The organism is Paenibacillus xylanexedens (assembly GCF_017874615.1).
In the GTDB taxonomy this organism is placed as follows: Bacteria; Bacillota; Bacilli; order Paenibacillales; family Paenibacillaceae; genus Paenibacillus; species Paenibacillus xylanexedens.
The window spans coordinates 115,343-173,013 of sequence record NZ_JAGIKV010000010.1 but is presented as its reverse complement, the minus strand read 5'-3'; the positions used below and the strand labels follow the sequence as shown (position 1 = coordinate 173,013).

Annotated in this window: 51 protein-coding genes and 2 pseudogenes (2 of these 53 running past the window's edge); 39 read left to right on the top strand and 14 right to left on the bottom strand. The window is 41.4% G+C overall.

Annotated elements, in window-relative coordinates:
- The 16 genes and pseudogenes from J2Z28_RS15320 to J2Z28_RS15250 all read left to right on the top strand — a co-directional run.
- Positions 1-973: the 3' portion of a hypothetical protein gene (locus J2Z28_RS15320; protein WP_211083133.1), read on the top strand. 83 nt of this gene lie to the left of the window's left edge; 973 of the gene's 1,056 nt are visible here — the last part of the coding sequence; the start codon falls outside the window, past its left edge; its stop codon occupies positions 971-973.
- Between the two features lie 377 nt (positions 974-1,350).
- Complete coding sequence (locus J2Z28_RS15315) at positions 1,351-2,292, top strand: NAD-dependent epimerase/dehydratase family protein (RefSeq protein ID WP_308737410.1); 942 nt, start codon at positions 1,351-1,353, stop codon at positions 2,290-2,292.
- A 13-nt stretch (positions 2,293-2,305) separates the two neighbouring features.
- Positions 2,306-2,557, top strand: a complete 252-nt coding sequence (locus J2Z28_RS15310; protein ID WP_036668367.1) for an acyl carrier protein — start codon at positions 2,306-2,308, stop codon at positions 2,555-2,557.
- A complete protein-coding gene (locus tag J2Z28_RS15305) occupies positions 2,554-3,912 on the top strand; it encodes an ATP-grasp domain-containing protein (RefSeq protein WP_211083132.1) in 1,359 nt (452 codons plus the stop codon). The genes J2Z28_RS15310 and J2Z28_RS15305 overlap by 4 nt, the downstream gene beginning before the upstream one ends.
- Before the next feature lie 44 nt (positions 3,913-3,956).
- Positions 3,957-5,072, top strand: coding sequence for a UDP-glucuronosyltransferase (locus tag J2Z28_RS15300; protein WP_211083131.1), 1,116 nt, complete (start codon positions 3,957-3,959; stop codon positions 5,070-5,072).
- A 27-nt stretch (positions 5,073-5,099) separates the two neighbouring features.
- Entirely contained in the window at positions 5,100-6,194 is a 1,095-nt protein-coding gene (locus tag J2Z28_RS15295; protein WP_211083130.1) for a radical SAM/SPASM domain-containing protein, read from the top strand.
- Between the two features lie 42 nt (positions 6,195-6,236).
- Positions 6,237-7,415, top strand: coding sequence for a radical SAM/SPASM domain-containing protein (locus J2Z28_RS15290; protein WP_036668361.1), 1,179 nt, complete (start codon positions 6,237-6,239; stop codon positions 7,413-7,415).
- Positions 7,416-7,447: 32 nt separating this feature from the next.
- Positions 7,448-8,452 (top strand): ABC transporter ATP-binding protein, encoded by a 1,005-nt coding sequence (locus J2Z28_RS15285; protein ID WP_100526342.1) that lies wholly within the window; start codon positions 7,448-7,450, stop codon positions 8,450-8,452.
- A complete protein-coding gene (locus J2Z28_RS15280; RefSeq protein ID WP_017690646.1) occupies positions 8,430-9,239 on the top strand; it encodes an ABC transporter permease in 810 nt (269 codons plus the stop codon). The genes J2Z28_RS15285 and J2Z28_RS15280 overlap by 23 nt, the downstream gene beginning before the upstream one ends.
- Before the next feature lie 4 nt (positions 9,240-9,243).
- The gene (locus J2Z28_RS15275; protein ID WP_017690645.1) at positions 9,244-10,056 is read left to right on the top strand and encodes an ABC transporter permease; all 813 of its coding nucleotides are present in this window, start codon (positions 9,244-9,246) and stop codon (positions 10,054-10,056) included.
- Positions 10,057-10,096: 40 nt separating this feature from the next.
- Positions 10,097-10,945, top strand: coding sequence for an FkbM family methyltransferase (locus J2Z28_RS15270; RefSeq protein WP_211083129.1), 849 nt, complete (start codon positions 10,097-10,099; stop codon positions 10,943-10,945).
- A 5-nt stretch (positions 10,946-10,950) separates the two neighbouring features.
- Entirely contained in the window at positions 10,951-11,904 is a 954-nt protein-coding gene (locus tag J2Z28_RS15265) for a class I SAM-dependent methyltransferase (protein ID WP_211083128.1), read from the top strand.
- 46 nt (positions 11,905-11,950) lie between these two features.
- On the top strand, positions 11,951-12,985 hold the full coding sequence (locus J2Z28_RS15260) for a hypothetical protein (RefSeq protein WP_211083127.1): 1,035 nt from the start codon (positions 11,951-11,953) through the stop codon (positions 12,983-12,985).
- A 392-nt stretch (positions 12,986-13,377) separates the two neighbouring features.
- Positions 13,378-13,500, top strand: a pseudogene (locus J2Z28_RS31240) (hypothetical protein); the annotation flags it as partial.
- Between the two features lie 41 nt (positions 13,501-13,541).
- Entirely contained in the window at positions 13,542-13,727 is a 186-nt protein-coding gene (locus J2Z28_RS31690) for a hypothetical protein (RefSeq protein WP_342357507.1), read from the top strand.
- A pseudogene (locus J2Z28_RS15250) lies at positions 13,654-14,064 on the top strand (class I SAM-dependent RNA methyltransferase); the annotation flags it as partial. The gene J2Z28_RS31690 and the pseudogene J2Z28_RS15250, both read left to right, overlap by 74 nt.
- Positions 14,065-14,189: 125 nt before the next feature.
- Here J2Z28_RS15250 and J2Z28_RS15245 read toward each other — a convergent pair.
- Entirely contained in the window at positions 14,190-15,131 is a 942-nt protein-coding gene (locus tag J2Z28_RS15245) for a ketopantoate reductase family protein (RefSeq protein ID WP_211083126.1), read from the bottom strand.
- 149 nt (positions 15,132-15,280) lie between these two features.
- On the opposite strand from J2Z28_RS15245, the gene J2Z28_RS15240 reads away from it, so the two are divergent.
- Positions 15,281-15,862, top strand: coding sequence for a TetR/AcrR family transcriptional regulator (locus J2Z28_RS15240; RefSeq protein WP_017690637.1), 582 nt, complete (start codon positions 15,281-15,283; stop codon positions 15,860-15,862).
- Between the two features lie 109 nt (positions 15,863-15,971).
- On the opposite strand, the gene J2Z28_RS31235 is transcribed toward J2Z28_RS15240, so the two are convergent.
- From J2Z28_RS31235 to J2Z28_RS15230, 3 genes are all read right to left on the bottom strand, one after another.
- Positions 15,972-17,015, bottom strand: coding sequence for a leucine-rich repeat domain-containing protein (locus J2Z28_RS31235; RefSeq protein WP_244988314.1), 1,044 nt, complete (start codon positions 17,013-17,015; stop codon positions 15,972-15,974).
- Between the two features lie 19 nt (positions 17,016-17,034).
- Positions 17,035-17,838 (bottom strand): TFIIB-type zinc ribbon-containing protein, encoded by an 804-nt coding sequence (locus tag J2Z28_RS31230; protein WP_244988313.1) that lies wholly within the window; start codon positions 17,836-17,838, stop codon positions 17,035-17,037.
- 416 nt (positions 17,839-18,254) lie between these two features.
- Positions 18,255-19,529: a Kelch repeat-containing protein gene (locus J2Z28_RS15230; protein WP_211083125.1), complete on the bottom strand. Its 1,275-nt coding sequence runs from the start codon at positions 19,527-19,529 to the stop codon at positions 18,255-18,257.
- 451 nt (positions 19,530-19,980) lie between these two features.
- Here J2Z28_RS15230 and J2Z28_RS15225 point away from each other — a divergent pair, with 451 nt between their 5' ends.
- The 15 genes from J2Z28_RS15225 to J2Z28_RS15155 all read left to right on the top strand — a co-directional run bounded on the left by J2Z28_RS15225 (position 19,981) and on the right by J2Z28_RS15155 (position 39,865).
- Positions 19,981-22,512, top strand: coding sequence for a hypothetical protein (locus J2Z28_RS15225; RefSeq protein WP_211083124.1), 2,532 nt, complete (start codon positions 19,981-19,983; stop codon positions 22,510-22,512).
- A gap of 12 nt (positions 22,513-22,524) precedes the next feature.
- On the top strand, positions 22,525-23,856 hold the full coding sequence (locus J2Z28_RS15220) for a Gfo/Idh/MocA family oxidoreductase (RefSeq protein WP_211083123.1): 1,332 nt from the start codon (positions 22,525-22,527) through the stop codon (positions 23,854-23,856).
- A 56-nt stretch (positions 23,857-23,912) separates the two neighbouring features.
- On the top strand, positions 23,913-24,629 hold the full coding sequence (locus tag J2Z28_RS15215; RefSeq protein ID WP_211083122.1) for an IspD/TarI family cytidylyltransferase: 717 nt from the start codon (positions 23,913-23,915) through the stop codon (positions 24,627-24,629).
- A 77-nt stretch (positions 24,630-24,706) separates the two neighbouring features.
- On the top strand, positions 24,707-25,771 hold the full coding sequence (locus J2Z28_RS15210) for an NAD-dependent epimerase/dehydratase family protein (RefSeq protein WP_211083121.1): 1,065 nt from the start codon (positions 24,707-24,709) through the stop codon (positions 25,769-25,771).
- A gap of 67 nt (positions 25,772-25,838) precedes the next feature.
- The gene (locus J2Z28_RS15205; protein ID WP_211083120.1) at positions 25,839-26,669 is read left to right on the top strand and encodes a LicD family protein; all 831 of its coding nucleotides are present in this window, start codon (positions 25,839-25,841) and stop codon (positions 26,667-26,669) included.
- Between the two features lie 6 nt (positions 26,670-26,675).
- Positions 26,676-27,509: a hypothetical protein gene (locus tag J2Z28_RS15200; RefSeq protein ID WP_211083119.1), complete on the top strand. Its 834-nt coding sequence runs from the start codon at positions 26,676-26,678 to the stop codon at positions 27,507-27,509.
- 28 nt (positions 27,510-27,537) lie between these two features.
- Entirely contained in the window at positions 27,538-28,674 is a 1,137-nt protein-coding gene (locus J2Z28_RS15195; RefSeq protein ID WP_211083118.1) for a rhamnan synthesis F family protein, read from the top strand.
- Between the two features lie 27 nt (positions 28,675-28,701).
- Positions 28,702-29,943, top strand: a complete 1,242-nt coding sequence (locus tag J2Z28_RS15190; protein WP_211083117.1) for a rhamnan synthesis F family protein — start codon at positions 28,702-28,704, stop codon at positions 29,941-29,943.
- Positions 29,944-29,992: 49 nt separating this feature from the next.
- Complete coding sequence (locus J2Z28_RS15185; protein ID WP_211083116.1) at positions 29,993-31,582, top strand: CDP-glycerol glycerophosphotransferase family protein; 1,590 nt, start codon at positions 29,993-29,995, stop codon at positions 31,580-31,582.
- A 5-nt stretch (positions 31,583-31,587) separates the two neighbouring features.
- Positions 31,588-32,952, top strand: coding sequence for a glycosyltransferase family 2 protein (locus J2Z28_RS15180; RefSeq protein ID WP_211083115.1), 1,365 nt, complete (start codon positions 31,588-31,590; stop codon positions 32,950-32,952).
- Positions 32,953-32,988: 36 nt separating this feature from the next.
- Positions 32,989-35,394 (top strand): adenylyltransferase/cytidyltransferase family protein, encoded by a 2,406-nt coding sequence (locus tag J2Z28_RS15175; RefSeq protein WP_211083114.1) that lies wholly within the window; start codon positions 32,989-32,991, stop codon positions 35,392-35,394.
- Between the two features lie 71 nt (positions 35,395-35,465).
- A complete protein-coding gene (gene glf / locus J2Z28_RS15170) occupies positions 35,466-36,566 on the top strand; it encodes a UDP-galactopyranose mutase (protein ID WP_211083113.1) in 1,101 nt (366 codons plus the stop codon).
- Between the two features lie 38 nt (positions 36,567-36,604).
- Positions 36,605-37,915, top strand: coding sequence for a metallophosphoesterase family protein (locus J2Z28_RS15165; RefSeq protein WP_211083112.1), 1,311 nt, complete (start codon positions 36,605-36,607; stop codon positions 37,913-37,915).
- A complete protein-coding gene (locus J2Z28_RS15160; protein WP_244988323.1) occupies positions 37,915-38,628 on the top strand; it encodes a glycerophosphodiester phosphodiesterase in 714 nt (237 codons plus the stop codon). Before J2Z28_RS15165 ends, J2Z28_RS15160 begins: the two co-directional genes overlap by 1 nt.
- Before the next feature lie 85 nt (positions 38,629-38,713).
- Entirely contained in the window at positions 38,714-39,865 is a 1,152-nt protein-coding gene (locus J2Z28_RS15155) for a LicD family protein (protein WP_211083110.1), read from the top strand.
- A gap of 230 nt (positions 39,866-40,095) precedes the next feature.
- Here the strand turns inward: J2Z28_RS15155 and J2Z28_RS15150 are convergent, their stop codons facing one another.
- From J2Z28_RS15150 to J2Z28_RS15140, 3 genes are all read right to left on the bottom strand, one after another.
- Positions 40,096-41,751: a leucine-rich repeat domain-containing protein gene (locus J2Z28_RS15150; protein ID WP_244988312.1), complete on the bottom strand. Its 1,656-nt coding sequence runs from the start codon at positions 41,749-41,751 to the stop codon at positions 40,096-40,098.
- Positions 41,752-42,146: 395 nt separating this feature from the next.
- On the bottom strand, positions 42,147-43,028 hold the full coding sequence (locus J2Z28_RS15145; RefSeq protein WP_211083108.1) for a GNAT family N-acetyltransferase: 882 nt from the start codon (positions 43,026-43,028) through the stop codon (positions 42,147-42,149).
- 260 nt (positions 43,029-43,288) lie between these two features.
- Positions 43,289-43,495 (bottom strand): DUF2536 family protein, encoded by a 207-nt coding sequence (locus tag J2Z28_RS15140; RefSeq protein WP_076215046.1) that lies wholly within the window; start codon positions 43,493-43,495, stop codon positions 43,289-43,291.
- Positions 43,496-43,879: 384 nt separating this feature from the next.
- On the opposite strand from J2Z28_RS15140, the gene J2Z28_RS15135 reads away from it, so the two are divergent.
- Positions 43,880-44,854 (top strand): tRNA dihydrouridine synthase, encoded by a 975-nt coding sequence (locus J2Z28_RS15135; RefSeq protein ID WP_211083107.1) that lies wholly within the window; start codon positions 43,880-43,882, stop codon positions 44,852-44,854.
- 95 nt (positions 44,855-44,949) lie between these two features.
- On the opposite strand, the gene J2Z28_RS15130 is transcribed toward J2Z28_RS15135, so the two are convergent.
- Complete coding sequence (locus J2Z28_RS15130) at positions 44,950-46,005, bottom strand: ankyrin repeat domain-containing protein (RefSeq protein ID WP_211083106.1); 1,056 nt, start codon at positions 46,003-46,005, stop codon at positions 44,950-44,952.
- A gap of 307 nt (positions 46,006-46,312) precedes the next feature.
- Between J2Z28_RS15130 and J2Z28_RS15125 the strand changes: the two genes are divergently transcribed.
- Together J2Z28_RS15125 and J2Z28_RS15120 are read left to right on the top strand one after the other, a co-directional pair.
- On the top strand, positions 46,313-46,882 hold the full coding sequence (locus J2Z28_RS15125) for an SF0329 family protein (protein ID WP_036668348.1): 570 nt from the start codon (positions 46,313-46,315) through the stop codon (positions 46,880-46,882).
- Positions 46,883-47,052: 170 nt separating this feature from the next.
- Positions 47,053-48,219 carry a cobalamin-independent methionine synthase II family protein gene (locus J2Z28_RS15120; RefSeq protein WP_150364496.1) on the top strand — a complete coding sequence of 389 codons (1,167 nt, stop codon included), beginning with the start codon at positions 47,053-47,055 and terminating at the stop codon, positions 48,217-48,219.
- Positions 48,220-48,406: 187 nt separating this feature from the next.
- Here the strand turns inward: J2Z28_RS15120 and J2Z28_RS15115 are convergent, their stop codons facing one another.
- Positions 48,407-48,985: a GNAT family N-acetyltransferase gene (locus tag J2Z28_RS15115; protein WP_211083105.1), complete on the bottom strand. Its 579-nt coding sequence runs from the start codon at positions 48,983-48,985 to the stop codon at positions 48,407-48,409.
- Between the two features lie 44 nt (positions 48,986-49,029).
- Positions 49,030-49,791, bottom strand: coding sequence for a TVP38/TMEM64 family protein (locus J2Z28_RS15110; RefSeq protein ID WP_211083104.1), 762 nt, complete (start codon positions 49,789-49,791; stop codon positions 49,030-49,032).
- A gap of 159 nt (positions 49,792-49,950) precedes the next feature.
- Here J2Z28_RS15110 and J2Z28_RS15105 point away from each other — a divergent pair, with 159 nt between their 5' ends.
- Both J2Z28_RS15105 and J2Z28_RS15100 read left to right on the top strand, forming a co-directional pair.
- Positions 49,951-50,643 (top strand): response regulator transcription factor, encoded by a 693-nt coding sequence (locus tag J2Z28_RS15105; RefSeq protein ID WP_211083103.1) that lies wholly within the window; start codon positions 49,951-49,953, stop codon positions 50,641-50,643.
- Positions 50,636-51,979 (top strand): HAMP domain-containing sensor histidine kinase, encoded by a 1,344-nt coding sequence (locus J2Z28_RS15100; protein ID WP_211083102.1) that lies wholly within the window; start codon positions 50,636-50,638, stop codon positions 51,977-51,979. Before J2Z28_RS15105 ends, J2Z28_RS15100 begins: the two co-directional genes overlap by 8 nt.
- 129 nt (positions 51,980-52,108) lie before the next feature.
- Here J2Z28_RS15100 and J2Z28_RS15095 read toward each other — a convergent pair whose 3' ends face one another.
- A complete protein-coding gene (locus J2Z28_RS15095) occupies positions 52,109-53,644 on the bottom strand; it encodes a carboxylesterase/lipase family protein (protein WP_211083101.1) in 1,536 nt (511 codons plus the stop codon).
- Between the two features lie 112 nt (positions 53,645-53,756).
- Between J2Z28_RS15095 and J2Z28_RS15090 the strand changes: the two genes are divergently transcribed.
- Positions 53,757-54,566, top strand: a complete 810-nt coding sequence (locus J2Z28_RS15090) for a helix-turn-helix transcriptional regulator (RefSeq protein WP_211083100.1) — start codon at positions 53,757-53,759, stop codon at positions 54,564-54,566.
- A gap of 2 nt (positions 54,567-54,568) precedes the next feature.
- On the opposite strand, the gene J2Z28_RS15085 is transcribed toward J2Z28_RS15090, so the two are convergent.
- Positions 54,569-54,772 (bottom strand): hypothetical protein, encoded by a 204-nt coding sequence (locus J2Z28_RS15085; protein WP_074093540.1) that lies wholly within the window; start codon positions 54,770-54,772, stop codon positions 54,569-54,571.
- Complete coding sequence (locus J2Z28_RS15080) at positions 54,773-55,936, bottom strand: glycoside hydrolase family 27 protein (RefSeq protein ID WP_036606020.1); 1,164 nt, start codon at positions 55,934-55,936, stop codon at positions 54,773-54,775.
- Between the two features lie 386 nt (positions 55,937-56,322).
- Here J2Z28_RS15080 and J2Z28_RS15075 point away from each other — a divergent pair, with 386 nt between their 5' ends.
- Positions 56,323-57,030: a DNA alkylation repair protein gene (locus tag J2Z28_RS15075; RefSeq protein ID WP_211083099.1), complete on the top strand. Its 708-nt coding sequence runs from the start codon at positions 56,323-56,325 to the stop codon at positions 57,028-57,030.
- A gap of 138 nt (positions 57,031-57,168) precedes the next feature.
- On the opposite strand, the gene J2Z28_RS15070 is transcribed toward J2Z28_RS15075, so the two are convergent.
- Positions 57,169-57,671: the 3' portion of a TetR/AcrR family transcriptional regulator gene (locus tag J2Z28_RS15070; RefSeq protein WP_211083098.1), read on the bottom strand. 73 nt of this gene lie beyond the right edge of the window; 503 of the gene's 576 nt are visible here — the last part of the coding sequence; its start codon lies beyond the right edge, outside the window; its stop codon occupies positions 57,169-57,171.

Sequence of the window (57,671 nt, the reverse complement as noted above, 5' to 3'; positions counted from 1 at the left end):
TCTCTTGTCCATACTTACCCATTACGAGTGCGCACATCCATGGATATTTAGCAATTATATTCAATTATTTATTAACAAAGATTATAAACACCATTGGGGAGATTTTTATTTCCCTCTGACTTATGAGCTGCGGCCTTCGGATGCGTGCAAATGGATTACTACTCAAAAGATACATAGAGATACTGTAACAACTAAATGGGACTCTGTTATTCATTTTATTATAGAAAATATTAATGCTAATAACTATGTCCACACCATGATCAATTATTTCTACGTGCCCCTAAGCGATCGCTACAATAAACTTCAATTGCATCATGACATATTTGTTTACGGCTATGATTTGGATAGAGAGATGTTGTATGTTTCCGATTTTTTTAAGAACGGGGTGTATAGTCAGGCTGAGATATCATTTACTGATTTCAATCTTGCGTTCGACACGAATCATCTAACAACCAATCATGATTATCTTAGAGAAATGGTTTATCTGTATAGATTCAATGATCAATATCAGGATAAATTCAGTGCAGATACCCTAGTGAATTCTATAAGAAATTATTTCACTAAGCAAACGCCGGAGTATTGGCAGATGTTCAACTATGGGGGCGACAGGGATAATCTTGACTTCGGCATGCAAATATACACAACTCTATTAAATTATGCGAAAGAGACATTGGAACATAAGGTTATGTTTGATATAAGACCCTTTCATTTACTTTATGATCATAAGAAGATAATGACGCTAAGACTCAAGTACTTGTACGATAATCGGCATTTAATTAAATTAAATCAAGAGCATATAGATGAATTCACAGCCATTGAACTTAAGGCAAAAATCCTTGTGAATCTAGCGATTAAATATAATTTGACAAAGGATACGAGTATTTCCGAAAGCTTACAAACGCTGATAACGAATATAGAAAATGAAGAATCCATATTCCTTGAACGATGGCTGAAGAAGGTAGGCATTCAGTAATGTTGAGGGAGCAGATGATGTCAGTTGTGGATATCTCTTCTTGTACCCGAATAGAATCCTTAACCCGAAGCCGGTGGTGATCCGGGCATATTTATGGAGGGAGTGATGCCGGGATTATAATCGTTGCGATACAGCGTATTGAGTAAGCGAAACCGTTGCTCTTGTCTTAAAGATTCCGTTTGCTGACAGCCTATTGCCTTCGTGTCTTTCAACGATCCGCATTGCTTCAAGCACTTTTTTCCGGCACAACCACAGCGAATCCACTCACCTCAAGAATCTCTCCTAGTATTTGACCCGACATCTTGTGATTCATGCATAGAACCATATCTGTTCGATTGAATTAATAGTGGTTTCACAAACCTTAAGCAAGGGGGGGGATCATAATATTCATTGTATTAACAGGAGTCGCAGGCTTCATCGGTTCCAACCTTGCCGAGAGGCTGCTGCGGGAAGGCCATACCGTTATCGGCGTCGATAATTTTCTGACCGGGTCTACTGTCAACATAGACAATCTCTTACGGTCGCCAAATTTCAAGTTTATCGAGCATGACGTCATTTATCCGCTCGCAATTGAAGGCCCTGTCGATTGGGTGATGCATTTTGCAAGTCCTGCCAGTCCGCCCAAATATTTGTCCTATCCGATCGAAACGATGAGGGTCAACAGCGAAGGGACGATGCATCTGCTGTATCTGGCCAAAGAAAAGCAGGCTGCTTTCTTCTTGGCTTCAACAAGTGAGATCTACGGTAACCCAACTGTTCACCCTCAGCCGGAGAGCTACTATGGCAACGTGAATTCGGTTGGAGCAAGAAGCTGCTACAACGAAGCGAAGCGGTATGCAGAGGCGATCACCTACTGGATGAACAGGAAATACGGTATACCGGTAAGGGTCATTCGGATCTTCAATACATTCGGCCCGAAGATGGATTTAAATGACGGACGCGTCATTACCAATTTCATTAATGAAATCATGTCCAAGCAAAACCTTACGATTTATGGCGACGGCAGACAGACGAGAAGCTTTCAGTATATCGACGATTTGCTGGAAGGGATTGTGAGACTGCTGAGCACCACGTATGAACAGCCAGTCAATTTGGGGAATCCGGAGGAAGTCACCATACTTGAAGTCGCCCAAATATTGAAGGAGCTAATGAAGTCCAACGCGCAGTTAGAGTTTCTCCCGCTGCCGGAAGACGATCCAAGGAGAAGGAAGCCGGATATTACCATTTCAAGGACGATTATGGACTGGGAACCGGCGATCAGTTTGCATGATGCACTCGCTAGAACGATCCATTATTACCAGGGTCAATATATCCATTAAACGGGAGGTACCTATGCAAGAACAGATCATAGCGATGATATGCGAAATCAAGGAAGACGCCCAACTGGCAAACAGTTTGAACGAGCATTCGAACATCATGGAAGACGGGGGATTGGACTCTTTACAGCTAATTACTTTTGTACTACAGGTGGAAGAGCGTTTCGGTATTGAAATCGATTTTGAACAATTCGACTTCAATCTTATGGAGTCGGTAACGACCTTCTGCAATTATATCTCGGAGCTGCAGAAAACAGCGCCGGTATGAATGATAGACGCAAGTTCGAGCTCATTATCGGGACATTTGACGCGGAACGCTTCTGGCGCGACCCTAATCTAGCCAAACTGCCGTCGTTCCACGATCCTGAAATGGAGAATATCGTGATGGCCATGGATGAGCTGCTCTTCCCATTTTGCGAGGCGCAGGATAAGCTCATTACTCGCTATCGAATGAACGTTTGCCATAAAGAGTATTTGCATGAGATCGGATTTAAATTTCTTTCCAATTCAACCGATCTCGAGAGTCCTGATGTAGGAAGCGTAGGCAGAACCGCCAATATATTCGACTTGCTCACATCAGCCGATCGAATGGGTGACATGGATCTCTACTTGCTGGACGGCGCCCGGTTGTCGCCCTTTGCCGTCATTCCGGGGGTAGATCGTACTGCAGCGCGTTACGGGCTGGAACAGGATTTTCCAGCTATCGAAACGGTTCAGACTGTCAATTCGAAGCTGTATTCAACCGAATTGAACCGTCGCCTTGATCTTCGGTGTGACAGCCAGACGGTCTATTCTCCCGAAGAGCTGCTGGCAAGCGGCTTGACTTTGCTGAATCAAGGACCTTTCCTGATCAAAGATGAGTTTGGGGTATCCGGGAAAGGGAATTTGCTGATCGAGTCGGAAGCGATTTTGCAGCGAGTCACATCCTATGTCGCCGATCAGTGCAGCAAGGGAAAAACGGTTCGGTTTATTATTGAGCCGTTCCTCCGCAAGGAATTGGATTTTTCTTGCCAATTCCACATCGATTCGGACGGTACTTACCGACATATCTCAGTGCAGCAGTTGGTCAATCACAATTTCGCTTACCAAGGCTCCTATACAGCAGACGATAGGTTGCTTCATATGCTGCAGGAAGCGAAGTATTTTGATGTAATGAAACGGGCGGCTCGCGAGCTTTATCTGTCGGGTTATCACGGCGACGTATGCGTCGATTCTATGCTGTTGACAGACGGCCGCATCGTTCCGATTGTTGAGGTGAATGCAAGAAGATCGATGAGTCTGATCAAGCATTACGTTGACCGCTACCTGAAGAAGCACGACACGGCCGGGAGCATGACGCATGCGACTTTACAGTTTGCATGCGATGTATCATTCGATCAACTGCTTGAATCGCTGGACCGCGAGGGTGTTCTATATAAGCCTGATCGAGGATTCGGTATTTTACCGTTAAGCGCGAATACGCTCCTTATTAACAAAGTCGTCAGCGAGTGCAAGGGGATCCGGAATAAGCAGGTGAAAGGCAGATTATATTATTCGTTGATCCAGGGGGAATGGGATAACGAACGATTGACCGCTAAGGTTAAGAAGGTGCTGTCGTCGTTATCCTTCAAGATCGCCCGCTGATGCAGTCCGAAGCGCTTAAAGCCATGAATGGAGGAAAAAATTTTATGGGTAAGCGGAAAGTGACGATTCTATGCTCGGGTTTCGGTCTGGGTTTCTATATTCCCGGTCTGTTAGCTGCAAGTGATTTCGAGAAAAGGGATATCGCGACGGAAGTGCTCGTGTTCGAAAGCTATTTGGAGCAAGACAAGATGGAACATATTGTAGACAGCAGAAAGGCTTACCACAATAATTTCGCACTTGCCAATTTATCGGCCCGAATGCCGATGGATATACGCAACAGCATTGATTATGCCCAGGTCGAGCTATTGCTGGAGGCGTGGAAAGCGGAAGACCGGTACGAATTCATATCGTTATCCGGACACTGGATCTATATTCTGGATTTGTATAGGGAGAAGATGCTGCCGAATCGAATTCATGTAGACCTGCTCTACGTCGATTCAGATCTGGCCCCGTCTTGGAAGAGCTTGAAGAAGTTTCACTCTCGCTATGACGAGTATTATTACAATGCTTGTCTCTATGACACTGACAAGATGGAGATTCGATGCGAAATCCCAGTTCTTCATCGTACGCCACTGCCCTTCGACTCAAGGAAGCGGCGGCTTGTTGTTCATGGCGGCGGCTGGGGGATGGGCACTTATCAAAGTACAATTCCAGAGCTTGCCGGCCATAACTATGGGCTTGATATCGTAGCTTACGATTGGAAGGAAGCGAAGCCCGATCCCGATCACCGATATTGGATGAATGATCCGGAATGGTGTGCATGGGTGAAGAGTGCGAACGGCCTGCACGAGTTTCCGCCATACATCGAAATAACGGGAGAAGACACGAAGTCATACGCCGCTGAGGTTGATCATCATTGGTTATTCGATATCGCTTCGGAGGCGATGGCTATCGTGGCCAAGCCGGGAGCGGGCACATTAATCGACTCGCTTGCATCCGAAACCCCTCTTATTCTGCTGGAGCCGTTCGGAAGTCACGAGCTTAGCAATTTGGAATTGTGGGAATCACTGGGGTTCGGAATACGTTACGAGAAGTGGCGGGAGATGGATTTTTCCGTAGAGGTCCTTAGGGAGATGCATCAAGCGATCATGAACAGACCCGGAGAACGGACGAATTATGTGGATCATTATTGTGCGAGAGTCGCGTTAACGAAGGGGTAAGATTTCAATGGCAGAAGGGGTTATGCGATGAGCGTAAACAAATTGAGTGTCGCCCAAGATAAGACAAAGACAAGCTATCCGAGATGGATCGTCATGCAGCTGTTGGAGGAGTGTAATTTACGATGCAAGATGTGCTATGAGTGGGGACTCGAAGGTCCCTACAAAAGCAAAAAAACGTTAGCGCATCTGGATCCGGATCTCATTAAAAAGATCATCGTCGAGTGCAGCCCGGGCAAGCCGTATTACGATTTTTTCGGCGGCGAGCCGCTGATGTACCCTTGGCTGAGCGACATTCTCGCCATGATCAATCACTATGGAAGTAAAGCGGACTTCCCCACGAACGGCACATTGCTTGAGCAGCATGCCGAGATGCTTGTCGAGACTGCTCCAAATAAGATCTGGATGTCGCTCGACGGCCCTGAGGAAATCAACGATAAGCAGAGAGGCAAAGGCGTATTCAAGAAAGTAATCAAGGGGATCGAGAAGCTGTATGAGCTTCGGGAAAGCAAGGGCAAGCAATTTCCGAAAATGGGTGTATCCTTTATCATTACGCCCTTGAACTATATGTACGTTGAGGAATTTTTCTTTAAGCATATCGACTTGTCGATGTTGGACCATATCAGCATGGAAGTGCAGCTCTATGCAACGGAAGAGCAGTATGCCCAATATGTGGAGGTTCTTAGTGACAAATTCGACGTGCACGAAGCTCCTTATGCCAAGGGGATGGTCTGGCGGGACACCAGTTCGTTCAGCCAGATCGATATTCCGGAATTGACGAGACAGCTCAATAATGTTAAAGCGTATTGCTTGAAAAACCGCATCCATGTGATCACCTATCCGAAGACGATAGATGAACAGAATTTGAGTAACTATTTCTCGGGGCAATTCCATCAGATGGCTGATAAACGAAATCGGTGCTCCCTTCCATGGGTTTATGCGGAGATTACGGCAAGGGGCGACGTTTCGCCCTGCCATGCCTTCTATGATTTGACCTTCGGCAACGTGAACGAAGAGAGTTTGCTGGATATCTGGAGTAGTGACAAGTACAAAGATTATCGCGCGTATATGAAAAAAAATATGCTTCCGATTTGTACGGCTTGTTCAAGGTATTATATCTATTGATTCATGTGAATAACCTAATAAGTTTAAGAAGGGTGTGTTGATATGAATCCAAAATCAGAGATTAAACATTCCCCAAAGGATTTGCAAATATTGAAACGTACTATCAAGAATACGGTGGAAACAAAGCGGAACATGGAGAAAATAGCGGGTTACGCGACACCGTTGCCAGAGTCGGTCGGGATTAAACTGACGAACCAATGCAACTTGCGCTGCAAGCATTGCTATCAATGGAACGACACCGGATACCATCACTTTATGACACCGGAGCAGCAGCGGGAACAGCTCGACTACGGGCTGCTGGAGAAGCTGATCCTTGAGACGGAACCAGCCAAGTCGAGACTCTATATCTGGGGCGGCGAGCCGCTCGTATACAGCCATTTCGACCGTTTGGCCGATTTACTTGAAGCCCATCCTCGCGAGACGACGATCTGCACGAACGCGATGCTGATCGAGCGAAAGCTGGACGCCTTGCTGAGAATCTCCGACAATCTGGAGCTGCTCATTGCACTTGATGGATTCGAAGAAGAGAATGATGCGCTTCGCGGCAAAGGGGTATTCAACAAGGCGATAGATGCTATTCGGATGCTAGTCCAGCTGCGCAAGGAAAACCGATTCAGGGGCAAAATTACGATCCATACCGTCGTTAACGATGCTATGACCGACAAGCTTTACGATCTGCTGGAATTTCTGGAGGACGTCGGTGTAGATATGGTCATGGTTTGCTTCCCGTGGTACATCTCGGACGAATGCACGCAGGGAATGGACGATTACTTTGACCAGAAGTTCGACTTCCTTCCGGCGAGCGAGCACAAGGGCGAACGAAGCTGGCACGCCTTTAACTACAAGCTCGATCCGGAGCGTATCCCTGCTTTGATGAGCGAGTTGGACCGGGTGAATAATCGGGTCTGGAAAATGCGTTTACGCTACCAGCCGAATCTGGATTATGACCAGATCGAAGATTTCGTGCTCGGCAAAGAGGTGAAGAGTAAAGGCACGATGAACAAGAAGTGCCTGGCTCTCTCGAACCGGATGGATATTACGCCCGATGGAACGATTGTTGCATGCAAATTTTTCAAGGAGTTCGAGATCGGCAAATTAAATGAAGCGTCCGTACAGGAATTATGGCACGGGATGACCTACAGAAGGATAAGGGAAATGATGGATGAACGACTGACACCGGCATGTTCCAAGTGCAGTGTCTTGCATTTGCACGGTGTTTAACTATTCTACATGAGCATAAATGAGGTGAACCAGTGAGCATTATCCAAGTGGAACGCTTATCCAAAAGCTTCAATTACTACGAAAAAGAATTGGGGTTCAAAAAATCGCTGAAAAATTTAGTGAAGCGGAAATCACTGATCAAAGAAGCGGTTAGCGAGATATCACTTTTAATCGAGCAAGGCGAGATGGTCGGGTTCTTAGGCCCGAACGGTTCCGGCAAAACAACTACGCTTAAGATGCTGTCCGGCATCTTGTATCCGACAAGCGGGCAAGCGACGGTATTAGGCTATGTCCCTTGGGAGCGAAAAAAAGAATTCAAGATGCAGTTCTCGATCGTGATGGGGCAGAAATCGCAGTTGTGGTGGGATTTACCGGCGAACGAATCGTTGTACCTGAACAAATGCATTTATGAGGTCGAGGATAAGCCCTACAACCTTGTCCTGGATGAGCTTACGGAGATACTTGATGTTAAAGATCTGCTCAATATTCAGGTACGTAGGCTTTCGCTGGGGGAACGGATGAAGATGGAGCTAATTGCGTCGCTCATCCACCGGCCTAAGGTGATTTTTCTGGATGAGCCTACAATCGGACTCGATCTGATTTCGCAGAAGCGCATTCGGGAGTTCCTGAAGTATTATAACCAGCAGACGAAAGCAACGGTCATTCTGACAAGCCACTATATGGCGGATATTGAGGATTTATGCAAACGAACGATCATCATCAATCAAGGGAAGATCGTATACGACGGCGATCTTCGGCGTGTGAACGAGCTGTTTCATGCAAAAAAGATCATCAAGCTGCAATTTACGGACGAAGTGCCGAGGCAAGCGCTAAGCGACTATGGCGCTATCATGCAACATGACGGCATGAATGCCGTCATGGAGATCGATAAGCATGACCTCCAGCGGCTTTCCAAGATGATGCTGGACCGGTTCCCGATCCTTGATTTCACAGTTGAAGATATACCTGTCGAGCGAGGCATCGAAAGCTTGTATCAGAAAGATGGGGTCAGACATGAAAGCCTTACAGAAGTATAAAAGGACGTACATCCTTGCGCTTCAGAATGCGATGGAGTATCGGACTGATTTCTTTATGAGTATCATCAGCGGCGGCTTCATCATTCTCGTCCAATGCTTCCTCTGGACGGCCGTGTTTCGCAGTTCGCCGCAAGAGATTATTAATGGCTATACTTATTCACAGATCATCATTTATTCCGTGTTGTCCGGCGTCGTCTCCAAGCTGGTTTCTGCCGGCTTCGAAGGGGAAATCGCGAATGATATCAAGACGGGTGGACTGAGCAAATTTATCGCTCAGCCCATTCATTATTTCAGCTATCGGATATGCAATTTTTTCGGTGGGAAAACGGTTCAGATCGGGGTCGTCCTTGTCTTATTCGTCATACTGATGATCGTTTTTACTCAGATTTGGGGGTTTCAGCTTAGAGGGGTGCAGATCGTTATGTTCCTGGTCAGCATTCTGTTCGGACTGCTCATCAACTTCCTGCTTTTTTATTCGATTAGTGCTCTCGCGTTCATCATTACCGAGGTTTGGGGCGTTTATATCGCGTTCAATCAAGGCGTCTATCTGCTAAGTGGTGCCATCTTTCCGCTTAATATTTTCGGAGATACGTTTGCCAGAATCTCCAGCTATTTACCGTTTCAATATGTCGTATTCTTCCCGGTTAACATCATCAATGGGAGCATGGCGATTCATGAAATCGTGCGCGGACTCCTCTTACAAGCGGTCTGGGTAATTGTGCTTATGATGATTTCGAAGTTGTCGTGGGATTCCGGGATGAGGAAATATGTAGCCGTTGGAGGTTAGATCTGTGAGTATCAGCTTGACGGAGTTTCGGAAGCATGTACGTATGTTCTTTATTTTCGCAAAGAATAGCTTGGTCGGTTACATGGAATACAAAGCGAATTTCTACTCCGGTTTGATCATGGAGACCGTATTTCTGTTTTCCAAGCTGATCTATATCTTGTTCGTTTTCCAGCTCGGGATCGAAATCAATGGCATTTCTCCTGACCAGATGTTGATCTTCACGGGGACCTATACAATTATGATCGCAATCTATACAGGACTGTTTATGGATAACTTTTATAGATTCGCCGGCCATATCCGCAACGGGACGCTGGACTTGTATATGACGAAGCCGCTTTCGCTGCAGTTCATGATTTCATTCCGGCACGTTAACTTCGCGTTTCCGATCCCGAACCTGATCGCCGGGATCACGATGATCGTACTGGCTTGGCGGCGTCTTGACATCGAGCCAAGCTTGATCCACGTGGCCGGATATATCGGCGTGATCTTGAGTAGCACGATCGTGACCTATTCGGTGCTTCTACTTCCGCAAATCCTTGCCTTCTGGACGGTGAAGTCCGGTTCGATCTTCGAAATACTCGACAAATGTTGGGATTTAAACAATATGCCGATGTACATATACCCCAAATGGCTGCGGAGAATAGGGCTGTATGTTGTGCCGATCTTGTTCATCACCAACATGCCGTCGGTTTATTTGATCGATCGATTGGACTTGTTCCTTGGGATATGGATTTTTGTAGCTCCCGTTATATCGCTTCTAGTGGTCAGGCTGTTCTGGAAGCTGGCCGTCAAACGCTATGAAAGCGCCAGCAGTTAGAGAAATGCTCTACAAACAAATTGTTGAGAAGGTGAATTGAATGAGCAAGACGGAGCATGAGCGTCATCCATTGCAGACAGAGGCCATTACAAAGAAAAGGCTGCACAACGGGATTGAAATCTATCAAAACAACGAAGGAGAGACCGAGTTTCTCTACAATGAGATTTTCCACAAGGAGATGTATTTCAAGCACGGTATTACGCTTCCGGATCATGGCACGGTCCTGGACGTCGGGGCTAATATCGGCATGTTCAGCCTATATGTCAGCAGCAAGAGCGACTGCAGAGTATATGCCTTTGAGCCACTGCCTCCGACGTTTAAACTCTTGAAGATGAATACGAGCTCGCTGCCTCGCGTAACGACGGTTAACGTCGGGCTTTCCAATGAGATCAAGGAAGCGGAGTTTGCCTATTTTCCTACGATGTCCACGGACTCTGTCCAGATCAAATACAGGGAGAACCACGATCAAGATCTCCGATACGGGTTAATCAACCATTACGAAGATAATTTCGCTGACCCGCGAATGCTAAACCGCTTTGTCGATCATCTTATGTCGCCGAAGCTTCTGAATGAACAAATCTATCGTTGCAAGCTAACTACGATCTCCGAAATGATCCGTTTTTATGATCTGAACCAAATTGATCTTCTCAAAATCGACGTGGAAAAAAGTGAGTTCGAGGTGCTGGAAGGAATCGAACCGGAAGATTGGGGCAAAATCAGGCAAATTGTAATGGAGGTACACGGACTGGACGGAGAGCAGATCAGCAGGCTCGAGAACATCTTCCAAACCAACGGCTTCTATGCCGTGATTGATTACTACGAAGATTTGAATATCCCAAATTACTATAATGTGTACGCGTTGAATCAAATGTATACGTCGGCTGGGTGATAGTCATGCTACAACATCTACATGCAAGGTTGGTATGCTCCAGCTGCAAGGGCGTGCTGGTCCAGTCGGAGGCATTGCTGCAATGCTGCAGCTGCGATGCGGTATATACGAACGATGACCGTTATGTATCGATGCTCGACCGGCGTGAGCAGTTTGTCCACCCTTCCGAATGGAACCGGAAAGAGGCTGAAATTCGGGATTATAGCGAGATTTCGCACTCTCTTGCGCTGTCCGGTATAGGCCGATTCGCCACCTTCTTAAATTATGGTTACGTCCCGCACGGGAATGAGCAACATGCGGTGATCGAGCCCGACGATGCATGGAATAGAAACTCGGTCAAGCTGCTGCTTGAGACAGTGGGCAGGACGGCGATTCGGGAGCGGCAGGTGATCGACATCGGATGCGGCAGGGGAGGGAACATAGCAGCTCTGTCTAAATATTTCAAGCCGCTGTCTATTGTCGGTCTCGACATCTGCCCGGCGAATATTGCCTATTGCAATGCCAAATCCCGAGGGGGTGATTCTTTGTATCTCGTCGGCGATGCGGAGAATATACCGTTTGCAGACGAGAGCTTCGATGTGGTGTTAAATATAGAATCCGCACATGCCTATCCGAACCGATCACGATTCTATGAAGAGGTGTACCGGATAATGAGAGTTGGCGGCGTATTTCTGTATACGGAGCTGATGCTGGGAGATCAAGTAGCGCAGAACATCAGGCTGTTAGAGGAAGCAGGCCTGTCTGTAATCCGCAATCAGGATGTGACTTCGAATGTTCTTCTATCATGTGATGAGAGTGCGAGGCAGCGTACTGGCACGCAAGGGATTGCGAGCAACGCCAAAGCGAGCACGAATATTGGAGATATCAATGAATTTATCGCATTGCCCGGCTCGAAGAAATATGAAGAGATGAAGGCTGGAACGCGGCAATACCGTATGATGAACCTTGTTAAGAGGTAATATAGCCGTAATATCAACAATAATTTTAGTATAGGAGAAATATTTTATGGAAGAAATTATTTCCCTGGACACCTTTCAGCCCTTCGACGGCATGACAAAAATGTATCCTCATCATAATTTTCCTTATTTTAATTGCGGCTACAATTTGTTGTTAACGCTTGCCAGATATTTTAAAAAAGATGAGTTGCCGATTTTGAATAATGTTATTAGTATTTATAGATTTGATAAACAAAAAATACAAACAAGAGGATATTTCAAGTTAGAGGTGTTGGATCTTGAGGAGGGAGATCAGATCCTTGAGGAAATGGGGATCTCTATTCGCAAAAAATCCCCTGAACTAGATACGTTACAAGATGAGATCCTAAACTCTATTTCAAGTGGTCATCCGATTTCCATATTTATTGATTTATTTTATCAACGCGGGAGAGACTTTTACTATAACCAAAAACATGGACTGCACCCTGTTTTTGTCTATGGCTTCAATCTTACGAACGAGGAAATATATACGGTTGATGATATTACAGAATACAGACAATATTCTCTGCCATTTTCAGAATTTAAATGGTCATGTATGACTTCGGAACACGTAAAGATGCCAGACTACTTTTGGGAATATGCGCTAGTGCCCCCCGGTAATCATGAGATCTTGAACAATAAGAATTTAGCGCACACAACCATCAATACATTCGTAGAAAATATGTGCAGGTATCAAAATGAAATAACGGAAAGTTTGAATAATATACTGTTGTTGGCAGAAAATTACGAGCTCATTATAAAAAATGAAACGATTATAGAAACACTGAGCAGTACTATTTATAGAAAATGTTCTGAGAAATACAGGTTAAATACTCTCTATAAGTACAACATTGATCATATCAATGCAAAACATACGCTTGGCCCGTTATTGGACCAAATTATTCATGACTGGAAGACAGTAAGGATCTATTCCAATAAAGCCATCATGTCCCAAAAGTTCACTGGGGAAATCATAGACAAGTGCATTGGTTTATTTACAAAAATATATACGAATGAAGTACATTTTAATAATCAATTATTCTTAATGTTAAAGGCTTTCAGGTAAAATCACATCTAATATTGCTAGAAATGAGCCGCATCAATAGGCATACTGTGCAAGTGTCTTTTCATCGTATGAAAACCGCCGCGAACAGAGCCGCCGCCGCCGTCTGCATCAACACTTTAAACACAAACGGCAGAGATGCCGTTTTTTTGTTTTGATTTTGTTACAGCACACTAGTCATGTGGAGTGTTACTCACTGTTGGTCAGGAAAGACTAATAGTTGAGATGTATTTGCTATTTCCCTATGAACTACCGTGTCCCGTTAGTTCAACGAGGCCGTCTTATCTTTCATTTATGACAGGTGATGATCTTGTAAAGATCTATGATTAATTCGGACAGAGGCTTTTTGAGCAAAATGTAAGGACTTTTCTTCAAATAATCCATATCATAAAGAAATGAAAAGCAATTCACAGCGTGTGTGGGCTCCAAATATAGGAGGGTCACAACACAGAACACATTGGTTTTATGAAAGAGTAAGTGGAGATTATCTCATCGAACAGGCGTATCTGACAAAAACAGAAAAACTAAATTTCAGCTCGAAAATCCGAAAACTCAACTCATTGAAAAAACCTCTCTATCTAAGAGTGAAAATTCTTGGCTTAAAAAGCCAGATGTTGTATCCAAGGTGGCGCAGTATAGCTTTGCTTCTTTCGCAGATTACATCACGGAGTGGAACGATCTCTCTTTTCCTGGCGCAACATGCGGATCAGGTATACGGGGTGGAGATCGTGCCCGAAGCGATTGAAGATGCTCGCAGCAATACGTTCTTGAACGAGATGCGTAACGTGAAGTTCGAAGTTGGCGCATCCGAGGAAGGTATTCCATGCTAGAAAGAACAAGGTATTGAAGCTGATGTGATCGTAGTTGATCCACCGCGCAAGGGCTGTGATCCACTTTTACTTGAAACGATCCTGGAGATGAAGCCAGAGCGAGTGGTGAATGTGAGCTGTAATCCGAGTACGTTGGCACGTGATCTTCGTGTGCTTGAGGATGGTGGATATCGCACGGTTGAGGTAACGCCGGTGGATATGTTCCCACATACGGTGCATGTGGATAGTGTAGCGATGTTGGTTAGGGTGTAGTGTTTTGAAGCTACATTTACCTGTTTTAATAAATTACTTTGCCCGAAGCTTCTAAAGCTCGGGCTATAGTTGTTATAACCATTAGTAGAGTTGATGTTGGTCTGAACAATATCAAGTTTTCCAGTTTATCCTTTTTCAATAGCTTTGTGTTGTTGCTCAGTGTTTGCAAATGCCGCAGTAAGACGTGGTGAAGGTATACCTAACTTTTTTGCTTCTCTCACAACTTCAAGTACTGCAAAACCGGCTTTACTATTGTTGTATTCAATGAAAAGTCGCGGTAAGCTGCCCTTTGCAAAAATAACCTTGTTAAACAGCGTGCCGAGAAGTGCTGATGGAATTTTGGTCAACAGTAGAGTAATCGCGTCCATCTTTGCGCCTCTTGCTTTAAGTACAGGTGCCATTTCCCGCATATTCTTACCAACATTTGCGAATGAGTCACGATGATTCATAAGTGCTGGAAAACTTCCCCGTTTTAACACCTCGGTCTCCATCGCCGCATTCACGGCAAAGTGATTCCATAGCCAGCTTTGCATATCCTTTATCCAATTGATTTTAAAATGGGCGCTTTCAAATAGTTCTTTGACCTTGTTGTTTATCTGTTCCGTGCCTACACGTGGTTTTTCCAGAAATATCGTTTTTAAGAAGCCGCCCCTAAGCTTATTGTCCTCAATGCCGCCTCCTGCTCCTGGGAAACCAAAGACAACATTGTTCATAGACAAGGGCAAGATCGATGATTTTAAATCCTGCCAAATATTATTGAAAATAAGGATCGGGGTGTTACCCGCGGTAGTCGATAGTAATTGTGCTGCTTCGGGAAGTTGTTTCGTGTTGACACTCGCAATAATAAGATCGTAATTTGGGCTTATCTCCTCATGCAGCTTGACTTTCCAGTTTTCCTTGATTAACCGTTTCGCTCTTCGTGCGTCCCACATTTCAAGCGCTATATGACTTCCGAAGGTTTCTTTTCTCCCTTTTCTAACGTAAAACTCAACGGTGTGGCCTGCCTCTTCGAAAGCCCACGCGTATTGGGTCGATATTACACCTCTACCGAAAAATAAAATTCTCATCTTAGCCTCCTAATAATCAATATTCATCCTTGTTGATGATCCAACAACGTGTTGTATAATATTATTGTATTGATTCACTATACGGTCATCAACCATCAGATTTTTAATATCTGTCGGATAATTGATCGAACAGCAAACGGAGGCAAATAATGAAAAAGCAACCTGAAATTACGGACAAAACAAGGCAGACATTCATAAATGTATTCTGCGATTTATATAGCCAAAAACCCATCGAAAAAATATCTATTCAAGAGATTGCTAACCAATCAGGATATAATCGGAGTACATTTTATCAATACTTTACAGATATCTATGAGTTGTTGGACTGCGTTGAAGAGCGTATTTTGAAATCCATTAAGGAGGAAATGGCAGGCAGAGAGTTTTCTACACATACTATTCAAGATGCACTTCAATGCTTAGAAAATGCAGAGGAGATTTCAGTTCTTAAAGCTATATTGGGCGACTATGGTTCTGTTCATTTTGTGGAACGCTTGAAAAGAGAAATTCCCTTTGAGCGATTGATTGTGGATTTTCCAACAGATGATGTCTTGGCACCATATATCATTGAGTTTTACATTTCAACATTAATATCTATGTTTCGTCTTTGGATACGCAACGACAAAGATCTATCGTCGGAGGAATTGATCAAACTGATCGATAGTCTATTTTCAAAGGGGATAACACCGTATCATATCTTTGGCACGGTCAATCCGCAGCGTTCTGGAGTGTAACGATGATGGTTAGAAAGCTAAACATAAACATAAGGGGTTCGAGAATTTATACATAATTCTCGAACCCCTTCTTGTCTTTGTTTCAATATCATCCATTAATTATAGTAGTCTAATACACATGCACACCCGCACCAAGCACGGATTTGTTTTGTACGGAATTAACGGATAGATATACCTTTTGCAGATTAGGCAGTTGGCTTAGGGGCTCGATATTGGAAATGGCATTGTTCTCGAGATGAAGCTCTTCTATGGCCTGCCATTTACTCATAAATTTGAGAGAAGCCAAATTGTTGTCTTGCAGAGTGAAGGAACGTAGAGCGGACATTTTGGCAAAGTAAGGCATCATCTGGTCAACCTCAGTAACAGAGGTATTGTTTATGCTGAAATATGGCTGCTCTAAGGTCAAATGTTCAAGTACGCTGTTCTCCGCGGCCGCCTTTTGTTCAAAGTTCAGCCTACACTCGGAGCACACCAAAGATTTCACCTGCTTCAAACGAAATAAGGCGTCGCTTTCCTTGAACAGTGACGAGTCGTAAATGTTTAAGGTCTCTAGGCGGGACAAGCCGTCCAGGGTTGCAAGACGGGTTATTTCACTGATCTCCCAGAGGGAAAGCTGCTTCAGCTTCGGGAATTTCCCCAGCGCAGCCAAGTTCAATTCCCCACTTCCGCCACGGAGCGTCAGACTGGTTGTAACCGGGGCCTTTAGCCCGGGGAGAAAGGAGCTTGGAATTTCCACTCGCTCTACTTTAGGCAGTGTCAGCGCTTCTGCATTCTCGTAGTAGCCGGACAACGTTAATTCCCGCAAAGAGGGCATACTGTTTATGGCCTTTACCGAGCCAAGCTCACTTAGAGAAGCCAGGCGTAGTGTGGTAATAGAGTTTTTGCCGGTCAAGCGCTCCAGTCTGGAGAAGTTTACATTTTCAATATCTAACGTTTGTAGAGCAGGCATATTTTGCACAAAGTCGATGGACTTTACGTTCGTTAAATAGGACAACTGAAGTTCCTGAAGCTGGGTCAAGGCATATAGCGGCTGCAGGTCTGTGGTTTCACTGTACTGTATAGACAAGGAAGATAGCCCGGTCATGGACGACAACCATCCGAGTTCATCGACAAAGGTGAGCGACAGGGACTTGATTGGCAATTGGTTTAACAAGTGAAAATCTGTTACAGACTCATCCACATAGGTAATGGATTAAAGAGTTCAGATTGGGGAATTCCAGTAGTAGGGCCAACTCCTGATTGCTGCGAAGCTGAGTGGAAAGCTCCGTAATTGTAGACTTGTCGCCAAAGTAGCCCGAAAATGTACTAAAGGATTCGTTAAAAGCGCCACCATAACTTTTTAATCCGGGCATATGGGCCAAAGTGGTTTGGTCCGTCTGGGATATTTCATAGGTATTTGTCAGGTCCAATGCCGTTAGTCCCTTAAAAGCTTCAAAATCTCGCTGATCAATCCGCTGGCTATTCAGTTTCTTGTCCTGAGTAATATAAGTGATCTTCTCGGCCTCTTCATCGCTGAAGGGATCGGATAGGCTATATGTAAACTTCCACTGATCATTCTCCGAATGCTCTACGGTTAAATAGCGAATACGAGCCAATTCCTCCTCTGTTGGCAAGGCGGCCCCTTTATCAAAGATATCTCGCAAAAATGAAAGCAGAACCTCGCTTTCAGGCATCTTTCGTACAGGCAGATTGGCTTCTGTTTTTGGATAGGTGGAGCTATTGCTATAATAAAAATATGTACCGATCGCGCCAGTTAGGACTAACATCAGTATCAGCATTACCTTTACGGAGGCAGTCTGCTTCGGTGGTACTTTAGGGGGCGTTCCATGGTAATGATTAATAGTCTGGTCTACGTAATAGACATGATTTTGCTTCAATAAAAGTTCTGTTTCACAATAGGGACACTTTAAAACCTCATCCTTCTTGTATTCAATTCTTCCGTTGCAATTGGGGCAGTTTAGCGGGATAAACGCCACGAATGTCCCCTCCTTCATTATGATGGTCATAAGATCATGCTGAACGGTCATCTGATTTCATTATACCTTGTGAATTTACGTTTGATGAGAGAAAGAAGTTTCACATAACGAAGGAGCAGGGAATCCTGCTCCTTTTGATCTTTTTTAACTATGGTGAACTCAAGCAGTTCATGAAGCTGGATGAACTGACTTCTGAGATGGTACATAGGTTTATTGATAAATTGAAGTACAGATGGACGGCACGTTAAACATTCATAATAAGTTTACTGCCACCGCCCTTCTTACGGCTTAATATATAGTGACCGACACTCAAAGTCATGTCGAGAGTGTAGCGATGTTGGTTAGAAATTAAATAGAAATTTACACGAGAGAAAGCCCGCTAACCTATATCTGGTCAGCGGGCTTCGTTCTGTTTGTTAGTCCCCTGTACTATATTCATCCACTTCAAATGAAAGGATGTTTTTAAAGATCACATAATCCTTACGGCTAGTGAAGGGTCCTTTGTTGTTGTCATGTTTGTCAATTGCGTAGGAGGCTGTTCCTGTGCCAGCTTCTTTGCCTTCGTACCACGCAATGAATTTATTAACTTCTGCCATGGAGAGGTCGAATTCTTTTACTAAACCAGTTGTCAAGATAACGGTGAAAATGGCTCTATCCTCGTTACCTGATTCTGGTGTTGGATCTGGGCTTGGAGTGCTTTCGTTTTCAAATGTATACATTTCTACGTTTTTTAAAGTGCCGTTTGTACCAAAGTTAGTTCCGCCTATGATGTATAGATTATTATTGATTACAGCCGAAACAAGTTGTGCTCTTGGAGAAGTTAAGCTTCCGAGTGTACTAAACGTATTTGTTTTGGGGTCATAAACATCAAAACTATCCAAAGCACTATGTAGTGAACCGGAAGAAAGCTTAGCCCCTCCTAACAAATAAATTTTATCATTATAAACAGCTATGCCACTTGCATCTCTGACAGCAGTGTTTTGTTTGAGTGTCCAAGAATCTGATTCTGGATTATATTCGTAGATACCACCTATTGAAGTTGAGAAGTTCATTCCTCCCAATATATATACTTTCCCACCAACTAATGCGGCTGCAGCACCGTTAGCTGTGATAGGCATTTTGTTTTTCAAGGACCAAGTGTTTGAGATGGGATCATAAGACTCTACAGAAGACAAAGAAGTTGAGGTACCATTAACAAGAGCTCCGCCTCCAAAAACATAAATTTTACCATTTAACGCTACAGAGCTTGCCCATGATCTTGCCGTTAACAAGTTAGCAGCAGTCGTCCAACTGTCGGTAGATGGATCGTAGACTTCTACTTTATTAGTTCTTAGCACTGAAGTACCAACATTATAGTATCCACCAATAGCATAGATCTTATTGTCATGTACTACCGCCGTTAATCCAGCACGAGCTGTCGGCATATTTGCTTTAACAGTCCAAGTATCTGTTATAGGGTCATATTCATAGGTTGAATTTTGTTTTATACCCGAAGCTGCATGATCTGAGCCTGATGCACCTCCAAAATAATAAATTTTCCCATTAAGTGAAGCTGTTGCTCCACCAGTACGAGGCTCTAATAAGTCAGCTTTAGTGACCCATTCAGAAGAAGCAGCAGAAGCGGATAAAGTTAATAGTACGGATGAGAAAAGTAGAATTAGGCTAAACAAGAAAACTATTTTTTTTCTCAATACTTACATCTCCTTATTATGTATTTTCATGAATTATATTAAATAAAAATCCAATGATTGTCTAAACGTTATTCACCAAATATGTTATTTTGTGTTGAAAGGATAATGAGAGTTTAATTCAATTTACTACAAAAAGGGAACCAGAATGATTATCCATGTTATCCTGTCTTACCAAAGTTTTTGTTGCAATTTTTCAAGAGTGATGAATGAATTCCGAATATTGCAGATTGATGTGAGGGCTGGGGATTCGTTAAGTCAGAGGAAGTAAAGGTCTAACGCAGAGCGCATAATGTCCATTATCTTCAAGAATTATTTTGAACTGGGAATTTTTGCTGACTCTTCACCAAAAGAAGATTTAAGCCGATATAACTTATATAAAAAGTGAATTTCGTGTATGTGAAAATTTAGGATATGACAAAGAATATAACAAGCATACAGGGGCGGGAGTTTAATGAGAAAGCACCAACAAGAGAAGATTCAGAATTTAGTAACAACACTGTATGAGGCGACGGATGAAATCAAACGACAATTTTCCCAGAAAAATATCCCGACTGTAATCGAACTGTTGATTGAGTGCCAAAACATGGCGGTTCATATAGGTGAGTTTATAGAGAGTTTTGAGGGTGAAGATACACGAACTGTTGAATTGTTAACCGAATACCACACAAGTCTTTATAATATTGCCGTGGAAATTGAAACCATAAATGTGAGCTTCATTGAGCAAATAAAAGAAGTGCTTATGATGATTGAAGACAGCATTAGAAATGAGCTCAAACCATGCAAAATTGAGATTGTATTTTTCCCTTATAAGGCATCAATGTGGGACTCGCTTGAGAGCGTATGGATGGCAGCAAACGAAGATGAAAATTGCGATGCTTATGTTGTGCCTATACCATATCGAGACCGAGATCCTGATGGTTCATACGGTGAATTTCATTATGAGGGAGAAGATTTGCCTGATTATGTTCCAGTTACTCATTACGAATCCTATGACTTAAGTATCCGTAGACCGGATGTGGCTTATATTCATAATCCGTATGACAACCACAACTTTATTACTTCTGTGGACCCAAGGTTCTACTCCTATGAATTAAAAAAGTATACAGATACGTTGGTTTATATCCCCTATTATTCTACTTCCGGTGGTATGAGCGAGGGGCAGAGAATTAGTTCCGCCTATTATCATGCAGATTATATCGTTACACAAGCAGAGAAATACCGGGGATTCTTTGATCCTACCTTTTCAGAAAAATTGCTTCCGCTGGGTTCACCAAAGTTTGATAGGGTTATGAGAATATGCAATAATCCACCTGAAGCACCTGCAGCTTGGAAAGCTAAAATGGCAGGTAAGAAGGTATATTTCTACAACACCAGTATTAGCGGTATATTGAGCAATGCTGAGTTGTTCTTGAAAAAAATGCAATATGTATTTAATGTATTTTCGGCTCATGATGATGTTTGCTTGTTATGGAGACCTCATCCATTGCTAGAATCATCACTAGATTCAATGAGACCGCAATTTAAACAGAAATACTCTGAATTGAAAAGATTCTTCATTGAAAATGATATCGGTATTTACGATGAAACCCCAGATATCGCCAATACCATTGCACTCAGTGATGCTTACATTGGTGATTCGGGTACTTCTGTTGTTTCACTTTTCGGTATCGCAGGAAAGCCAATCTTTATTTTAAATAATAATATTATTACTGAACCATCTGAAGATGATTGGCGCGGCGAAATGATTACTAGAGGATTTAACATGTACTCTGATGATAAATGGTTAATTACACGCGGTAACAAACTTTATTATTCTCCAGATAACAATTTTAAGTACCAGTATTTTTGCGATTTGTCCGAATATGCATATGGTGATTATTATTTATACCCGATGACTTTAGGGGATGAAACGTTCATATTGCCAAAAAATGCACAGGACATAATCGTTCTTTATGAGAACAAAATTAGTAAACGTATTAAGTTAAAAACATACATGGAACGTCCCGGCTCATTTGCAGGAGCGGTAAAATGTGGGCGATACATTTTCCTAATACCATTTTTTTACCCTGCTGTAGTAAGATATAATACTTCAACTGGAGAAATCAAATATCTCGATGCTAATCTTGATGTTATTATCGGCATAAAAAACGGAGAACGTAAAGTAGGGGGGTATTGTGTTCAGAATGGATACTTGTTTATTGCCTCTCCTGTAGATAATCGAGTATTGGCAATTGAAGCCGAAAGTGGTAAAGAACAGGTTCTAACTACCGGCGCAAATAATTCCTGTGGCTGTATGATTATAAATTCCGACGGGGTTAATTTGTGGTTTATGCCTTATTCGGGAACTGATGTTACGTGTTGGAATCCTGAGAGTGGTGAAGTTCGTGAATACTCTAATTATCCTGAGAACCTAAAATGCAAAAATATTATTTCTGGCTTTGAATGTATGGAGAGGCCTTTTAGCCGGCCTACTTTCTGTGGAGACTATGTTTATTTGGCTCCATATTGGTCGAATATGTATATCAAACTTAATAGAGTTACAGGGGAGTCTGTGGAATGGGAACCCCCATTTGATGCTCCAGATAATGTGAAGAACGGATATTATTCTTCTTGGTGCAAAGGATGGTTTATTACTCCGGATAATGAATCTGAGAAGAACTATAATTTCTTTTCACTCTACGACAGAAAACTATATCATGTTGATTTGGAAACCGGTAAACATGAAGAAATTAATATAGAGTTTAATATCAATGAATTAAAGAGAAACGAGCCGGGGTTTGAAAAAAATTCTGAATGGTTGCAGTATTGTTGTGAAGAAAATGCATTTAATTCCCTCTCTGATTTCCTGGAGGAAATTATAACGGGAAATGCCTTCAATAAGGAAAAACAGATTGCAGCATATGGTGAAATCATAGCTAACAATAATGGAACTTGCGGTGAAAAGGTTCATTATTATATAAAAGAGCAGCTTACTGAAAAATAGGGGGCTATCGGTATGACAAAAGTAATAACGTACGGTACATTCGATTTGTTCCATGAAGGCCATTACAGACTACTTCAAAGAGCCAAAGAACTTGGTGATTTTCTTATTGTTGGAGTTACCACGGAGGGATATGACCAGACTAGAGGAAAGCTTAATGTAATAGATTCATTGATGACTCGAGTTGAAAATGTACGGAAAACAGGTTTTGCTGATGAGATTGTTATTGAGGAATCACCGGGACAAAAATTCCGAGATATCAAAAAATTTAATATTGATATTTTTACTGTAGGATCCGATTGGACTGGTCATTTCGATTATCTTAATGATTATTGTAAGGTAGTGTATCTTGAGCGTACCAAGGATATTTCCAGTACAATGCTTCGCACTCAAAAAAAGCATATTCAGAGAATTGGAATTATTGGAACGGGACGTATTGCGGAAAGGTTCATCCCTGAAGTGAATCTGGTTAGTGGTATAAGCACACAGGGTGTATACAATCTGAATACAGAAAGCTCTATTAGATTTGCAGAAAAATGGAATATTAATTCATACACTGAAATTGAAGATTTCTTTGATGCAGTTGATGCGGTCTACATTGCAACACCGCATGAAACACATTACCAATATATCAAAATGTCGCTTGAGCATGGAAAGCATGTTCTCTGTGAAAAACCTATGGTGCTGGAAAAAAAACAGGCAGAAGAGCTTTTCAGATATGCAAAGGAGCATAATTTGGTGCTTTTTGAAGGAATTAAAACAGCCTATTCTCCAGGTTTCAGCAAGTTGATGGGGATCGCATGTAGCGGAATGATCGGCAGTATACGTAATGTTGAAGCTTGCTTTACGAAACTTGAAAACCCTGCAAGTCGTGAACTAACTGATTTGAAGTTCGGAGGAAGTTTCACTGAGTTAGGAAGTTACACCGTGCTTCCTATTATTAAGATTTTTGGCACGGAGTTCGAAGATATACGATTTGATTCAATAAAAGACGAAAACGGTCTTGATATTTTTACAAAAGCACATTTTAAATATCCAAACGGGATGGGGACTGCTACCTGTGGTCTTGGAGTAAAATCCGAGGGCCATCTTATCATATCTGGAACTAAAGGATATATCAAAGTGGACTCACCATGGTGGAAGACAACTTATTTTGAGGTTCACTACGAGAATCCTGATGATGTTGAAAAATACTCTGATAGATTTCTTGGTGACGGATTGAGATATGAGATTAATGATTTTCTTTCTATGATAAACGGTAATACTGAAAGTGAATTCAAGCTGACTCAAAAAGATTCAATCACATTAACGGAGATTATGGAAAAGTTTATGCTGGAGAATAGATAGCATGGAAATTGGATAGTGACTTTATATTGCTAATAAAAAGAAAGGATGGATTAAACATGAATATAGCTTTATTGACAGCGTCAGGTACCGGTACGCGGACAAATCAAGATATTCCAAAGCAATTTATTCATGTGGATAACAAACCTATTCTTATATATACATTGGAAGCATTTCAGAAACATCCTAACATTGATGAGATATGTGTCGTTGTTCTCAATGGCTGGGAGAAAATCTTATGGGCATATGCTAAACAATTTGGAATTACTAAATTGAAATATGTTATCAATGGAGGTTCTACAGGACAAGAATCAATTTATAATGGGCTAATTGAACTAAAAGCAAGTCTTTCTGAAGATGATGTTATTATTATTCATGATGGCAACAGGCCTTTGGTTAGTCAAGAGATTATTACAGATAGTTTTGTGAAATATCAACAGTTTGGTAGTGCTGTTGCGGCTATTCCATGTACTGAAGTTGTATTTGTTATTGATGTGGGTAAAACCAATGAATCAATGAAAAGTATTAATCGTGATTATCTGCGTAGGACACAAACACCACATACCTATAAACTAGGTGAAATATATGCTGCCCATGAAGAGGCTAATAAGCTAGGAATAATTAATATGGCTGCATCATGCTCTTTAATGGAGGCATTGGGAAAACCAACATTTTTTTCATTAGGTTCTGAGAAAAATTTAAAAATCAGTACGGTTGAAGATATTCAGATATTTAGGGCATTGTTGTATTCAAAGAATGATGACTGGATTAAGTAATACGTATAGAACAGGCTATTATGTAGAAAATTCATGATCTTATTAAGAGGGATGAATTTCTATAGGAGGTTATTATTTTGAATATATATAATAGCTCGATTTATATGAATGATTTAAAGACTGTTCAGGAGTCGTTAATAGGGATTAGTGAAATTGAAGGAAAATCGATTTTAGTCACGGGTGCTACTGGCTTGATTGGTTCAGCTATTGTTGATTTACTGCTCTATGCGAATGTTAGCAAAGAGGCAAATATCAAAATATATGCATGTGGTAGAAATGAAGAGAAAATGCGCAGTCGTTTTTTACATCATTTTGATTTAGAGAATTTTAATTTTATTAAATATGATGCATGCGATGAGTTAGACATCAAGTTTTCTGTAGATTATGTGATTCATTGTGCAAGCAATGCTAATCCAATACAATATATGATTCAACCTGTGGAAACAATGATGAGTAATTTTTATGGTATGAATCAATTATTACATTATTCTAAAAAGAATAAAATTAAACGAGTATTATATGTATCTTCAAGTGAAATTTATGGAGAAAGTTTAGATTCTAGGCCACTGTCTGAGGATAGCTATGGTTCTATTAACTTATTGAATCCTAGATCTTCGTATGCTATAGGTAAACAATCTACTGAGACACTCTGTGCCTCATTTCATCATGAGTATGGTATTGATATTGTAATTGCTCGACCAGGACACATATATGGTCCTACAGCCTCAACACAGGATAACCGTGTTTCATCCATGTTTGCGCATAGCGCAGCTAATGGTAGAGATATTATAATGAAAAGTTTGGGAAAACAGATGCGTTCCTATTGCTATTCTCTTGATTGCGCATCAGCTATTTTAGCATTACTTGTCAAGGGAGAAAGTTGCGAGGCCTATAATATCTCAAACTCAAATTCTATAATTACTATAAAGGAAATGGCGGCGTTACTTGCTGATTTTGGAAGTGTCGATTTGAAATTTGAAATTCCGACAGAAATGGAAGCCGCCAGATATAATCCGATGGATAATTCCAGTTTAAATAGCGATAAAATAGAGGGAATTGGTTGGAGAGGGTTGTTTAATGCAGAAACAGGGTTAAAACATACTGTTGAAATACTTCGCCAAGGTCAATATAACACCAATTGATTCTGAAGCCTAAACGGTTTGTGTTTTATGAGCCGTAAAGGTAATTTCTGATAATGGAGAAGGATGAATGAATACTAAAAAACAACATCACTTAACATCTGAGGAATTAAAAAAACTTCAAAATGTAGAATTAGAACTTCTCATTGAATTCGATAGAATATGCAGAAAACATGAAATTACTTATAGTATCGATGGTGGTACATTACTTGGAGCTGTGAGACACGGAGGATTTATTCCATGGGATGATGATGCAGATGTAATTTTAACTCGAAATGAATATGAGAAGTTTCTTTTGATTGTGGATCAAGAATTAAATACAGATAAATTTTATCTTCAGGATGTAAATCGGACATCTGGTTATAGATGGGGATATGCAAAATTACGTCGTAAGAATACTGATTTCATTAGATTAAATCAAGAACACATGCCATATGAACAAGGTATTTTTTTAGATATTTTTATTGGTGATAATGTTCCCGACAATTATATATCACGGTGTATATGTAACTTCCGATCTTTTATTTATCGAAAAATATTCTATTCAGAAGTGGGTAAGTTCACAGCAAGTGGAATTAGTAAATATTTATATAAAATATTGAATTCAATTCCTGAAAACACAGTGAAAAATAGCTATAATCGTTATGTTAAATTTCGGAATAAAAAAAGTACTGAACTGGTGAAATGTTTGACATTTCCAGCGTGTAATCGTGTTTATGGATACAAAAGAGAATGGTATGAGGATACTATTGATATGCAATTCGAAGGAGTAACGCTTAGAGCTTGTCGTAATTATGAAGATTATTTGAAATTTTTATATGGTGATTATTTAACCCTGCCAGCTATAGAAAACAGAAAGGTTCATCCTGTGTCTAAACTTACTTTTCCAACGGATAATTAATGTTTTTTGGGGAAAGGAATTAATATAAAATCAATGTATACAGAATTTATGAAAATAAAAAATACAATTGAAAAAGAGAAAATTGTAATATACGGGACGGGATCAGTGTCGAAGCGGTTTAGTAAACTAATTAAGGAAAACGGGTATTGGGGAAATGTAAGTAATTATGCTGTATCTTCATTAGAACATCATGCTAATTTCATTGATGGGAAAGCCGTTAAAGAAATCAAAGATATTTCGAATGATAATATCGTAATGTTAGCTGTCCATAATATTTTTCTGAATGAAATATTAGAAAACCTAAGTAATTTAGGTTTTGAAAATGTTATTTGGATTTATCCATATTTATTTGATTTAAGTTTTGGAATGCCAATTCAAAATAATATAGTCTTAGATGTTAAGAATATTGTAAACAGATTAAATGGAATTTACTCATATGCAATTTACCATTTAGCCATCGAAAACGAATATTCTAAAAATGTGGTAGGTGGGAGTATTTATAGAAAATTTATGCGTATTTTTTGTAGTGAAGAAGCAGCAAATAAAAGATGGTCTGACTTTGTTGAGAGAATGCATAAATATGAAAATGGCGATGTTCAGCAAAACTATAATATTAAGTTGTCAAATGAGTATGATATTGTTCTTGATGGTTTACATCGCTTAATGTTAGCACATTATTTTAATGTAGATAAGATCGTAGCAGATATTTATAGTTGTGATATGAATAAATATATTGATTATGCTGAGAACATGGCCTTGACTGATAAACAGCTGAATAAATACTTTTCACATGATGAAATTGATCTAATTAAAGAGACTGTTTTAAAACTAAGTATTTAAAGCAAATATTTACGTTAGGAGCAAAAGTATGCGTAGGCTTGGGATCTTTGTATTTTATGACCAAGATGGTGTCGTTGATGGATACGTTGAATATTTGATGTCGGAATTAGAAAAAGTATTAAATGAATTAATAATTGTTGTTAACGGCGAAGTAAACCAAGCAGGCAAACTTATATTAGAAAAATACAGCAACCAGGTTTACATACGAGATAACATTGGACTCGATGCTGGTGCGTATGCAGATGTCATTGTTAATTTTTTGGGGGAAGATAAATTATCACAATATGACGAACTCGTATTGTGTAATGATACATTTTATGGGCCATTTGTGAGCTTTGAAAAAATATTTGATTCAATGGAAAATGAAAACTGTGATTTTTGGGGACTAGATTGTATTAAGAGGGATTTTTTGAGCTATATTATTATGTATTTTTGTGTTTTTCGTGGGGATTTGTTGAAAAGCGGAGATTTGTTCAATTTTTTCAGAGATAAAATATTACTTAAAGTAAGTGAGATGGCAGATGCCTTTGCTCTTTTTGAGGTTGGAATATACTATACATTAACTCAAAAAGGATATATTCCAGGAGCTTATACGTATTCCAACGGATATTTCAGCAGAAGAAATCCTGATATATGTGTTCTTAAATATAATCTTCCGATATGGAAGAAAAAATTCTTCACCAAAGATAATTATAATGAAACAATTTGTTATACATTGCTAGAGTATTTAGAGAACAATGAATTATATGGAATTAATAAAATTCAAGAAAACGCGAAAAGAGTTTATGGTATTGATATTACCAATGGTAATAGAACTAAATATTTCTCTCAGCCAGAATTAAAATATAGTGTGCCGCAAATAACTTATGATGAAATTGATGATTTCGTGTCTAAAAATAAAGAAATATATATCTATGGGGGAGGTTCTTTTGCCAGATCTACAGCATTTGTTTTTAGTGATAAAATCGAAAATTTCTGTGGGTTTATTGTCTCGGATGAAAAAAAAAGTAGCCTTACAGATATATGGGGCTATCCTGTGATAAAAGCTTCACAGGTTCCGCCAAATAGTTCAATAATTGTTGCGTTAAATTATAAGAATAGTATAGAAGTCTTATCGCAGTTGGGTAGAGATGAAAATGTTTTTTACTTCTGGAATTTAGATTAAGGCATCAAAGAAATTAGGGGGAATTTTATGAGCAATACACATGATGTAGATTTTGGAAATACACATTGTATCCTTCCGACTAATTATATGACAGATGGTTACGACAATGGAATGTCAAATAAAAGAATTGCTGTAGTCATTCATCTGCATTATTCAGATACTTTTGATAAATATAAAGACTATTGCGAGAACATACCTGAAGAAATTACCATCTATTTTACCACCTCTAATGAAGAATTAAACAGAAAAATTGAAAACTTTTCTTTATATAGAGAGAATTGCAGATTAATTGCGAAAAACAATCGTGGTAGAGATATAAGTTCATTTTTAGTAGCTTGTCGTAAAGAAATCTTGAATCATGAATATATTTGCTTTTTACATGACAAAAAGGAGAAAAATCCTTCAAGTAAACTGGATGTAGATAAATGGATCTACAGTCAATGGGAGAACATGTTAAGTAGTAAAAATTACATCTATAATGTGATTTCTTATTTTAATAAGAATGATCAGCTAGGTTTACTGCTCCCTCCAGTTCCGGCTAGTGAGCGTATTAACTTTGCATACATGAATAATTGGAAAAATAATTATGAAAACACAATTAAATTGGCACAAGATCTGAACTTGCAATGTGATATTAATAAGGAAGTTTCACCAATGGCTATAGGAACAGTGTTCTGGGCAAGGGTGGATGCGTTAAGAAAACTTTTCGAGCATGAGTGGAAGTACGAGGATTTTGATGTCGAGCCGTTAGCGGATGACGGCACATTGAGTCACGCTGTTGAGCGAATTTTGGAATTTGCGGCTAAGGATTCTGGATATGAATGCAAATGGGTTATGACAGAAAGTTATGCGGAAGAGAGATTAGGATATTTTACGTTGGCCTTATCAAAAGCATTTGATAGACTTCGAAGTTCATTAGGTCTTCGATATATATACGATTTGGATGAATTTGACACTAAGTCTTTAGAATTAAAAAAATTATATCGGGACCATAAAAAAACATATATATACGGAGCTGGTATACTAGGAACAGAGTGCCTCCGTTCTATGGACTTTATTGGTGTGAAAATAGATGGCTTTATTGTTACAGATATGAGTGGCAATGAGTCAGTAATTGAAAATATTCCGGTACATGCCTTCGGTGAAATAGAATTTGATAGGGAAACACTTGTAATTATAGCGACGAACAAGAAATACCAGGAAGAAATTATAGAAATCTTTAAAAATCAATTGACTTCTAATTCCTTCTATAATTGGTGTTCTCACTGAGTAATTTTGGGAAATCCCTTAAGCATTAGCGAAAGGAATGATCTGTAATATGGATGATACAAAACCAAATATATTAACTGAAAAAAAAAATAAATTTGGTGTTAATAAATTTAATGTTCAGACTTGGGAAGATTTTAATAATTTCAAAAGTGATAAATTTGTATTTATATTTGGTGCTGGTTATGGCGCTGATTTTTATTTTCAAAATTATTCAGATAATATTGTCGGTATAATTGATAATGATGAGGCCAAGCACGGGCACCAAATTGATTTTTTTGTTGATAAAATTTCATTGGATAAATGTAAGGAAAAGAAAGTTTTAAATGTGTCCGTACTAAAGCAGTATAAGGATGATGATTTAGTTGTACTCATAGCGAATCTTAACGCCTCTGAACAAATTGCAGAGCAACTTGAAAGCGTAGGTATAAGTAATTATTACTCATTGCTAGCTATGGAAACTATTGAAAAAAACTCCTTCGTATCGGCTAAAGATCAAATTGTTAACCATTGCTTATTAACAAAACGTACGGATAAAATTGAGCCGAATAAACTTGTATTTTACAGCACGGGTGGTTATTTCGGGCATGGAAAATATATCGCGGAACAGTTGTTAAAACAACGTAATGATTTGGATATTGTTTGGGTCGTTAACGATTTGAAGATAAAAGTTCCAAGAGGCATTCGACTTGTATATTGGAAAAATAAAAGTAAATATATTCATGAAATGCGAACAGCTAAAATATGGGTGTATGATGATATGGTTCCATCATATATTCAAAAACAGCCTGAACAAATATACGTACAAGTTAAACATTGGTCCAGCGTTACATTAAAAACGTTTGGTTTTGACTTTACAACATTTCGCAAAGACTCTGTGGAAATTGAAATGTGCAGACATAATTCAGAAATGATGGATTACATTATTACAGGTAGTAAATTTGATACAGATACTTGCAGAAGTGGGTTTGGCTTCAAAGGTGAAATAATACAGGCTGGCTCGTCGCGTTCTGATGTTCTCTTTCAAGAGAGTAAATATAGACAAAAAGTAAAAAGTCATTATGGTTTGAATGTTAATAAAAAAATTCTACTATATGCACCGACATTTCGCTACAAGCTAGGTGATTCTAATATACGTGAGGTTTATGAAACAAATATTAATTATGAATTAATAATCGAAAAATTGGCTAGTAAGTATTCTGATGAGTGGTGTATTCTTTTGAGATTACATCCGTTAGTTTCTGGTGCGAGCAAATCAATAACACTATTGGATTATGTTATTGATGCCAGCAACTACTCTGATAGTCAGGAGCTTGTTGCTGCTGCAGATATCATGATTACAGACTATTCAAGCATAATGTTTGAGCCTGCTTATGTGAGGAAGCCTGTGTTTTTGTTTGCTCCAGACCGTAAGGAATATATCAACGGTGAGCGCAAGTTACTAATTGACTATGACACTTTGCCATTTTCAATTGCGGAGTCAAATGAAGAGTTGGCCAATTATATTGAGAATTTTAATCAAGAAGAATATGTGAATCAAGTTGATGAATTTATGGAAAAATACGGTGTTCATGAAGATGGACATGCTAGCGAGCGTTCAGGGAAATTTATATTGGATTTAATTGATGGTATAAGGAGTTAAGCGACATGAAAATTTCTGTAATTATGCCGTCATTAAACGTGGCCAATTATATAGAACAATGTATGGAGAGTGTAATAAACCAAACATTAAGAGATATAGAAATTATCGTTGTAGATGCTGGATCAACAGACGGAACTCTTGAAATATTGAAAAAATATGAAACACTAGACAATAGGGTTCGCATTATGCACTCCGATAAAAAAAGTTACGGCTATCAATTAAACTTGGGCATTTCAATCGCTCAAGGAGACTTTATCGGAGTTGTAGAAACGGATGACTATATAGAGTTAAATATGTACGAAACTTTATATGAATTGGCTTTAAAATCAAAGGCAGATTATGTTAAGGGGAGTGCACTGAAATTTTTTGAAAAGAGCGAAGGAGAAACTTACACTAGAAAAATAGAGGTTTTCACTGAAAAAGAATTCGCATTTAATCGGGGGAGAGTTTCTGTCAATCCCAGCATAACACCTGAACTTATTCTTAAAGATTATTACTTGTGGACAGGTATATATCAAAAGGATTTTATTAAATCCATAAAATTAAATGAAACTTCTGGAGCTGCTTATCAAGATATCGGTTTTCTTTTTCAGACGTTTTGTAAAGCAAAAAAAGCAGTTTATCTAGACAAAGTATTATATCATTATCGGCAGGATAATCCAAATGCTTCGGTATATAATCATAAAGCTTTCCATTACTTAATTGATGAGTATCAATATGCAGATGGTTTGCTTCAAAAACAAGGACACATATGGCGAACGTTGAGCTACTGCAAAATGTTTCGTCAAACTAATCTAAGAATTAGATTAATGGCTATTTCGGGCAGTGTCTGGGATTCGGCAGTATCTGATATGCAAATTATCTCTGACAGATTGAAACTAATTATGGCTAATAATTATATTGCTTCTGAACAGTTATTAACTAAAGAGTGGTCAGAGTTAGAATTATTGATAAAAAATCCGATAGATTTATATGAATATTATATAAAGATCGAAAATGAAAAACGTAGTATTCTCTCTATTTTATTAAGCAAGTTGTCTTCTGCTCAGCCGATTGTTGTTTTTGGATCGGGTTACTTAGGAGGATTCCTTCCGATTTTGCTAGAGTTAAACGGAGTAGATCAAATGGAAGCTTATTGTGATAATAATTCCTATTTGTGGGGCAGTCAATTACAAGGTAAGCCCATAATTTCGCCGGAACAGGCTGTTCGGGATTATCCCCAGGCATCATATATTGTGGCTAACAAGGCTCATCGTCAGGAAATTAAGGACCAATTAGTAGATATGGGCATTGCAGACGATCGTATTTTTGAGTATACCTTAGATGCGGATATATTATTTTTAAGTAAAGCTTATTTGCATAGTAAATAGCCAGTTATTCAAATTTTTAACGAACGGAGCTACGTTATGACTAACGGTATTCCTCATCCGTTAAATGAGATCGATGCGGATATAGGGGCATACATCCATTCGCATCCTGATAATAATTTCATAGATGTTATTAGAAAAGATCAGCGTTTGGAAGTTTCACGCTACTTAAGCGACATTCCAAATAGTTTGTTCGCATGGTACCCATTTGAGAGCACTTCGAACGTATTGGTGATCGGAGGCTCATTTGGTGCTTTCTTAATGAGCATATGCAGAAGAACGCAAAACAATATCGTTGTGGAAAAGGACGGTTACCGTGCGCACTTTCTTCAAAAGCGTATGAAAGATGTCAACAATCTTAGTGTGATACATTCCGATGTGATAGAGTTTCAAAAAAATTCCGAGCAACTTTTCGATTATATCATTTGGGCCATTGACGAAAGCGTTGATCGTTTATGTGAAAAAGACTATGAGATTTATTTTTCAGCTATGAAAAGTATGCTCTCTCCAAAAGGAAAAGTCCTTGCTGTAATTCCAAATCGCATGGGTGCTCGTTTTTTTTGTGGAGAAAGAGACACTCAATCGGGATTGCCGTTTGAAGGAATAACTGATAATCACTCTGATATGCATCGATTCACCCGCAGTGAACTTCTGAACTTTCTTGAAAATATACATTTCAACTCTATTAAGCTCTATTATCCATTTCCTGACTACAGAAATCCTCAACTTATCTATACAGATGATTATCCTCCAACAGAGGATATATCAGAGCGCATAAAGTCATATATCTCCAAAAACGAAGAGAGAGTTTTAAGTGAAAAGACCCTGTATCGTAAGCTTGCTCAGAATAATGTACTGACTTCATTTTCTAATTATTTTATTGTCGAGTGTGGAAGTGATGTTAAAAACACTAATATACTGTATTCTGCTCTTTCTTCGGAAAGAAACCGTAACAGATCTTTTGCTACGGTTATCTCTAGTGACAACAAGGTAAGAAAGATACCCATATATGATGAAGGGATATCAGGCCTTGAAGAATTAAAACGAAATGCAGAAGAGCAGATAAAAAGAAACATACCTTCGCTTAACATAACGATGGAAAACGGCATGGCAGTTATGGATAAGATCGAAGCCCCAACATTATCGAATTATCTAAGAAAGTTGATCAAGGATCAGGATACTCAAGCTATTTTTGATTACTTGGATGTATTATACAAGCACATCCTGAACTCATCGGATTATACTTCTGAAAATTCTTTTTCAAGCATGGCTCCTAATGAAAATTGGGGACCTATACTTAAGAAGGCTTATATTGAAATGATTCCAGTGAATTGTTTCTTTCTGGATGGAGAACTATTGTTTTTTGATCAGGAATATACCATGAACCACTGCCCGGCAGGATATGTAATGTTTCGGGCTGTGCATGATATCTATAATTTTATACCTGAGATCGTTAAACTGATTCCACTTGAAGAAATGCAGGAAAAATATGAGTTAAAAAGTTTGTGGAAGTATTATTTGAAAACGGAAGGCGAGTTAAGCAGAAAGATCGTAAATAAAGATATATATACTGGACGTTCAACGTGGATGAATGATTCAGAATACATTCTTAGAAGCAACAGGAGGACGATGAAATTGAGCAGTGATCGTTCAATTAAGCTTTTTGACCCCGTTTCAGGCCTCAATGATAGAAAACTCGTTCTTTTTGGATCAGGTAAATATGCAGATTATTTTATAGATAAATACGGAGAGCAGTATAAAATTGAATTTATAATGGATAACAATCAGGATGTATGGGATACAGTCAAACGAGGGATCGTTATAAATTCTCCTGATGAAGCCAGTCGACTTATCTATGGAACATATCGAATTGTTATAGCCGTTGCAAACTATCAACCAATTGTTGAGCAATTAAATGCTATGGGTATCTATGAGGACAGTTATCGTATCTACCAGAAAAGTATGGATGACTTATTGCCATTTACTATCGCGGATACCCAATCTGACGGAAAATTTAATATAGGTTATGTAACAGGAGCGTTTGACTTGTTTCATATCGGTCATCTTAATCTTTTGAAAAGATGCAAGGAGCGCAGTCATTACTTGATTGCAGGCGTATTAACAGATGAAATTATAGAAAATGAAAAGAATAAGACTCCGTTCATCCCATTTGAGGAGCGTATTGAGATTGTTAAGCAATGCAAATATGTGGATAGAGTTATTCCGATTGAAAAGAACAATACAAATAAAATAGATGCCTGGAAAGAGCTTCGTTACGGCTGCTTGTTTTCGGGTAGTGACCATGAGCTTCATTGGACAAGACTTCAAACACAGCTTCGTAGTTTAGGCTCGGAGCTAGAGTTTTTTCCTTACACACAAAGCACAAGTTCATCTATGCTGCAAAAGGCAATAAGAGAACAAATCGCAGGTCAAACTCCGTCATGAAGAGGCTTATCGTTCTGATGGGAAGCCGGGATGAAAAGCTGTTAGAACTCTAAAAAGGCGGTGAATTTCTAATGAAGTACGACTACTTGATTGTTGGTGCAGGACCCTTCGGCGCTATATTTGCATATGAAGCCATGAAGTGTAATAAAACATGCTTAGTAATCGATAAACGAGACCATGTCGGAGGAAATATTTATACGGAACAAGTGGAAGGTATTAATGTGCACAAATATGGTGCCCATATTTTTCATACCAACGATAAAGAAGTATGGGATTATGTGAATCGTTTTGCTACATTTAATCGTTATACCAACTCGCCAGTAGCAAATTTTAATGGCGAGATGTACAATCTGCCTTTTAATATGAATACATTCTATCGGTTATGGGGAGTTTCTGATCCGACAGAAGCAGAAAAGATTATAGAGAAACAACGAGTGCAATATGACGAGCCGCAAAATCTTGAAGAGCAAGCTCTTTCGTTGGTTGGTCGTGATATTTACGAAAAACTGATTAAAGGCTATACAGAAAAACAATGGGGGCGTGCCTGCAAGGACTTGCCTGCATTCATTATCAAACGCTTGCCCGTTCGTTTTACATGGGATAACAATTATTTTAACGACCAGTATCAAGGAATACCTGTTGGAGGATATACGCCAATCATTGAAAAGTTACTGGAAGGTAGCGAGGTTAGACTGAATACGGACTATTTCGCACAAAGAGAGTATTTTGATGGAATCGCGACGAAGACAGTATACACAGGAATGCTTGACGAGTTCTATGGGTATCAATTCGGACCACTTGAGTATCGCACACTCCATTTTGAATCAGATATTCTGGATCAGCCCAATTTTCAAGGAAACGCGGTTGTGAACTACACAGATCAGGCAACGCCGTTTACCCGTATTATTGAACATAAACACTTTGAATTCGGCACTCAGCCTAAAACTGTAGTCACACGCGAGTATTCAAAAGAGTATCAACCGGGGGACGAACCATACTATCCGGTTAATAATCAAAAAAATAACGCCAGTTATTTAAGTTACAAGGAGCTTGCGGATAAAGAAGAAGGCGTAATTTTTGGTGGCAGACTAGCTGAATACAAATACTACGATATGTGGCAAATCGTTAGGAACTCGCTAGATACAGCAAGAAAAGAGCTAAACAAGCTTTAAAGTTCATCGTTGTAAATAGTAATTGGGGAGTGGATTTCTTGGAGGTTTCATTAACTGGTCTTGTGGGGCTGAAAATACGAGCTGGTGACGGTTTGCAAGAGTTAGGGCATCCTGAGATGCTAAGCACCGCTCTTTTTTATTTGGCTCAACCTGGTGACATATTACGGCTAAAGAATTCCGACTATAAGTTCAACGTTGCAACCTATGCGGCGGAAGTGCAGGAGCGTTGGATATACACATATGCCTATGCCCCAGATGAGAGCTGGACGGTTTACCGAAAGGATTTGAGCGGGAACAGTTACAGGCAAAACGATTATGTGTTTACAGAGTCCGTTTACTTTCGTGTATGTCTAAGGAAAATGAATGGAGCAGAATTTGAAAGTTTGGAGGACATCAATCATATTCTTTCATTTAAAAAAAATGAAACTCCTCCGCCTGAAATGAAGCCGTGGCTCAGAAACGAAGTAGAGCGGGTCTCAAAGCGTGTTATGAATGTTCGGGAAGAGGGGGACATCCCTTTTCTATTATTGACCGATACACATTACACAGTAAATGGTACTTGGGATGACACCTATGCCTCCATCCAACAACTGCATAAAGAGATAGGTCTTGATGGAATTATTCATCTTGGAGATTTCACGGATGGTATGACCTCACGTGAGGTGAGTCGCCATTATGTAGAACAAGTTCTTGGAGACTTAAAGAAGAACGAGATACCTGTGTGGGTTACGCTTGGTAACCATGATACCAACTATTTTGGAAATAACTCGGATCGTTTTTCGATAGAAGAACAGTGTGAACTTTATTTAGGTAGAGATGAGCCACGCTATTTCGTTGATTTTGATAAACAAAAACTACGGTTTATTTTTTTGGATTCCTTTGACCCGAATGAGACATTACGTTACGGATATAATGCAGCCTGCATTCAGTGGCTAAATAAACTACTAGAAAATACGCCTGAGGATTGGAAAGTTGCTATTTTTTCTCACCTCACGCCTGTTAGCCGCTTACAGTATTGGGCTAAAGAGCTGCGTGGTGAAAACGAGTTAATGCAATTGTTGAACATTCATGCCGATAAAGTCCTTGCTTTTATAAATGGTCATAACCATGGGGATTTTTTGGACAATGAAGAAGGGTTTCCTATCATATCCATAGTGAATTCAAAGTGTGAAGCATTCACAGAATATAAGCCGGAAGGCTTTATCACTCCTAATCGAAAACTCGGGGACCCTTCTCAAGAAGCTTTTGATATCATGCTCGTAGATTCTGAAAAAGGACAGATCCGCTTTGTGAGGTTTGGCGCGGGTAAAGATAAAATTGTTGCACATGGAAAGGCTGAGTGGCTTTGATGAAAATATGGGGTCATCGCGGAGCGTACTCTTCGGCACCAGAGAATACGCTTAATGGTTTTCAAATGGCAGCTGAAGTGGGCGCTGACGGAGTAGAACTTGATATTCAGCTTACCAAGGACAGAGAGATCGTCGTCATCCACGACGAAACTGTCGATCGAACGAGTGATGGCCAAGGTTGGGTAAAGGACTTTACCCTATCTGAAATAAAGAAGCTCAACTTCAATAAAAGTGGACGCACTGGGCCGCTCTTTATGGAAGTGCCAACGTTGGCAGAAGTATTGGAATTATTGAAACCGACAGGATTGACTATTAATATAGAGCTGAAGACAGGCGTCATCTATTATGATGGAATTGAACCAGTAGCTTTAAAATTAGTTGAAAAGTACGGCTTGTCAAACAGGGTTATATGGTCATCATTCAACCACTATTCTATTCAGAAAATAAAGCTGCTTGAACCTTCAGCTAGAACTGCGTTGTTATGTGGAGGAGGCGTATTAGTTACTGGAGAGCAGTGTGAAAAGGTTGGAGCTGAAGCATTGCATCCTAGCGTTCATATGCTGCGCTATCCAGCGCTCGCGGAAGATTGTCACAAACGTGGCATATTGATACGCCCGTGGACAGTAACGAACGAGGACGATCTACAGCTTGCACGGCAACTTGGTGTGGACGCAGTAATTGTTAACAAAATTGATTGGGCAAAAGGGATTTGAAATGCAGAGGGTTTCATCATAATAAGCCACATTTCAAAATGTGAACCGAATTATTGGATGACATTCAGCTTGGGAGAATTATTCAGTGAATAAACTAAAAGAGTTACAGGTCATTGAACTTGATATTCTAAAAGAATTTACAAGGGTTGCAAAGCGTGAAGAGTTAACGTGGTTCGCCATGTTTGGAACTCTTCTCGGTGCTGTACGTCATAAAGGTTTCATCCCGTGGGATGACGATATTGATATTGCTTTGCCACGCTTGGAATATGATCGTCTCCGGCTTTCACAGAACTGGTTTAGTGAGCCCTATTTCCTGCAGACACCGCAAAATGATCCTGCTGCCGCTCCCCATTTTATAAGGCTACGGCGAAGCGATACAACGGTCCTCTCGAACTTTCCCAATGGGTTTACACGAGGCGGTCACATGGGAGCCTATATCGATATCCTTCCGCTAGACGATATGCCTAGCGGCGATGCTGCAAGACGTGTTCAGGAAACCGCATTGAAGGTACAGATTCAAATGTACGCTTCGACTGCCCTTGATGAATGCGAGGGGGGGCAGATATCCCCAGGTAAAGAGGAATTTTGCTACGGTGCTGGTGGGATATCGGGGCAATACGATTTTATTGCAGAGCGGTATGAACGCTTCTGCTCAAAGTATTCTAACCAGTTATATTATTCTATCCCCGTTGTAATGGGCGAGCATGGCAGCAGAGTGTATGACAAGAAATGGTTTTCGAAAAGTGTTGAAATGGACTTTGAAGATTTAAAAATTCCAGTTCCTGTGGGCTATAAGGAAGTACTAATTGCATCTTATCCTGGCGGGCTATACGAGCCTGATGCAAAGGAGCGTAAACCGAAGCATATTGATCATAGTATTGTGGATATGGGCCGGTCTTACAAAGAGTATGTTCGTCCCTATACTGACATGCTGTGTGATGTTGAAAATAAAAAGGTATATATCTTCGGTGCGGGCGATAGCTTGCGGATTTGGATGGAGCGTTACAGCAGTGGGTTGAATGTGGTGTGCGCTTTTGATAATCGTAAAGCCGCATGGGGGAGTGTAGCATATGGTGTACCCGTGCAGTCTCCTTCCGAATTAACTGTGTTATTGGATGAGAATTCACGGCTGATTATTGCAAGCATCTATCATAGAGAAATAGCCAAGCAACTTGAGGAAATGAATATATTTGATTACTACTTTTTTGTTGACGGCTTAGGATATACGAAAAGTTAGGACAATACGGAGTAAGTGGACATAGTTGTATCATATTACAACGAAGTGAAGCTTGGTCAGTGTAATTCTCCAATAATAGGGGTACCAAGAGTGCTTACCGCATACGGTGCATGTGGAGCCGGTGGCGATGTTGGTGAGAAGCTAAACATAAGGGGTTCGAGAATTTATACATGATTCTCGAACCCCTTCTTGTTGTCTTTGTTTCAATACCATCCATTAATTATAGTAGTCTAATACACATGCACACCCGCACCAAGCACGGATTTGTTTTGTACGGAATTACCGGATAGATATACCTTTTGCAGATTAGGCAGTTGGCTTAGGGGCTCGATATTGGAAATGGCATTGTTCTCGAGATGAAGCTCGTCTATGGCCTGCCATTTACTCATAAATTTGAGAGAAGCCAAATTGTTGTCTTGTAGAGTGAAGGAACGTAGAGCGGACATGTTGGCAAAGTAAGGCATCATCTGGTCGACTTCAGTAACAGAGGTGTTGTTTATGCTGAAATATGGCTGCTCTAAGGTCAGATGTTCAAGTACGCCGTTCTCTGCGGCCGATTTTTGTTCAAAATTGAGCCTACACTCGGAGCACATCAAAGATTTGACCTGCTTCAAACGAAATAAGGCATCGCTTTCCTTGAACAGTGACGAGTCGTAAATGCTTAGGCTCTCTAGGCGGGACAAGCCGTCTAGGGCGGCAAGACGGGTTATTTCATCGATCTCCCAGAGCGAGAGTTGCTCCAGTTTCGGGAATTTCCCCAGCGCAGCCAAGTTCAATTCCCCACTTCCGCCACGGAGCGTCAGACTGGTTGTAACCGGGGCCTTTAGCCCGGGGAGAAAGGAGCTTGGAATTTCCACTCGCTCTACTTTAGGCAGTGTCAGCGCTTCTGCATTCTCGTAGTAGCCGGACAACGTTAATTCCCGCAAAGAGGGCAGACTGTTTATGGCCTTTACCGAGCCAAGCTCACTTAGAGAAGCCAGGCGTAGTGTGGTAATAGAGTTTTTGCTGGTCAAGCGCTCCAGACTGGAGAAGTTTACATTTTCAATATCTAACGTTTGTAGAGCAGGCATATTTTGCACAAAGTCGATGGACTTTACATTCGTTAAATAGGACAACTGAAGCTCCTGAAGCTGGGTCAAGGCATACAGCGGCTGCAGGTCTGTGGTTTCACTGTACTGTATAGACAAGGATGATAACCCGGTCATGGACGACAACCATCCGAGTTCATCGACAAAGGTGAGCGACAGGGACTTGATTGGCAATTGGTTTAACAAGTGAAAATCTGTTACGGACTCATCCACATAGGTAATGGATAAAGAGTTCAGATTGGGGAATTCCAGCAACATAGCCAATTCCTGATTGCTGCGAAGCTGAGTGGTAAGCTCCGTAATTGTAGACTTGTCGCCAAAGTAGCCCGAAAATGTACTGAAGGATTCGTTAAAAGCGCCAGCATAACTTTTTAATCCGGGCATATGGGCCAGAGTGGTTTGGTCCGTCTGGGATATTTCATAGGTATTCGTCAGGTCCAATGCCGTTAGTCCCTTAAAAGCTTCAAAATCTCGCTGATCAATCCGCTGGCTATTCAGTTTCTTGTCCTGAGTAATATAAGTGATCTTCTCGGCCTGTTCATCGCTGAAGGGATCGGAGAGGCTATATGTAAACTTCCACTGATCATTCTCCGAATGCTCTACGGTTAAATAGCGAATACGAGCCAATTCCTCCTCTGTTGGCAAGGCGGACCCTTTATCAAAGATATCTCGCAAAAAAGAGAGCAGAACCTCGCTTTCAGGCATCTTTCGTACAGGCAGATTGGCTTCTGTTTTTGAATAGGTGGAGCTGTTGCTATAATAAAAATATGTACCGATCGCTCCAGTTAGGACTAACATCAGTATCAGCATTACCTTTACGGAGGCAGTCTGCTTCGGTGGTACTTTAGGGGGCGTTCCATGGTAATGATTAATAGTCTGGTCTACGTAATAGACATGATTTTGCTTCAATAAAAGCTCTGTTTCACAATAGGGACACTTTAAAACCTCATCCTTCTTGTATTCAATTTTTCCGTTGCAATTGGGGCAGTTTAACGGGATAAACGCCACGAATGTCCCCTCCTTCATTATGATGGTCATAAGATCATGCTGAACGGTCATCTGATTTCATTATACCTTGTGAATTTACGTTTGATGAGAGAAAGAAGTTTCACATAACGAAGGAGCAGGGAAATCCTGCTCCTTTTTGATCTTTTTTAAGTATGGTCGGGTGGCAGATCTTATTAAATAAATCATCAAGCAATAGATGTAATCGGATGTTTGACGTGCACAGGGTAGAGATGTTCACCATGGGTTCTTACAAATAAACCTTCATTGGTGATCGAACTTTTTAGAACGATATCATTTGTTGCATCTGGAGTGAAATGAAAGGTTACTTTCTCTGTATCTTCATCTGCAATCTTATCCAAGATATCTTTCATATTCATTTCGTTTAAGCTAACAACGTCGAAGAGCTCAATATGATTGTCTTCTTTCTGATAAATAACAATGATGTTCTCGTTTTCCAAGTAATAAATATCATCACTAAAAACATTCAGGCAATAAAACATGAGTATTCCTTGAGCATGCTGGGTTGCGAAGTGGCGAGAAACAGGCAATCTTTCCGATGCCAATTTTTGAATAAGACGTAAATCCTCCGCGTTAGTTACATTTAGTTTTCGGATGTTCGCAGGCTCGGGTGATTTTTTTGCCGTATAATTCATTGAAAAAAGATGTTCTTCCACAGGCTTAAACCCAAACTTGGGGTAAAAATCGAGCACAGATTCATTGGCAAAAAGGTACATGTAATCGTACTTGTTCTCGTATTCCTCTAAAACTTTATTCATTAAACGTGTAGAGAGTCCTTTCCCCCGATAATCAGGATGTGTCATCACCGTGCCGATTTGAATCGCTTTTTTCTTCTCACCGTGAATGATGAGCTCAAGGATGTTAACAGAAACGTTGGCAATAACCTGGTCTCCATCGACATATGAATAAGGGATGTAACGCTCGCCCCAGTATCCTTGTCGATACCAATCTTCAAAATTGATCTCAAACGTGTTGACAGCAAGCTCGAAAAAACTCTTGCGCAGCACTTCATTGTTTTTATAATTCTTCATAAATATTAATTCTTGCATGGTATTACCCCCTTAATCCTCAAAAATGACTGTTTGTAAAGTGGTACGATCCCGTATTTAACTATGTAAAGTATGATTACAGGTGAAATTCTGCTTATAAGTTGTTGTTGGTTAAGCAAGATTTGTAACAAGAGAAAGTGGAGTTTGATATGGAAAGAGACGCGAGCGAATTCGCGTCTTCTTTTTTGCATGCTTTATAGGATATGCTTAAATGCAATTGCGTCAATGAACTGATTTTCACTATTGAAAATCTTGGTCCATTAATCTACGTTAAAATGCACGATTGCACTATATAACATCTTGTTGCGAAAAGGGTCAAACGTTACTTGATGTTGAACTTGCTTCACGCGCAGCATTAATGCTTTGTTCATTCCGATTCGTTCTTCGATCGCTCGTTCCAGTTCGCGGAAGTCATAAGCCTGCAAGCATTCAACTTTATCTTTGATCATATCCAGTGAAATTTCCATATATCATTCAGGCCTCCTTAAAATCTCGATTTGCAGGTTAAAAGCCTGTCGAGCTTCATTTTAGAGGAGCTTTTCCAGTTCGGCAAGAGCAATCGGGCTGAAAATCTAATAAAGACGTGATAAAATCGGGAAAGGGCAATTTTGAGATCATCGAACATTCAATAATCTGAAGGTCTAATGGAATTAATAACAGATACTGCTGTTTGAAGGAAGTTCATTTGCATGGTATAAGTGAAGAAGCAAGGACAGCATAATGTGAATTGCAACGAAACTGCGAATGATCATGTAAATGATAGGCCAGTAGTTGCATGAGTTTCGAGTTTTACTATTTTAACTATTAATGAGGACAAAAACTGTCCTGGAATGTATAGAGGAGCTTTTGAGATGACAAAGGAAAACTTTTGGCGTGAATTGCCACGACCATTTTTTATACTGGCACCCATGGAAGATGTGACGGATGTTGTGTTTCGTCATGTTGTGAGTGAAGCAGGGCGACCAGATGTATTTTTTACGGAATTTGCGAACACGGAGAGTTATTGTCACCCGGAGGGGCACCATAGTGTGCGCGGGCGTTTGACGTTTACAGCGGACGAACAGCCGATTGTGGCTCATATCTGGGGAGATAAACCGGAATTCTTTCGTGAGATGAGTATCGGTATGGCAAAGGAAGGCTTTAAAGGTATCGATATTAATATGGGTTGTCCGGTAGCGAATGTAGCCGAGAATGGAAAAGGAAGTGGATTGATCTGCCGGCCAGCCCTTGCGGCGGAGATTATTCAGGCGGCGAAAGCCGGGGGGCTGCCGGTCAGTGTAAAAACGCGTCTTGGATTTACTGAGGTCAATGAATGGCGCGACTGGTTGACCCATATTTTGCAACAGGACATTGTGAATCTGTCTATTCACTTACGGACAAGAGAAGAAATGAGCAAAGTAGACGCACACTGGGAACTGATTCCGGAGATTAAGAAACTTCGTGATGAGATAGCGCCTAATACACTGTTGACGATTAATGGGGACATTCCTGACCGTGAAACAGGCCTGAGACTCGTGGAGCAATATGGTGTGGATGGCATTATGATTGGACGCGGTATTTTCCAGAATCCGTTTGCTTTTGAGAAGGAGCCGAAGGAACACAGCAGTAAGGAATTGCTTGATTTGCTACGGCTGCATCTGGATCTCCATGATCAATATTCTGAGCTTGAACCACGTTCGTTCAGCCCGTTGGCCCGTTTTTTCAAAATCTATGTTCGTGGCTTCCGAGGTGCTAGTGAGCTGAGAAACAGCTTGATGAACGCCAAAACCACTTCTAAAGTACGCGAATTGCTCAATGAGTTTGAAAGCAATGAACAGGTAGAGTAGAGTAAGACGTAATCATGGATACGGAGTATGATTCAGGTAGATTAATAGCAAAAAAAGAAGCGGTATCTCTTCCGCTTCTTTTTTTGCTTTGCTGTTTAACGCGTGTACGCAGGCTTCTCCATAGCAACCGGTTGAGGATTGGTAAGCACCCATAATACCGCCAACTCGGATAATCTGGCAGGCGCATCAAAATCGTATCCATTGCGAAGCCTGCTGACCAAGGCTGCTGCCTCTTGGAGAAGTGCGGGGGCGAGTGGCACACCAGAGCCCAGGTGACGAATCAGTGCATCTAGCATCTTGCGATACTCCGCATCCCAGTTTCCACCGCCATTATCCAATACTTCATGGGACACACGTCCTGTGATACGGATGACCTCTCCCTGCACCGTTTGAGCGTGGCCTTGGGCCGGAATGAGATATTCCCACAGCTCTTGGTGCTGTTTGGTCCAAGTGGTTGCCTTTACCTGAATGGGGGTAGTCCCATCGTGCATGATCCGATTCGTTACCGGCTCGATATCAAATAACGGGTACAGTTTGTTCAGCGCGTCTGAAACTTCATCGACCTTGTCCTTATTGAACTTCTCACGGACGAATTCAAAATCCTTACCGATCCGCTTCACAGACTCTTTCATTTCTGGGGTGACTGTTGCACCAGCATCCAGCAGAATCGCTGAAATCTTTGACATACTGACTATATCGCTATTCCTACAATTGGCTAACCCCTTAGCTAATGGCGTATTTCCCTGTTTATTTTCTACGTTAATAGTAGCGCCTTGGTTTACCAACTCTTGAACCACTTTGGTTCGATACCCATTGACCGCTGCATGTAACGGTGTTTCATTTTGGTAATCAACAGCGTCCAAATCCGCACCTATTTCAAGGAACAAGGGTACATTCCCTGACCAGTGTGAGGCATGAGCATGTAAAGGTGTGCGTTGATATTTGTCACGTGCATTAATGTCTGCCCCTTGTTCTACCAGCCAGCGAACCAATTCATCCGAAATATGCCGAAAGCTGAGGGCCGTACCTTTGCTGTAACCCCCACGTGCATCCCATTCGCATTGCTCGAAAATTTCTTTTACGGTAGCAATATCATTATCTTTAACGAGTTGCTCCATATGAGCAGGTAATGTTGTTTTCTTCTTAGCCATTTTTTAAATCCCTCTCCTTATGAATAACATCGTATTTTCTGATGATAGGCAATCACAGATGGATAGAAAGTAGATAATTTGCTGCAAGTTTATCACATAGGAGATTTTAAACCAATAACTGGATTTTAAACTTCTGGTTTGACGAACAAAGGAATCAATAGGATCTGTTTCTAAATCAACATAAGACTTTGCTTTGTTTGGCTGTGATATAATTTAGAAGAATGTTGATATTGAGGATTGGTTGAGAAAAAATATTTGAAATGATCGCCGCAATTCATGCGGTAGGCTTTTGATAATAGGAGGATCTATGTCCTGGAGTAAATTGAAGCAACAACTGGAGAGTTTTCTTAGTCCTGCGTTAGTTGGAAGGGTGGAGTACCGTGCCACCAGCTATAGCTATTCACCTGATAAATCAGGCAATTGTTATATTACTGTAGATAAAAAGAATGTACTCAACATGAGTGATACTACAACCCCAATTCGATGGTATCAGTCAGAGCAGGAGATCAAGAGCGACCCGGAAATCATGATTCCTGTGAGCGATGAAGAGATTGAAGCTATCCGAAAAGATTCCAAAGGACCCATTCCCGAGGATCGTCTTCAAGTCATGGCAAGAAGTAGAAAAATCTCCGTACATGCCAAAGAGCTGTTGTTGGCTCAGACCGCACTTAGTAAATCGAATTTTACCGTTGCAGCTACGACGTATTTATCCACTTCTATAGAGGATAATCTGGAGAGCAAGGATATCTTGTTTAATATTCTGGCTTTAATGGACAGACGAGTTGGCAAAAAGCGAATTCTAAATATGTCGGAGCAGGTCAAATTAAAGCATCCAGCCGTTCAGTATTTTTATGAACTGCGTCGTCGTACGGTGTGAAATTGAATAACGTTCACGGATAGAGGTACACTGTGTCGGTGACGGTTTCACTGAAATCTGTCTAATAAGTGGATATAGCTTTTAACTATAACCAGTTATGGTTTTTTAGTATCCCTTCTAACTGCTCTCAGCGTGATATGATCATTGTATACAACGAGGGGGTTTTTTACATGACTGATAAGTTCCAGATCGTAGGAAGTTTATTGCGGCCGGATGAGCTGCTGAAATATAAAACGCAAATTGAACATAATGATGATATCCAATATCCGTTCTATGAAAACTACGAAGGATATGAGAAGTGTGAGACAGAGGCAATCAAACAAGTTGTCGCTAAGGAAATCGAACATAACTTGTCCGTGGTTACCGATGGCGAATTCTCCAAATCGATGTGGCATCTGGACTTTGTATGGGGATTTGGCGGAGTGAAGCGTTACATCGCGGATCACGGCTATTTTTTCAGAGATGTGGACGGAACTTCGAAATATGAAACACGCAAAGATATTGGACTGCGCATCACTGATAAATTGAGTGGAAAGAACCATCATTTCATTCAACTGTTCCAACAACTGCAAGACACGGCTGGCGAGCAACAAACGAAACTTTGCGTACCGTCTCCTTCCCATATTTTCGGTGAGCTTTCCTGGTCAGATAACATTGGTGGTACGGATGCTGTATATCAAAACATACAGGAGCTCAAAGAGGGTCTTGTGATCGCGTATAAGGAATTCGTGGAGGAATTCGCTGCAGTGGGCGGTAAAATTCTGCAATTCGATGATTGCTTGTGGGAACTGTTTGCAGACGATAACCCGAACTCTCCTTTTACAGGTGAGCATATCAATCAAGATGAAGTATCAGGTCTCGCAACTGAATTCATTGATATTAATAATACCGTGATAGACTTCGGACATAGCCTTGGCTTGAAAATGTGGACACATAACTGCCGCGGCAATTATGACTCCCGCAACATGGGCGGTGGATCGTATGCCAAAATTGCGAATCTGTTCCTGAAGCAATTGAAGTATGACCGTTTCTTCCTGGAGTGGGATGATGATCGTGCGGGTTCAATTGAAGCTCTGGAAGTGTTCAAGGACAGACCCGAAACGGAAATTGTACTGGGTCTGTTGTCATCCAAAACGAGTACACTCGATGATGAAGCGCGTGTTGTCCGTTTGCTGGACGAAGCTTCCAAAATCATCGATAAGGATCGGCTGCTGTTGTCTCACCAATGCGGATTTGCATCCTGCGATGGTGGTAACGAATTAAGCGAAGCTCAGCAATGGGCGAAGATCGATCAAGGGCAGAAGATTGCAAAGCAATATTGGGGCAGCACCGTCTAGGTTCAAGCTGAGTGTATTGTGGCATATAAACGATTACCCGTTCAATGGTGTTTGGTATGATAAAAATACGGTGACTTTCCTCTGGAATCTATCCAGGGAGAAGCCGCCGTATTTGTTGTGGAACGTACATATGTGTACGTTCTCATTTCTATAACTTTTTTAAACGAATGATGAGGCTTGTTATTCTTTATTTCTGTAATTCAAGCTGTGCCAGCCATTCCTTTTTCAACAAAGCATATTGATACGTATTCTCGTATTTCGGTGTGCCGTCCTCATTTTTGACAAATGAAATGAACTCCAAAAAAAGACCCTCCCGGCGCATGCCCAGCTTCTCACACAGTTTCTGAGAACGGAAGTTATCATCCTCGACATAAGCGTACAATCTTCTTATTCCCTGTTCCATAAAGAGATTTTCGATGAAAGCATTGGCGCTCTCACTGGCGTACCCTTTCCCTTCAAATCTGCCATTAAAATTCCAACCTATACTATACGTATCTGAATTCGAATCTTTATCCGTATCGGCATCCCGATCTTCCCTCATACCAAACAGCTCACCGATCAACTCGTTACTGTCTTTCAGACAGACTGCGATGTGGGAATCGTCACTGCTTCTTTTTGCGACCTCTGCCGCCGCATCTTCCAATGTTGAAATTTGTTGATCCATAAAACAATTTACTCTGGGATTTGCTGTGTATTCCAACAGTCCGGCTGCGTCCGTTAAGGTGAAATTTCTCAGGATTAATCGATTGGTTTTAAGTATTTGCATAAGATGATATACCTCCGGTTTTCATATCAATAGATTGGCTTTGTTCATGTTGTATCTCTTTTTATTTTACGAGACTCCCTATTCGTACTATAACTGGGTATAGCCTTGGGTTTGGCTTTGGTACTGTCTGAGCGGGAGAACAATCCCACCAATTGCTCCCTATAGATATAACCGAGTACAAACCCGATTACAGCGATAACAGAAATAATAATGGCGATGGTGTATTGTTGCATATGAATCGTGGACCCTACAACGGTAGATGCGATGATCCAAGGCAGACGACCGACGATAAGGATCGTGAAGAATCTAAACGAACTAATCGATGTAAGTGCGGCGACAAATACAAGCATGTCTTTGGGCAAGCCGGGAATTACGAAAAAGATGAATAAAAAAGCGGAGAACTTCTTCTCATCATGAATTAACGACATCCACTTATTATTTTTCTTTTGCATTAGCCGTGAAATATAAGCGCGACCGATAAAACGAGTAAAATAAAAAGCAATCGCTGAGCCTATAATCAAACCTATTGTAGTATACAAGGACCCAATTGTAACCCCATAGATATAACCGCCTGCAATCTGTACCACTTCTCCTGGAATGGGTGCAACCACGATCTGAAGAATCTGGAATAAAATAAACATGACCGGACCCCAATGGCCTGTTGAATGAATATACGCTCTGAAGTTGTCCATGGAAGACATGATTTTAATAAGGGCAGGAGAATAATACACCAGTAGACCAAAGGACAACATGATGAACAGACCCAACAATATGTTAATCATTACTTTTTTCGAAGGTTGTGGCATACCTGACGACCCCTTTGTCTAATAACTTCTACATATTTACAGTATAAGACGAAATTATTAAGAGATACCTACATAACTTCTGAAGAATTCTTAAGTCGATTGTATTTGCTGGTAGTCGCTAATAGCGCATATTATACTGAAATTAGACGGAGGGATCAGATGAGCAAGAAAATTCTAATTGCTGATGATAACAGTGAAATTCGTGAAATTGTAAGGATTTTGTTAGAGAGTGAAAATTATGAAGTGATTGAAGCGATAGATGGTCAAGATGCGATTGATAAAGTGAACGAAGAGACGGATCTCATTATTTTGGATATGATGATGCCCAATAAATCGGGGCTGAAGGCGTGTCTGGAGATTCGTGAAAAAACAAGCGCACCGATCCTTTTTCTCACGGCGAAAACGCAGGATTCTGACAAACAATTGGCCTTTTCCTCAGGCAGTGATGACTTTTTGTCCAAACCCTTTTCCTATACAGAACTCGTTTCGCGGGTGAAGGCTTTACTGCGAAGGTATTATGTTTATCGGGGCAAGGAGAAGACGGAAGAAGCGGACCAAATTATCGTTAAGGATCTTACCGTCCATCAGGATTCAAAAGCCGTGTTTGTTGGAGAGAAGGAAATTGCTCTGACTGAAATTGAATACCAGATTTTGCTGCTGTTGGCTAAGAAGCGACGAAAGGTATTCTCGGCAGAAAATATATATGAGAGTGTTTGGGGGCAACCCTACTTTTATACGTGTAATAACACGGTGATGGTTCATATTCGTAATTTGAGAGGCAAACTGGAGGATGACCCGCAGAACCCTAAATATGTGAAGACCGTTTGGGGGAAGGGGTACAAAATTGAATAGATTATTAATCGGAAAAAAGCTGAAGATTAAACTGGTTCTGGCGGTTGTCATTTCTTTGGTCATTTCCATAAGTGCACTCGTTATTTTACAAGTTGTTGGCGAGACTGTATTGGATAGTTATTTAAGCAAATCCACTTTTGTAGAGAACAGGCAGCAAGATGCGCTTGATCGATTCGAAGCATTTGTGGATAACCAGAACGTGTCAACCCGTGATCATGAGCAATTGTCTGCTTGGATAAGACATGAGCGCTACTTAAATCTGTATATTTTTGCAAAAGACAAATTGATATTTTCCTCCAACACGGAGATTGATCCTGCCATCAATGAAGAGTTGTTAACTCAATTTGTGCCATCGAAAATACCCATCACCACCATCCATTTTGCGGATCAGGATGCCCAGATATACTTGGTTAGCTTTTATGAGTATCAATATTACAACCTCATTCTGATTATTGGTGTTTTCATAGCGGCCATTGTGTTCATTGTTTCCTTTTTACTGATGATTAATAAGAAAACATCTTATATTGGCGTGCTTGAACAAGAGATCAAAATACTCGAAGGTGGAAATTTGGACTATTCGATTACGATATCGGGAAAGGATGAACTGTCATCTCTGGCCCAGAGTATTGATGAGATGAGGAAATCATTTGTGGAGCGGCTGGGCAGCGAGGAGAGGGTCAGGATGGCCAACCGTGAATTGATCACGGCGATTTCCCATGATTTGCGAACACCACTCACGATTCTATTAGGATATATGGATATCATAGAACTCAACAAATATAAGACACATGAGGATCTGTTGCAGTATATTCATAATAGCCGGGAGAAGGCCTATCAGATCAAAGTGCTGTCGGACAAACTTTTCGAATATTTTACGGTATCCTCGGCCGCTGAAGAAGAGGAAGTAGAATTTGAAATGTATGAGGGCAGAGCGCTTATCGATCAACTTATAGATGAGCAATTAGTGGTTTTGGACGATATAGATGTGCAGGTTCAGACAGATGCACATCAGGAGGAGTTTTTGCTGGAAATCAATCTGGTCGCTATGCGTCGCGTAATGGATAACATATTTTCAAATATTCGAAAATACGCCGATCCAGGGCATCCCGTTCATATCCAGATTTCTTTGAAGCAACAATGGGTCATTCTTGCGGTGGAGAATAAGATTAAACGTGTTGGCAAAAAGAAAGATAGCAACGAAATTGGGCTCGTTAGTTGTCAGAAAATGATCCAGCAGCACAACGGGACGTTGACGGTGTCGCAGGAAAAAGATATCTTTTCACTACAGATTACGCTACCTGTCATCTTCAACAAACCAACTCAGACTCATATATAACGAATCTCTTGGAATGATGCGCTAAATAAGCATATGCGAAAGAACATCGCTCTACCATTCACACTATACAAAAAGAGCCATGCGACAGCATGGCTCTTACATATATCGCGAGAGGGCAAGCCTTATGTTTTAAACAACAGGTGCATTCTGTTTCTTGAAATATTGTTCAATTAGAAACGCGAGCATCGGTCCGGGCTCAGCCTGCTGTAATTGAGCCTGATCGCCAAATTCCATGAGATACGGCTGTTCCGTAGTACAAGGAGTCCAATGAGGCATTAGCTTTCCGGTGGAGTCCGAGCCGTTCGGATCACCTGTAGCAATAAAGTTGGATAAATAATTACACATCTGGCGAGCCAGATCATAATGCTTGCCTGTGAAAGGCCGCCAGCATTTGGCGAGTGTTTCGAAGAAGAACCACAGATCGACGGAGTGAAAAGTACCTGGCTGGTCCCAGCCCGGAATCTCGGCGTCGAAGTTATAATAGTAGAGAGGCGTTTCGGACAGATGACCGCTGTTCGCACGGATGGTGAGCAGAATGGCATGTTGGATCATGCGGACCGATGCTTGTTGCAGAGCATGTTCGATTTGGCCGGAATCAGCCTCACATAGCTGCAAAAAGGCAGGAGCATCCTCGCCAAACAGCTCCACAGCCATCTGCTTCAGTTCTTCCAGATTGGCTGCGGCGGGACGGGTCCAAAATTCGGAAGACGTATGCCCCAGCATTACGGGGATCGCCTCGCGCTCCTGCTGAACAAAACGAGTAAACGGATCGCCTGCGCAAAATTGTTCGTCGATGACGGTTCCCCAGAAGCTTTTGTATTCGAGTGCTTTGTCACGGAGATATTCAGCATCCAGTTGTCTCGCCTCAGCCAGGGAAGATACGGCCAGGAAGCCGAAGAATTCAACCCCTGCTTGCTCTGCATCCCTTAGTGTGGAACGGACAGAAGGCACGCGGACCTTCGGGTACAACTCGGTAGCTATACCGCTCATGATGACACCTCGCTGGAACAAGCCTTTATTTTGCGGAGAGGTCATCTGGCTGAGTACACTTCCTCCGCCTGCCGACTGTCCGCCGATGGTGATCTGGTCTGGATCACCGCCAAAGGCGGCAATGTTGCGTTTGACCCACTGGGTACCTGCTTGTTGATCAAGATGACCAAAGTTGGCGGGTGCATGGGGGGATTCGGCACTAATCTCAGGATGGCACAGGAAGCCGAAGGCATTCAGCCGATAATTAATTGTCACAACGACAATACCTCTACGAGCGATTCGCTCGCCGTCAAATTCCATTTCGGCCGTATGGCCGACTTGTAGGCCCCCGCCAAAATACCAGACAAAAACAGGCAGCTTCTCGTCCGTGCGCTTGGCTGGTGTCCAGACATTCAGATACAGACAATCCTCGTCCATGGGCAGGTCGGGATCAACGGCCCATTCACGGGTATAGATATTGTTATCATCGATGACTGTTGGGGCTTGCATGGAGATGGGGGCAAAATCAAAAGCTTGCAGTACACCTTCCCAGTTCGACTGCGGCTGCGGAGCGCGCCAGCGGTTCTCACCTACAGGAGGTGCGGCAAAAGGAATTCCCTTGAAGCTGGTAATCCGCGGGTCCGCCGCGGGCAGTCCTTGCACTTGTCCATGTTCTACCGTAACCATTCTAAGCATACAACATTCTCCTCTCTGGATTTAGCATGTAAGCGTTACCGAGAATCTGATCAACGATATATAAGATAAACCTAACGCCAGAACAGGGCGTCTTAGAAAGGGGGAATCAAGGTTGAATCCGATTTGGCATGAGAGCAGTAGAGCCAGTAATTTGTATTTTATCAGCGGTGGTCACAAGCCAGCTAACCCTCACCAATGGGGGCCAGGCGTGCGTGACGTTTATGCGCTGCACTATATTATCCGCGGCCAAGGGACGCTGGAGACGGGCGGCCGCGTTTTTCGGCTCGTTACGGGGGAAAGCTTTATCATATTTCCGCAAAAGGAGATTTACTATTATCCAGACCCGCAAGATCCATGGGAGTACGTCTGGGTGGAGTTTAACGGTGAGGATGCCGGGCGGTTGCTGGGGCTGACACAGCTCTCAGAGGTACAACCCGTGGTGACGGTCTCGCCGGAGACATTGCAGCCTTTTTTCCACCTTGCCTGGAACGCGGGTGCATCATCTTATGAATTACTGCGGGCGGATGCCCGTTTGCGTCTGCTGCTCTCCTACTATATGGAGCATTATCCGAAAGAGCCGCAGGTGGACGCCAAGGATTATGTCTGGCTGGCGAGAAAGTACATCGAGCAGAACTACTGGAAGCCAACATTGACCGTCACCGAGATCGTAAAGGCAGTTAATCTGGAGCGCAGTTATTTGTTTCGTCTGTTTAAGGAAGCAACCGGCAAGTCTGTTTTGGAGTATATTACATCCTGCCGAATCGAGCGCGCCTGTGAACTGTTGAAAACGTCGGGCCTGCCGATTCAATCGGTAGCTTATTCTGTCGGCTACAATGATCCGTTATATTTTTCCAAAGTATTTAAGAAAGCAACTTCACACACGCCAACATCGTACATGATGCTGCACGGGACCAAGGCATAACGTTAACGGAACAGGGCGCAGTTCCCGGACTCTCGGAAATAACGGATCAGCTTCTCAATAGGCTCACGTCCACAGTTCAGCTTCACTCCTATACAATCAATGCACAGAAATTGCTGAGCAGAGCGCGAGATCAATTTGAGGTAGATGCCCACATCGTCTGAAGAGAGCGGAACCTGACAGGAGGTGCACAGGCGATGTTGAGCCATCTATTTCACCAGTTTGGCCCGGACGACGAGGCAATCATGTGCTGCGACAACGGGAGCGAAGCGTTCACGGAATACGCCAAGCTCTTGATGCTCCCAGCAGTCATACAGGGACAGGGCATAACCGGCAGCATAAGGCAGACCCATATCCCAAAATTGCAAAGACAATTCCCGCTGGCTGTCGCTCAGGTTGAAGAAACCAATAGCTAGATCACCATCTGTGAGTACCTTCACCAGCATAAATACATCGTCTGTGTGAAACCATTGCGGTTCTGGTTTAATGCGGTAAGCTCCGCGCGCTTCTACATCCTGATTGATAGCGATCAGGTCAGGATTCAGGAGAATATCCTTTGTAATCTGGTTAGCCTTGCGCACGTCACATCCGATCATTAATGGGGAACCCATCATGGACCAGAGTGAGAAGTGGGTTTTATATTCGATGTCGTTGCATCCGCCGATGCTGCCAATATAATCATTGTTGCTTCCACCGTACATACCAACAATTAGCATGTCCATGTCGTTATGGCAGAAGGAGCCGGTGTAGCTTTGTTTGCCCAATTGAGACAGGGCAAGTTCCTTCACTGAATCCCAATTGTCACGGATATCGCCGGTGGAGCGGTACATATGAGCGCCCGATTCCCGAATCCAATCGTATACGTCGTCGGCTCCCCAGTTGCAGGCGGAGAACAGGATATCGCGTCCGCAGTTTTTGAGCGCAAGACTCATCCGTTTGTACAGCAGCTCTCCTGAGATATGGCGCGGCTTGAAGCAGTAATCATACTTCAAATAATCAACGCCCCATTCGGCAAAAAGGGCAGCATCCTGGAATTCATGCTCGAAGCTGCCTGGATACCCGGCACATGTATGCGTACCTACGCATGAATACATGCCGAATTTTAGTCCTTTGCTATGGATATAATCAGAAAGCGCTCTCATTCCACTCGGGAATTTATCCGGGTCAGCCACCAGATTGCCGCTCGCATCCCGTTCCTTCAGGCTCCAGCAATCATCAATGACAATATACTCGTAACCTGCGGCCAGATAACCTTCTGATACAAACACATCAGCGACATCCCGAATTAATTGTTCGTTAATATCCCACGTAAAGGTATTCCACGAATTCCAGCCCAGGGCAGGGGCAAAGCCTAACACTTGATTGTTGCTCATGCTCTCGCATCCTTCCTCATCTCGGTTTTGTTAACAACACTAAACTGAACATAAACGATGAGTGACGTATCCTGCCATAGCTTAACGTTGCTTGGACATGGACATATGTTGCTCTGCTTGTGCTGGGGGAATCAGCTCTTTCCAATCAGGCCCTCGGCAGGTATTCAGAAGTTGCCGGTAGAAACATAAGAAAGGAAAAATGTCTGTCTGCGAAAGAAGTTATATCTATCTTTTTAGGGATCTGTGCGAAACAAAGGTATAGATGTTATGATCGGTGATAATGCTTGAACAGGATAATGAGCGATTTTCCATCGGTTTTTCGTTAAACATAAGTGTCCGTTTGATATGATCAGATATATAATTTATAGGATTGGGAGTGTCACGAAATGAATCTAGATGAAGTGATGCAGGAGCTTGAAGCGCTGGGCAAAGAACGAACGAAAAAAATCTACATTTCCAACGGTGCGCATGAACCGTTATTTGGCGTGGCAACCGGGGCGATGAAACCAATGGCGAAGCGGATCAAAAAGGATCAACCTTTGGCAGAGCAACTATATGCAACGGGGAATTATGATGCGATGTACTTTGCAGGCGTGATAGCCGATCCTCAAGCGATGACAGAAGCTGATTTTGACCGTTGGATTGACGCTGCTTATTTTTACATGATCTCTGACTTCATCGTTGCCGTCACGTTGGCAGAGACGGATATTGCTCAAGAAGTTTCGGATAAGTGGATCGCCAGCGGAGATGAGCTGAAAATGTCAGCAGGATGGAGCTGTTACTGTTGGTTGCTCGGCAGTCGAAAGGATGCTGAGTTTTCGGAGAATAAACTGATGGAGATGCTTGAACAGGTGAAAAAGACGATTCACGAATCTCCGGAACGAACGAAATATTCGATGAACAATTTCCTGTATACCGTTGCAACATCCTATCAACCGTTGCACGATCAGGCAGTGGAGATAGCCAAGGCTGTGGGACCTGTCGAAGTGAACAAGGACATGCCCAAGAGCAAGCTGCTGAATGCCTCTGAGAATATCCAAAAGGCTGTGGATAAAGGGCGGACGGGCTTCAAGCGCAAATATGTAAGATGCTGAAACTTACCATGCAGTGGGCTTAACAAGAGGATACACGATCAAGTAGACCGCAACCTTTGCAAGGGTGGGCGGTCTATTTGTGTTTTCAGCTTGATATAGCAACATCAAATCTACGTATCGTATAAAAACAAGAAACCTCTACATATCTTTCCTTTTAACCATTTCTTTGGCTTGCTGCCTGCCCGCCGAGAGAAAGCTGTCGCTAAGCTCAGGATCACTAACAGAGCGTGCAAGCACAAGCGAACCAACCATTGTACTGAACAGTGCACGACCGCTGGACATATCGATCTCAGCCAGATTGGAGATAAAATTGATCATCCGCTCCAATTCATGGGTGAATACCTGACGGACCTCCTCCGAAGAACGGGATATTTCGCTGGAAAGGGCGGGGAAAATACAGCTCATTTCTGTTTGGTCGCGGTGATACGGACTCAAATAATAATCGATTACTTTATTAATTTTGGGGTTTTGTTCTTCCTGATCAGCCACGTTCTGTAGAAGTGCAATGGTATCACTGATGGCATATTCGCAGGCTTCGGCAACCAATTGTTCCTTATTGTCAAAGTGTGAATAGAACCCTCCGTGAGTTAATCCAGCTCCCTTCATAATAAACGGGACACTCACCTCCTGAATACCATTGG

What these genes read in the sequence shown, in the direction of transcription:
- J2Z28_RS15310 (WP_036668367.1), top strand. Translation starts at nt 2,306, where the DNA reads ATGCAAGAACAGATCATAGCGATGATATGCGAAATCAAGGAAGACGCC.
- J2Z28_RS15305 (WP_211083132.1), top strand. Translation starts at nt 2,554, where the DNA reads ATGAATGATAGACGCAAGTTCGAGCTCATTATCGGGACATTTGACGCG.
- J2Z28_RS15300 (WP_211083131.1), top strand. Translation starts at nt 3,957, where the DNA reads ATGGGTAAGCGGAAAGTGACGATTCTATGCTCGGGTTTCGGTCTGGGT.
- J2Z28_RS15295 (WP_211083130.1), top strand. Translation starts at nt 5,100, where the DNA reads ATGAGCGTAAACAAATTGAGTGTCGCCCAAGATAAGACAAAGACAAGC.
- J2Z28_RS15290 (WP_036668361.1), top strand. Translation starts at nt 6,237, where the DNA reads ATGAATCCAAAATCAGAGATTAAACATTCCCCAAAGGATTTGCAAATA.
- J2Z28_RS15280 (WP_017690646.1), top strand. Translation starts at nt 8,430, where the DNA reads ATGAAAGCCTTACAGAAGTATAAAAGGACGTACATCCTTGCGCTTCAG.
- J2Z28_RS15270 (WP_211083129.1), top strand. Translation starts at nt 10,097, where the DNA reads ATGAGCAAGACGGAGCATGAGCGTCATCCATTGCAGACAGAGGCCATT.
- J2Z28_RS15265 (WP_211083128.1), top strand. Translation starts at nt 10,951, where the DNA reads ATGCTACAACATCTACATGCAAGGTTGGTATGCTCCAGCTGCAAGGGC.
- J2Z28_RS15260 (WP_211083127.1), top strand. Translation starts at nt 11,951, where the DNA reads ATGGAAGAAATTATTTCCCTGGACACCTTTCAGCCCTTCGACGGCATG.
- J2Z28_RS15245 (WP_211083126.1), bottom strand. Translation starts at nt 15,131, where the DNA reads ATGAGAATTTTATTTTTCGGTAGAGGTGTAATATCGACCCAATACGCG.
- J2Z28_RS15240 (WP_017690637.1), top strand. Translation starts at nt 15,281, where the DNA reads ATGAAAAAGCAACCTGAAATTACGGACAAAACAAGGCAGACATTCATA.
- J2Z28_RS15225 (WP_211083124.1), top strand. Translation starts at nt 19,981, where the DNA reads ATGAGAAAGCACCAACAAGAGAAGATTCAGAATTTAGTAACAACACTG.
- J2Z28_RS15220 (WP_211083123.1), top strand. Translation starts at nt 22,525, where the DNA reads ATGACAAAAGTAATAACGTACGGTACATTCGATTTGTTCCATGAAGGC.
- J2Z28_RS15215 (WP_211083122.1), top strand. Translation starts at nt 23,913, where the DNA reads ATGAATATAGCTTTATTGACAGCGTCAGGTACCGGTACGCGGACAAAT.
- J2Z28_RS15205 (WP_211083120.1), top strand. Translation starts at nt 25,839, where the DNA reads ATGAATACTAAAAAACAACATCACTTAACATCTGAGGAATTAAAAAAA.
- J2Z28_RS15195 (WP_211083118.1), top strand. Translation starts at nt 27,538, where the DNA reads ATGCGTAGGCTTGGGATCTTTGTATTTTATGACCAAGATGGTGTCGTT.
- J2Z28_RS15190 (WP_211083117.1), top strand. Translation starts at nt 28,702, where the DNA reads ATGAGCAATACACATGATGTAGATTTTGGAAATACACATTGTATCCTT.
- J2Z28_RS15185 (WP_211083116.1), top strand. Translation starts at nt 29,993, where the DNA reads ATGGATGATACAAAACCAAATATATTAACTGAAAAAAAAAATAAATTT.
- J2Z28_RS15180 (WP_211083115.1), top strand. Translation starts at nt 31,588, where the DNA reads ATGAAAATTTCTGTAATTATGCCGTCATTAAACGTGGCCAATTATATA.
- J2Z28_RS15175 (WP_211083114.1), top strand. Translation starts at nt 32,989, where the DNA reads ATGACTAACGGTATTCCTCATCCGTTAAATGAGATCGATGCGGATATA.
- glf (WP_211083113.1), top strand. Translation starts at nt 35,466, where the DNA reads ATGAAGTACGACTACTTGATTGTTGGTGCAGGACCCTTCGGCGCTATA.
- J2Z28_RS15160 (WP_244988323.1), top strand. Translation starts at nt 37,915, where the DNA reads ATGAAAATATGGGGTCATCGCGGAGCGTACTCTTCGGCACCAGAGAAT.
- J2Z28_RS15150 (WP_244988312.1), bottom strand. Translation starts at nt 41,751, where the DNA reads ATGTTAGTCCTAACTGGAGCGATCGGTACATATTTTTATTATAGCAAC.
- J2Z28_RS15145 (WP_211083108.1), bottom strand. Translation starts at nt 43,028, where the DNA reads ATGCAAGAATTAATATTTATGAAGAATTATAAAAACAATGAAGTGCTG.
- J2Z28_RS15140 (WP_076215046.1), bottom strand. Translation starts at nt 43,495, where the DNA reads ATGGAAATTTCACTGGATATGATCAAAGATAAAGTTGAATGCTTGCAG.
- J2Z28_RS15135 (WP_211083107.1), top strand. Translation starts at nt 43,880, where the DNA reads ATGACAAAGGAAAACTTTTGGCGTGAATTGCCACGACCATTTTTTATA.
- J2Z28_RS15130 (WP_211083106.1), bottom strand. Translation starts at nt 46,005, where the DNA reads ATGGCTAAGAAGAAAACAACATTACCTGCTCATATGGAGCAACTCGTT.
- J2Z28_RS15125 (WP_036668348.1), top strand. Translation starts at nt 46,313, where the DNA reads ATGTCCTGGAGTAAATTGAAGCAACAACTGGAGAGTTTTCTTAGTCCT.
- J2Z28_RS15120 (WP_150364496.1), top strand. Translation starts at nt 47,053, where the DNA reads ATGACTGATAAGTTCCAGATCGTAGGAAGTTTATTGCGGCCGGATGAG.
- J2Z28_RS15115 (WP_211083105.1), bottom strand. Translation starts at nt 48,985, where the DNA reads ATGCAAATACTTAAAACCAATCGATTAATCCTGAGAAATTTCACCTTA.
- J2Z28_RS15110 (WP_211083104.1), bottom strand. Translation starts at nt 49,791, where the DNA reads ATGCCACAACCTTCGAAAAAAGTAATGATTAACATATTGTTGGGTCTG.
- J2Z28_RS15105 (WP_211083103.1), top strand. Translation starts at nt 49,951, where the DNA reads ATGAGCAAGAAAATTCTAATTGCTGATGATAACAGTGAAATTCGTGAA.
- J2Z28_RS15095 (WP_211083101.1), bottom strand. Translation starts at nt 53,644, where the DNA reads ATGCTTAGAATGGTTACGGTAGAACATGGACAAGTGCAAGGACTGCCC.
- J2Z28_RS15085 (WP_074093540.1), bottom strand. Translation starts at nt 54,772, where the DNA reads ATGGCTCAACATCGCCTGTGCACCTCCTGTCAGGTTCCGCTCTCTTCA.
- J2Z28_RS15080 (WP_036606020.1), bottom strand. Translation starts at nt 55,936, where the DNA reads ATGAGCAACAATCAAGTGTTAGGCTTTGCCCCTGCCCTGGGCTGGAAT.
- J2Z28_RS15075 (WP_211083099.1), top strand. Translation starts at nt 56,323, where the DNA reads ATGAATCTAGATGAAGTGATGCAGGAGCTTGAAGCGCTGGGCAAAGAA.